Origin of the sequence: Candidatus Defluviilinea proxima (genome assembly GCA_016721115.1) — a bacterium.
In the GTDB taxonomy this organism is placed as follows: Bacteria; Chloroflexota; Anaerolineae; order Anaerolineales; family Villigracilaceae; genus Defluviilinea; species Defluviilinea proxima.
On sequence record JADKIW010000001.1, the window covers coordinates 1 to 57,671 of the forward strand.

Annotated in this window: 59 protein-coding genes and 1 pseudogene (1 of these 60 running past the window's edge); 24 read left to right on the forward strand and 36 right to left on the reverse strand. The window is 47.6% G+C overall.

Features of this window, described 5'->3' with window-relative positions; translation table 11 throughout:
- Positions 1–192: 192 nt before the first annotated feature.
- The 11 genes and pseudogenes from IPP66_00005 to IPP66_00055 all read right to left on the reverse strand — a co-directional run bounded on the left by IPP66_00005 (position 193) and on the right by IPP66_00055 (position 9,051).
- Entirely contained in the window at positions 193–636 is a 444-nt protein-coding gene (locus IPP66_00005; protein MBK9923652.1) for an ABC transporter substrate-binding protein, read from the reverse strand.
- On the reverse strand, positions 564–1,178 hold the full coding sequence (locus IPP66_00010; protein ID MBK9923653.1) for an ABC transporter substrate-binding protein: 615 nt from the start codon (positions 1,176–1,178) through the stop codon (positions 564–566). The genes IPP66_00005 and IPP66_00010 overlap by 73 nt, the downstream gene beginning before the upstream one ends.
- Positions 1,179–1,253: 75 nt before the next feature.
- Complete coding sequence (locus IPP66_00015) at positions 1,254–1,961, reverse strand: ABC transporter permease (GenBank protein ID MBK9923654.1); 708 nt, start codon at positions 1,959–1,961, stop codon at positions 1,254–1,256.
- A gap of 13 nt (positions 1,962–1,974) precedes the next feature.
- Positions 1,975–2,733 carry an ABC transporter ATP-binding protein gene (locus IPP66_00020; protein ID MBK9923655.1) on the reverse strand — a complete coding sequence of 253 codons (759 nt, stop codon included), beginning with the start codon at positions 2,731–2,733 and terminating at the stop codon, positions 1,975–1,977.
- A 194-nt stretch (positions 2,734–2,927) separates the two neighbouring features.
- Positions 2,928–3,335 (reverse strand): annotated as a pseudogene (locus IPP66_00025) (NUDIX domain-containing protein).
- 1 nt (position 3,336) lies between these two features.
- Entirely contained in the window at positions 3,337–3,813 is a 477-nt protein-coding gene (locus IPP66_00030; GenBank protein ID MBK9923656.1) for a hypothetical protein, read from the reverse strand.
- A gap of 108 nt (positions 3,814–3,921) precedes the next feature.
- Positions 3,922–4,443, reverse strand: a complete 522-nt coding sequence (locus tag IPP66_00035; GenBank protein MBK9923657.1) for a hypothetical protein — start codon at positions 4,441–4,443, stop codon at positions 3,922–3,924.
- Between the two features lie 30 nt (positions 4,444–4,473).
- The gene (locus IPP66_00040; protein MBK9923658.1) at positions 4,474–5,031 is read right to left on the reverse strand and encodes a hypothetical protein; all 558 of its coding nucleotides are present in this window, start codon (positions 5,029–5,031) and stop codon (positions 4,474–4,476) included.
- 35 nt (positions 5,032–5,066) lie between these two features.
- Positions 5,067–5,579, reverse strand: a complete 513-nt coding sequence (locus IPP66_00045) for a hypothetical protein (GenBank protein MBK9923659.1) — start codon at positions 5,577–5,579, stop codon at positions 5,067–5,069.
- 98 nt (positions 5,580–5,677) lie between these two features.
- Entirely contained in the window at positions 5,678–8,269 is a 2,592-nt protein-coding gene (locus IPP66_00050; GenBank protein ID MBK9923660.1) for an SUMF1/EgtB/PvdO family nonheme iron enzyme, read from the reverse strand.
- A 29-nt stretch (positions 8,270–8,298) separates the two neighbouring features.
- Complete coding sequence (locus tag IPP66_00055) at positions 8,299–9,051, reverse strand: hypothetical protein (GenBank protein MBK9923661.1); 753 nt, start codon at positions 9,049–9,051, stop codon at positions 8,299–8,301.
- 646 nt (positions 9,052–9,697) lie between these two features.
- Between IPP66_00055 and IPP66_00060 the strand changes: the two genes are divergently transcribed.
- A complete protein-coding gene (locus tag IPP66_00060) occupies positions 9,698–11,188 on the forward strand; it encodes a hypothetical protein (protein MBK9923662.1) in 1,491 nt (496 codons plus the stop codon).
- A 434-nt stretch (positions 11,189–11,622) separates the two neighbouring features.
- On the opposite strand, the gene IPP66_00065 is transcribed toward IPP66_00060, so the two are convergent.
- Positions 11,623–13,290 carry a recombinase family protein gene (locus tag IPP66_00065; GenBank protein MBK9923663.1) on the reverse strand — a complete coding sequence of 556 codons (1,668 nt, stop codon included), beginning with the start codon at positions 13,288–13,290 and terminating at the stop codon, positions 11,623–11,625.
- Between the two features lie 560 nt (positions 13,291–13,850).
- On the opposite strand from IPP66_00065, the gene IPP66_00070 reads away from it, so the two are divergent.
- Complete coding sequence (locus IPP66_00070) at positions 13,851–14,525, forward strand: Crp/Fnr family transcriptional regulator (GenBank protein MBK9923664.1); 675 nt, start codon at positions 13,851–13,853, stop codon at positions 14,523–14,525.
- Between the two features lie 25 nt (positions 14,526–14,550).
- Here the strand turns inward: IPP66_00070 and IPP66_00075 are convergent, their stop codons facing one another.
- The gene (locus IPP66_00075; protein ID MBK9923665.1) at positions 14,551–15,594 is read right to left on the reverse strand and encodes an SCO family protein; all 1,044 of its coding nucleotides are present in this window, start codon (positions 15,592–15,594) and stop codon (positions 14,551–14,553) included.
- Positions 15,595–15,739: 145 nt separating this feature from the next.
- On the opposite strand from IPP66_00075, the gene IPP66_00080 reads away from it, so the two are divergent.
- The 9 genes from IPP66_00080 to IPP66_00120 all read left to right on the forward strand — a co-directional run bounded on the left by IPP66_00080 (position 15,740) and on the right by IPP66_00120 (position 22,314).
- Positions 15,740–16,438 (forward strand): Crp/Fnr family transcriptional regulator, encoded by a 699-nt coding sequence (locus IPP66_00080; GenBank protein MBK9923666.1) that lies wholly within the window; start codon positions 15,740–15,742, stop codon positions 16,436–16,438.
- A 63-nt stretch (positions 16,439–16,501) separates the two neighbouring features.
- Positions 16,502–17,566: a hypothetical protein gene (locus IPP66_00085; protein ID MBK9923667.1), complete on the forward strand. Its 1,065-nt coding sequence runs from the start codon at positions 16,502–16,504 to the stop codon at positions 17,564–17,566.
- Positions 17,566–17,964 (forward strand): hypothetical protein, encoded by a 399-nt coding sequence (locus IPP66_00090; protein MBK9923668.1) that lies wholly within the window; start codon positions 17,566–17,568, stop codon positions 17,962–17,964. Before IPP66_00085 ends, IPP66_00090 begins: the two co-directional genes overlap by 1 nt.
- Positions 17,965–18,387, forward strand: a complete 423-nt coding sequence (locus tag IPP66_00095; GenBank protein ID MBK9923669.1) for a hypothetical protein — start codon at positions 17,965–17,967, stop codon at positions 18,385–18,387.
- Between the two features lie 349 nt (positions 18,388–18,736).
- A complete protein-coding gene (locus tag IPP66_00100) occupies positions 18,737–19,090 on the forward strand; it encodes a hypothetical protein (protein MBK9923670.1) in 354 nt (117 codons plus the stop codon).
- Positions 19,077–20,531 carry a nitrite reductase, copper-containing gene (nirK, locus tag IPP66_00105; GenBank protein ID MBK9923671.1) on the forward strand — a complete coding sequence of 485 codons (1,455 nt, stop codon included), beginning with the start codon at positions 19,077–19,079 and terminating at the stop codon, positions 20,529–20,531. The genes IPP66_00100 and nirK overlap by 14 nt, the downstream gene beginning before the upstream one ends.
- Before the next feature lie 161 nt (positions 20,532–20,692).
- Positions 20,693–21,004, forward strand: coding sequence for a cupin domain-containing protein (locus IPP66_00110; GenBank protein ID MBK9923672.1), 312 nt, complete (start codon positions 20,693–20,695; stop codon positions 21,002–21,004).
- 1 nt (position 21,005) lies between these two features.
- A complete protein-coding gene (locus IPP66_00115; GenBank protein ID MBK9923673.1) occupies positions 21,006–21,542 on the forward strand; it encodes a cytochrome b in 537 nt (178 codons plus the stop codon).
- A 7-nt stretch (positions 21,543–21,549) separates the two neighbouring features.
- On the forward strand, positions 21,550–22,314 hold the full coding sequence (locus tag IPP66_00120; GenBank protein ID MBK9923674.1) for a cytochrome c: 765 nt from the start codon (positions 21,550–21,552) through the stop codon (positions 22,312–22,314).
- A 39-nt stretch (positions 22,315–22,353) separates the two neighbouring features.
- On the opposite strand, the gene IPP66_00125 is transcribed toward IPP66_00120, so the two are convergent.
- Both IPP66_00125 and IPP66_00130 read right to left on the reverse strand, forming a co-directional pair.
- Complete coding sequence (locus IPP66_00125; GenBank protein MBK9923675.1) at positions 22,354–22,722, reverse strand: hypothetical protein; 369 nt, start codon at positions 22,720–22,722, stop codon at positions 22,354–22,356.
- A 121-nt stretch (positions 22,723–22,843) separates the two neighbouring features.
- Entirely contained in the window at positions 22,844–22,981 is a 138-nt protein-coding gene (locus IPP66_00130; GenBank protein MBK9923676.1) for a hypothetical protein, read from the reverse strand.
- Here IPP66_00130 and IPP66_00135 point away from each other — a divergent pair.
- Genes IPP66_00135 through IPP66_00145 form a run of 3 tightly spaced genes read left to right on the forward strand, consistent with a single transcriptional unit; the run spans position 22,964 to position 24,189 of the window.
- Positions 22,964–23,575: a hypothetical protein gene (locus tag IPP66_00135; GenBank protein ID MBK9923677.1), complete on the forward strand. Its 612-nt coding sequence runs from the start codon at positions 22,964–22,966 to the stop codon at positions 23,573–23,575. The two genes, IPP66_00130 and IPP66_00135, sit on opposite strands and share 18 nt — an antisense overlap.
- Positions 23,576–23,577: 2 nt before the next feature.
- Positions 23,578–23,808, forward strand: coding sequence for a DUF1858 domain-containing protein (locus IPP66_00140; protein MBK9923678.1), 231 nt, complete (start codon positions 23,578–23,580; stop codon positions 23,806–23,808).
- Between the two features lie 18 nt (positions 23,809–23,826).
- On the forward strand, positions 23,827–24,189 hold the full coding sequence (locus IPP66_00145) for a hypothetical protein (protein ID MBK9923679.1): 363 nt from the start codon (positions 23,827–23,829) through the stop codon (positions 24,187–24,189).
- An 87-nt stretch (positions 24,190–24,276) separates the two neighbouring features.
- On the opposite strand, the gene IPP66_00150 is transcribed toward IPP66_00145, so the two are convergent.
- The 21 genes from IPP66_00150 to IPP66_00250 all read right to left on the reverse strand — a co-directional run bounded on the left by IPP66_00150 (position 24,277) and on the right by IPP66_00250 (position 46,518).
- A complete protein-coding gene (locus tag IPP66_00150; GenBank protein MBK9923680.1) occupies positions 24,277–24,534 on the reverse strand; it encodes a DUF2249 domain-containing protein in 258 nt (85 codons plus the stop codon).
- A 196-nt stretch (positions 24,535–24,730) separates the two neighbouring features.
- Complete coding sequence (locus tag IPP66_00155) at positions 24,731–25,333, reverse strand: TraR/DksA C4-type zinc finger protein (GenBank protein ID MBK9923681.1); 603 nt, start codon at positions 25,331–25,333, stop codon at positions 24,731–24,733.
- 23 nt (positions 25,334–25,356) lie between these two features.
- Positions 25,357–26,697 (reverse strand): NarK/NasA family nitrate transporter, encoded by a 1,341-nt coding sequence (locus IPP66_00160; protein MBK9923682.1) that lies wholly within the window; start codon positions 26,695–26,697, stop codon positions 25,357–25,359.
- An 89-nt stretch (positions 26,698–26,786) separates the two neighbouring features.
- Complete coding sequence (locus IPP66_00165; GenBank protein ID MBK9923683.1) at positions 26,787–28,124, reverse strand: NarK/NasA family nitrate transporter; 1,338 nt, start codon at positions 28,122–28,124, stop codon at positions 26,787–26,789.
- Between the two features lie 27 nt (positions 28,125–28,151).
- Positions 28,152–28,829, reverse strand: coding sequence for a respiratory nitrate reductase subunit gamma (gene narI, locus IPP66_00170; GenBank protein ID MBK9923684.1), 678 nt, complete (start codon positions 28,827–28,829; stop codon positions 28,152–28,154).
- Entirely contained in the window at positions 28,822–29,376 is a 555-nt protein-coding gene (locus IPP66_00175) for a molecular chaperone TorD family protein (protein MBK9923685.1), read from the reverse strand. Before IPP66_00175 ends, narI begins: the two co-directional genes overlap by 8 nt.
- 3 nt (positions 29,377–29,379) lie before the next feature.
- Entirely contained in the window at positions 29,380–30,882 is a 1,503-nt protein-coding gene (gene narH / locus IPP66_00180; protein MBK9923686.1) for a nitrate reductase subunit beta, read from the reverse strand.
- A 44-nt stretch (positions 30,883–30,926) separates the two neighbouring features.
- Positions 30,927–31,910, reverse strand: coding sequence for a hypothetical protein (locus IPP66_00185; protein MBK9923687.1), 984 nt, complete (start codon positions 31,908–31,910; stop codon positions 30,927–30,929).
- A 65-nt stretch (positions 31,911–31,975) separates the two neighbouring features.
- Positions 31,976–35,608, reverse strand: coding sequence for a nitrate reductase subunit alpha (locus IPP66_00190; protein ID MBK9923688.1), 3,633 nt, complete (start codon positions 35,606–35,608; stop codon positions 31,976–31,978).
- A 102-nt stretch (positions 35,609–35,710) separates the two neighbouring features.
- Positions 35,711–36,292, reverse strand: a complete 582-nt coding sequence (locus tag IPP66_00195; protein MBK9923689.1) for a cytochrome c — start codon at positions 36,290–36,292, stop codon at positions 35,711–35,713.
- Positions 36,293–36,311: 19 nt separating this feature from the next.
- Positions 36,312–36,635: a hypothetical protein gene (locus IPP66_00200; GenBank protein ID MBK9923690.1), complete on the reverse strand. Its 324-nt coding sequence runs from the start codon at positions 36,633–36,635 to the stop codon at positions 36,312–36,314.
- A 348-nt stretch (positions 36,636–36,983) separates the two neighbouring features.
- Positions 36,984–37,634 (reverse strand): response regulator transcription factor, encoded by a 651-nt coding sequence (locus tag IPP66_00205; GenBank protein MBK9923691.1) that lies wholly within the window; start codon positions 37,632–37,634, stop codon positions 36,984–36,986.
- Between the two features lies 1 nt (position 37,635).
- Positions 37,636–39,540 (reverse strand): type IV pili methyl-accepting chemotaxis transducer N-terminal domain-containing protein, encoded by a 1,905-nt coding sequence (locus IPP66_00210; GenBank protein MBK9923692.1) that lies wholly within the window; start codon positions 39,538–39,540, stop codon positions 37,636–37,638.
- A gap of 536 nt (positions 39,541–40,076) precedes the next feature.
- Positions 40,077–40,769, reverse strand: coding sequence for a histidine phosphatase family protein (locus IPP66_00215; GenBank protein MBK9923693.1), 693 nt, complete (start codon positions 40,767–40,769; stop codon positions 40,077–40,079).
- 114 nt (positions 40,770–40,883) lie between these two features.
- The gene (locus IPP66_00220; GenBank protein MBK9923694.1) at positions 40,884–41,828 is read right to left on the reverse strand and encodes a hypothetical protein; all 945 of its coding nucleotides are present in this window, start codon (positions 41,826–41,828) and stop codon (positions 40,884–40,886) included.
- Positions 41,829–41,941: 113 nt separating this feature from the next.
- Positions 41,942–42,334, reverse strand: coding sequence for a cupin domain-containing protein (locus IPP66_00225; GenBank protein ID MBK9923695.1), 393 nt, complete (start codon positions 42,332–42,334; stop codon positions 41,942–41,944).
- 62 nt (positions 42,335–42,396) lie between these two features.
- A complete protein-coding gene (locus tag IPP66_00230) occupies positions 42,397–43,737 on the reverse strand; it encodes an ABC transporter permease (GenBank protein MBK9923696.1) in 1,341 nt (446 codons plus the stop codon).
- The gene (locus IPP66_00235) at positions 43,712–44,674 is read right to left on the reverse strand and encodes an ABC transporter ATP-binding protein (GenBank protein MBK9923697.1); all 963 of its coding nucleotides are present in this window, start codon (positions 44,672–44,674) and stop codon (positions 43,712–43,714) included. The genes IPP66_00230 and IPP66_00235 overlap by 26 nt, the downstream gene beginning before the upstream one ends.
- A 19-nt stretch (positions 44,675–44,693) precedes the next feature.
- On the reverse strand, positions 44,694–45,383 hold the full coding sequence (locus IPP66_00240) for a hypothetical protein (protein ID MBK9923698.1): 690 nt from the start codon (positions 45,381–45,383) through the stop codon (positions 44,694–44,696).
- A gap of 20 nt (positions 45,384–45,403) precedes the next feature.
- On the reverse strand, positions 45,404–46,276 hold the full coding sequence (locus IPP66_00245) for a hypothetical protein (protein ID MBK9923699.1): 873 nt from the start codon (positions 46,274–46,276) through the stop codon (positions 45,404–45,406).
- 83 nt (positions 46,277–46,359) lie between these two features.
- On the reverse strand, positions 46,360–46,518 hold the full coding sequence (locus tag IPP66_00250) for a lmo0937 family membrane protein (protein MBK9923700.1): 159 nt from the start codon (positions 46,516–46,518) through the stop codon (positions 46,360–46,362).
- 300 nt (positions 46,519–46,818) lie between these two features.
- Here IPP66_00250 and IPP66_00255 point away from each other — a divergent pair, with 300 nt between their 5' ends.
- The 10 genes from IPP66_00255 to IPP66_00300 all read left to right on the forward strand — a co-directional run.
- Positions 46,819–48,159, forward strand: coding sequence for a sorbosone dehydrogenase family protein (locus IPP66_00255; protein ID MBK9923701.1), 1,341 nt, complete (start codon positions 46,819–46,821; stop codon positions 48,157–48,159).
- Between the two features lie 197 nt (positions 48,160–48,356).
- Positions 48,357–50,540, forward strand: a complete 2,184-nt coding sequence (gene recQ, locus IPP66_00260; GenBank protein MBK9923702.1) for a DNA helicase RecQ — start codon at positions 48,357–48,359, stop codon at positions 50,538–50,540.
- Complete coding sequence (locus IPP66_00265) at positions 50,533–51,765, forward strand: NAD(P)/FAD-dependent oxidoreductase (GenBank protein ID MBK9923703.1); 1,233 nt, start codon at positions 50,533–50,535, stop codon at positions 51,763–51,765. The genes recQ and IPP66_00265 overlap by 8 nt, the downstream gene beginning before the upstream one ends.
- A gap of 73 nt (positions 51,766–51,838) precedes the next feature.
- Positions 51,839–52,501, forward strand: a complete 663-nt coding sequence (locus IPP66_00270) for a corrinoid protein (GenBank protein ID MBK9923704.1) — start codon at positions 51,839–51,841, stop codon at positions 52,499–52,501.
- A 57-nt stretch (positions 52,502–52,558) separates the two neighbouring features.
- A complete protein-coding gene (locus IPP66_00275) occupies positions 52,559–53,929 on the forward strand; it encodes a monomethylamine:corrinoid methyltransferase (protein MBK9923705.1) in 1,371 nt (456 codons plus the stop codon).
- A gap of 72 nt (positions 53,930–54,001) precedes the next feature.
- The gene (locus tag IPP66_00280) at positions 54,002–54,646 is read left to right on the forward strand and encodes an ECF transporter S component (GenBank protein ID MBK9923706.1); all 645 of its coding nucleotides are present in this window, start codon (positions 54,002–54,004) and stop codon (positions 54,644–54,646) included.
- Between the two features lie 27 nt (positions 54,647–54,673).
- Positions 54,674–56,401: an energy-coupling factor ABC transporter ATP-binding protein gene (locus IPP66_00285; protein ID MBK9923707.1), complete on the forward strand. Its 1,728-nt coding sequence runs from the start codon at positions 54,674–54,676 to the stop codon at positions 56,399–56,401.
- Positions 56,398–57,177: an energy-coupling factor transporter transmembrane protein EcfT gene (locus IPP66_00290; protein ID MBK9923708.1), complete on the forward strand. Its 780-nt coding sequence runs from the start codon at positions 56,398–56,400 to the stop codon at positions 57,175–57,177. Before IPP66_00285 ends, IPP66_00290 begins: the two co-directional genes overlap by 4 nt.
- A 121-nt stretch (positions 57,178–57,298) precedes the next feature.
- Positions 57,299–57,589 carry a virulence factor gene (locus IPP66_00295; GenBank protein MBK9923709.1) on the forward strand — a complete coding sequence of 97 codons (291 nt, stop codon included), beginning with the start codon at positions 57,299–57,301 and terminating at the stop codon, positions 57,587–57,589.
- Positions 57,590–57,622: 33 nt separating this feature from the next.
- Positions 57,623–57,671 carry the 5' end (the start) of a DUF4445 domain-containing protein gene (locus tag IPP66_00300; GenBank protein ID MBK9923710.1) on the forward strand. It continues 2,072 nt past the right edge of the window, so 49 of the gene's 2,121 nt are visible here — the first part of the coding sequence; the start codon lies at positions 57,623–57,625; its stop codon lies off the right edge, out of view.

A 57,671-nucleotide genomic window follows, 5' to 3' on the forward strand; every position in this document is an offset into this window, starting at 1 on the left:
AAGAACTGTCTGGAAATCACCTAACAAAGCTAGTTTTTTCATGATGGAAAACAATCTCCCGTGTATAGATTTTAGGTCGAAGCTGATTAGCTGATTATAGGAAATAGTCAACACTCTACCATGTCAGCTAATTGGTAGAGTATTGACTATATGTATTTATGATATACACATGTGAATAGAAAGAATACTATTTCAAGGTTCTTTCTGGACAAATTTATTAGTGAAAACATTAATCGGCTCGACTTTGTTGCTAATTACGTTTTGGTCGAATAGAATGTTTATAGTATCTTCCCAGCGTGTATCGACCGAATACCCTAAGCCATATTCCTCCGTAGTGTCCGTCAAAATTAATGGGATTAAAAGATCAAGTTCGCTTGTTATCTTGTTGCGATCCAGTTCGGGGAATTTATTCATCATTATGTCGATGGCTTCACTGCGATGATCGAAAACGTAGTTCCATCCCTTAAATGTAGCATCGACAAATCTCTGAACAAGATCCGGATTATTTTTATTGTCTCGTCTCTTGCAACAATAGAAACTCCATACATATTTATTCCATAATCTTAAGGAATAACTAATGGTTTTCTGACCGGCCTTTGAACTTGAAGTGGTATTTGAGTAAGAAAGCCAGGAAATGCATCAATTTGACCTGTGAGCAATGGCTCAATCCCAAAATTCACAGGTACTTCCGTCACTTGAGATTGATCTATACCATTGCGTTTTAATAGAGCAAGATATTCAGGATATGTAGAACTATTTAAGGCAACACCTATTTTCTTGCCAATTAAATCCTCTAGTTTAGTTATACCCTTGCCGTCCAGTACAGTGAATGAAGTGGGATCATCTTGATATATCACCCCAATCACCTTAATTGGCATTCCACTGGAAACGCCTTGTATTACGTTAGCTCCAGCAGCCAAACTAAAATCAACATCTCCAGTGGCAAGCAATTTCACCGAATCGCCACTACCTGACCCTACGATAATCTCTACATTCATGCCGGCATCTTTATAATAGCCTTTTTCAGACGCTAAGTAGTATGCAACATGTTCTGCGCCAGGCTGCCAATTCAAGCGTAGTTTAACCTCATCGACTTGGCTGGCAGTGTTTTTGGAACAACTTGTTAAAAGGGTTACAACTAAAAGGAGCAACACAATTATTCGACGAAAATTGTTCATGGCAATCCTCCTGTTTGGTGGTTGAATTACTCGACTGGTTCATACCAGCTCATTAGTGATTTTCGAGGAAAGAGATTAGGGAAAATAACACCAACCCAATACTGCTGACGCAAATATAGCACTAAAAATCAATTCCGTGTCTAAATATGCCTGAGCAATCATAATTAGGTGACCAATACCTCTGTCTGCACCGACTAACTCCCCTACAATAGCCCCAACAACACTCAGCGTTATTGCAACTTTAAAACCAGCAAACAAATATGGCATTGAAGATGGAACTTTTAGCTTAATAAAAATTTGAAATGGATGAGCTGAAAGACTTTTCATCAACTTAACCATTTGAGGATCGGTTGATTTTAACCCCTTTACAGTATTCACAACAATTGGAAAAAGAAACCAGCGCAGAAATAAAGATTTTAGGGTAATGCCAAAGCCAAACCAGATCATTATCAAGGGCGCAATCGCCACTACAGGAATTACTTTTGCCATTATTGCATATGGATATATTATTCTCTCAACTAATGAAGATGTATTAATAAGCATTGCCACTACAATTCCAATAACGCACGCCAATAAGAAACCTGATACTGACTCGTACAACGTAACCACCGTATGAAAGTATAAAATTGAATAATCCTTTATCATTCTTTGGATTATTTCAGACGGGGCGGGCAGAATGTATTGAGGGACACTAAATTTTTCGACAATTAATTGCCATGCGATCAAAAGAAAAACAAAAAAGATAAATGGAACTGCCCTCGTAACCAGTTTTGCTCTTAACATAAAACTCTCTCGATTATTTCTCTTTTAAGGCTTGCTGAGTCTCGGAATAAGCTTGATAAAACTCCGGCGACGACAAAATAGTCGTATCCCTTGGTTTGGGCAACTTTACCTCAATAATTTTCTTTATAATGCTCGGCCTTTTTGAAAGCACAAAAATTTTATCAGATAAAAATATTGCCTCATTAATATTATGCGTGACAAAAACCACCGTTCTTTTAGTTACAGAAAGTATGTTTATAAGTTCATCATACATCTCTTGACGCGTAATATCATCTAACGCATTAAATGGCTCGTCCATAAGTAAAATCGGGGATTCTGTAATTAGTGCACGAGCAATCCCTACACGCTGTTTCATACCCCCAGATAACTCCTTTGGAAACGAATTCACAAAATCATCTAATCCAACCAAATGGATATATTCTAAGGCGAGTTTATTTGCCTCAGAATTTTTTACACCCTTTAATTCCAATGGTAGTCTAACATTTTCCAAAATGTTTCTCCAAGGAAATAATACATAATCTTGAAACACAAAACCACTTGCATCTTTTACGAGTCCAAAATCTACCTTGACATCACCTTGGGTTGGCTTAAGAATGTTTGCGATAAGGTATAGGAGTGTGGACTTGCCGCAACCGGATGGTCCAATAAGAGTTATAAATTCATTTTTATTAATTAAGAAAGACAATCCCTTAATAATATTGAGGGTATTGCTGTCTTCCAAGCGATACTCAAAATGAACATCATTAAATTCAATCGCAGCGTGTTTATCCATGAAGGAGATTCATTTCGTAAAAGGAGTATCTAGTTTTTAATACTGTTTATTTTATATTTCAATTCAACGGCATGTATCTGACACAGAATTTCAAATGATAAAAATAACAACTAGATGCCTGAGTTTGAGGCTTAGGCATCTTTTATGAAATTCGACCAAGAAACTAAATTGTTGAGCAATAACAATTGTATTTTCTAGTCAGCTAATAGCCCTTTCTCGTGAAGCCAATCAAAAATGATTTTGTCAACGGGTGAGCTCTTGTCTTTATCTTTATGAGTAAACCAGACCATCTCTGCTATTTCAGAATCAGGAGTTAACACCCCTGTATAATCTGCAGAATAACAAGTCATACGAACAATTAGACCTTCTTTTTTGCCATGCGCTTGAGCCTCAAAGACGCCAACTAATTTTATGGTATCGGGAATTAAATCAATACTCAATTCCTCTTTCGCCTCTCTAATTAATGCTTGATTGTCCGTTTCATCTCCTCCTTTTTCCTCCAGGAATATAATATATATCCTTTCCTTTTGACAAGGTACTTAATATCTTTTATCTACAACATGAATCCATGCTAATTTATCTATGAACGTTGGGTTTTCCATCTTATTTTCTCCTCTTATATAGATTTGTTAGTCGATTTTCAATTACCTCATCAAATTGACTGTTGGTGAGATGATTTACAGAATCGTGCCCCTTCTTATAAAGGGCAAGTAGTTTATCCTCGCTTACTCCATTCCACCAAATCCGTTTCTTCATCCAATCATCATAAGATAATGAGTAATCCATAAAATTGCTTTTTACTAATAAATAATCCTCGATATTTAGTGGCGACTTTTTGAGACTTTCCCAATAATGAATTAAATTATTCGTATATATTTTAGGCTCAAACGCCCTGGATCCGCCATCATAAATTGCACATCTCTCAAGGTAGCAGACCGGATTTGAAACACTTTCAAGTTCGAATTCAATAGTTGACGGATAATCCTTCCTGAAAAAATCTGTGTATTGCAGGTGGTTAGAATTTAAGCGCTCATCAAATTCATAAAGATTAAATATTTGCTCAACGAAAAGTACAGTCATACCTTCAAAACTATCACCTAATCTTTCAGTTAACAATTTTGACAATTCAACGCATGCATCTAAAGCTTTCGATGTGCCAATTGTTATGAACAGCAAACGTTTTGGTTTTTATTTTCCGATAGGATGATCGATTGTGCGTTGCACTGCTTGTTTGATTGTTGTGCCTGTAGCACTAATATCACCGAAACACAAAAGTGATTGGTCTTGCACGCTCCATTTTTCATATGCTGCCTCGGCGATATCAAATCCGCCTTCTTTTGGGACGCGCTGGCTAGAAATGAAGGATACTTCCGAGGTTCTTTCCAGCGTTTTATGAATAATCTCATGTAAGTTGAAATTCAGCCCCCCTCTCAATATATACAATATATCTATAGGGTCGGAGCTCAATTGTTTTGCAATATCTGAAGGATACAGCTTAAGAGCATCAAGAACATTGCTTAAGCCATTACTGAAAATGATTTGGAACTCACTGCCACAGATTTCCGGAGAATTTAGCAACAGTCGCGTTTCCGGTGTTGTAAATACTAATACCTCTAGTTTTTCGTGTAAAACCCCATCGAAGTTCGTTGAATATATGGCAGAATTATCCTGCTGCTGAACGACTTTGGTCAAGGTAAGGTTTTTTGACATAGATATCTCCTCTTGCTAGCGCTTTGATACTCATCCTTTTATTGCCGGATCAACAATTTTTTTATTCAAAATTTTTTGAAGATGGCGCTGAAATCGATACCTTGACTCAATGCCATCAATATCTTTAGTAAAAGTGTCAATCGTTTTATCATTTTTTATTTTCACAATAATGTACAAAAATCTTTTTGGGTAATCAGAAAAAGCTATGCTAAGCTCCTCAATGGTCGACACTTCAATTATTCTTAATCCCCACGCTTTTCCGAGTAATGCCCAATTGAGATGTGAATAACGACTTGGCATCCCCCCTCCGGATTCGTAAATCTCATTGTCCAAAACTAATATGGTAAGGTTATTTAAATCATTAGCTAGCACGCCGAGTGTAGATAATAAGGATAAATCCATAAGATGGCTACCATCTGAATCGAGCGCAATAACTGGCTTACTTTCTCCAACCGCTAGAGCGACACCAATTGATAATGAACAAATCGCTCCCATGCAATCGATAAATAATGTTTGTTCTCGATTTCTCTGAAACATTTCTTCGCCAGTCCGTCCAAGAGACACAACAATTGAGGTTTGTTCAGTCATTTTGCTCTCAACGAAGTCGATTACATCACTGGTATTCATTTTTTTAGCTCACTCAAAAAGCTTGCTTCAGCTACAAGGGCAATGCTAGTCTGACCAGACGAGAGCATACGGAATGAATTCTCCAACATTAGAGATAATTCTGAAATTGATCTTAAGGATTCCCATCTAAATTGCAGCATCTCCAATAAAGGCTGTTGGGTCTGATGATGTGCGATCCCCCACCAATTCCGCTCACCGAATTCACCTCTATGCGATATTAAGTAACACGAAAATAACCTATGCGACAAGTGAAATCGCGCTATTATTTCGCACGCATTTCTGATGCCAGAATTTTCCATTACAGCGAGAGTCTTAGTGCCAGACATATTCAATCCAGTAGAAATACCAACACAATCAGATTCGTGTGCTACCTGAATATATTTAATTCTATTTCCTGCTTGAATTTTTTTACATAATGGGCTGAGGTGTGAATCGGGTAATGCAACAACGGCTTGAATACCCGCCTCTACCAATTTATTATACACTAGTTCCAAATTATCGCCTGACATTTTTAATTACCCCACTTTTTCCAAGGTTCTTATTTTCAATTTCATTCTCAGGGGGATTGGCAACTACTAACCGAAATCCGTAAGAACGAAGATAAGCATCATGGTCTTCCACGGCGATTGGCTGGTCTACAATTGTGATTATCACTAAACCAAGATCCGCCACGCCCGGCACGAAGCCCCTTCCTTACCCGCTTACTAAACATTGCATCTGGTCCTGAATTTACAGGATTCACACAGCTTCCGAAAGGAAGTTCTGAGCAATATCTATAAAAGAGAGATTCTTCATTAGGTAAAACATCAAAAATATCTTCGCACCACTCCCACACATTTCCCAGCATATCAAATAGCCCCCATGAGTTAGGCGGAAAGGTGCCCACCGGCGTTGGATGACCATGTCTCTTGCCTGTATTTAACATATTCATATCAAATGTGTTACCCCAAGGGTAAACAGTACGAGAATCAGCCCGACAAGCGTATTCCCACTCAGCCTCTGAAGGCAGTCGATAGTCTAAATCATCTTGTTCTGATCGCCAAAGGATATACTCCTTAACATCAATCCAGGAAACAAAAACTACTGGGGCGGTTGCTTCTCTCCATGACTTATTAAATGTTTTTTCGTTCATGAAATGAAGTAAAAAATTATCGCCAGAGCCGCGGTATTTTGTTTCAGCACAAAATCTTCTAAACATAGAATTTGTTACCAGCGTAGTAGCCATAAAGAAGGGCTTATCAAATCTAACCTTGTGAACTGGACGCTCATCTGGATATTTTGTGCCTCCCATTAAATACTCACCTGATGGAATTTGCCTGAAAACAGTTCCGTCGGAGGAACGCCAATATCTGGGCTGAGGGTTATCATTACTTAATTCAGGCAGTAACGCATTATCAGTAATAGCTGTGTTTTTTGGGGGAGTTATCTTTGTATCAATTTCTTGATTGTTTTCAGTTTCAATATATTCCTTATTAATGATTCTGAATCTTTCTAATATGGCGGAAGCACTTGGGGGACGGTTTTCAGGGATAGGTTCAAGTAAACTCAATAATGCATTTCTAAAATCTAAATTCCCTTTATAACTCTGGTATAACCATTTTCGATGATCTGGCAAAGGCTTTCCGGCTAATAAATGGACAAGACATACACCAAGTGAATACAGGTCTGATCGGGCATCTGATGTTCCATCACGTTGTTCAGGGGGCATATAACCAATAGTGCCTATAGCATCACCCATAAGAGTAAGTGACTGATTAGAATCAATAAACTTACTTACGCCAAAATCACACAGTAGATATCTGTCTCCTGAAACTAAAATATTTGATAGCTTTATATCTCTATGTAATATACCTGTTTCATGGACAGCCTTTAGAGCTGTAAAACATTTGATCCCAATCCCTAAAACAAGATTCCAATCTGCTTGTCCCCATCTCTCCATGTATTCTTGAAGCGAACCTTCTTCAGCAAGCTGCAGAATGATATACGGAAATCCCTCATTAGTCTCGCCGTATTCGTACAAATCAATTCCCGCAGATTTTCCGCGTAACTTTGCAAGGACTTGCGCCTCTATCTCAAACCTTTTTCTTAATCGCGGATCTTGAGATATTTCAGGTAGGATTATCTTTAATGCGCGAACCTCTTTTAATCCTGTATGGAATACTTTGTAAACAATACCATATCTTCCTTGTCCAATTACCCCTAGCAACTCATAACCAGCAGGAGGGGTAAAGTTAAATAAACTTTTCGACGATTTGGATAGCGACTTAAGCCAGGGTGGCTTGTTGTTGTCATGAAATTCCAGTAATGTTTGAGAGATCTTAATCGATCCGTTTATTAAAGAAACCATCTCTTCTTCTAGTTCAGATGGACCTTGTTTAATATTGTCTTTATGAAATTCATAGCTTTGCCAATAAACATGCCCGTTTTTATGTGAATAGAAATAACATCGAGGTGCATCCATCTTCTCGTCGGGAAGGATTATCAGTATTGGATTAAGTGAATATGCGGTTGACAAATTCGGTGACATTAGCAACGTGACTTGGGGATCAATAGGCTTGTCTAATCGCCATATCTCATATGGGAAAGTTGGATTGCATCCCTGTGCCAATCTAATTACAGCTTCGAAACATGATGGGTTTCTTATAAATCGAACTTCCTCGCATATTACAAATGGATAATTTGCCAAAAATGACAAAGATCGAAAGGCATTCCTAAATACAGGTTCTGCTTCTTCCAAAATATTTTTAGCAGTTAGGCTAGTAATTGTCCCACCATGTACATAATCATTTCTCCATTCAATAAGTTTTTTTACTGATTTTATATATTCGGATTGTTTTCCCTCGTTATTTTTAAGGCATTGTATTATCAATGATGTTAGTTCATTAGTTTCTGATGATTTTTCTACGTTTGATACAACTATTTCCAGAAGTTTTTCCCACGTGCCAAACGAAGGGCTATTTAATTTTACGCGACTCAAGTCCTGTATTAGTTTTTCGTTATTCGTATTGGTTAATCCAAATGATACCGCAACCAAAAACTTGAGAGATGCTTCACTAGCCGACAAAAGGAAACCAAGCTTGTCGTAAGGCTCTCGCGATACCCGATAACGCCGGTATAAATCTGCTAAAGGATATGGAAACAAATATTCATATATATAATTTTCGTTATGGTACTTAGCAAGAATATTTTCGTCTCCCATAAAACTCTCCCTTTTGAATTGTGAAATTATTAGTAATTACTGGCTGTTACATTAGACTCTTCTAGCCCCAATTGATTGTGCAAGAATCTACATCGAGTATATAAAAGATCAGGGTCTTCTGCCGCAAAAATATATTTTTCAATTTTTAGATCAGAAATTAAACTATTTAATTCCAATAACCATTTCTGGTACCAGACACTAACTTTTTTGACCTGATCAGTAGGTATTTCGAGCATTCGCTCTGTCATTTCATCTGGCGTGGTTGACATGTACAGGAGACGTATATGTACACGTGAATTTACATTAGCTATGGTTTTGTACATATTCTCTGTAGGATGACCGCCTCTCATAACAGAATATACATAATTTTGAATATGCCAACCTATTACTATCGCTTTTTCATTTGTTGAGGAGAATAATTCCCTGTCAACGCTTTCCTGTTTTTCGAATATTAGTTGATCATAATTTTCTGACCGAATCCAAGGTAGTGAATTCGCCTCCCCAACAGAATATGCGACGCTTGTATATAAAGGAATCTGATATGTGCTTTCCATATATCTTCCTAAAAGCAATTGCCCGGATGTAGGCAAACCACATATTACATACAGATTTTTTATCATATTTATTCCTCTGTTGTGGAGAATCAAGTTTAACCGGCGTGGTGATGGAAAAACCAGGGTCATTTTATTTAACAGAACCATTATTATTTTAGAAATAACGATAAGCGTAAATGAATAGTCGAAGTATACCTTGATTTTAAAATTTTGTTCTTGATAACTCATATATATCGTCAAAAAACGCTCTTTTTATTCGCCTCATTTGAAGACCAGGCGAAAACTTTGTGGTGCCAATTAATTCCTAAACTGGTTTGATCGACCTGGATTCAAGGCAATGTTGGGATGAGCAATAAATATGATAACTTCTCTCTTTCTACAACAATAGTAAAATTGACTCATGATCTCTTACTGCGAATAATGTAATTCTCATGCCGATTAGTACAGGATACCTACCGCGTGCCCATACCCATGATTGCCCAATTTATGATATTGTCGTTGCTGAACACCCAACTTGGTATTCGGACTGATTTTTCCAATAATATAATCACAGGATTTAATCAGGTGATAACCCTATCCTTTTAACGTAGTTATTGTGTACAGGTCTTGAACAAAGCGTTTTATGGCACGCCGTAAAGTACGTTAGTTATTGAGCTAGGGCGGATTCTGTGTCAAGCTCATACAAGCGCAAATGAAATTTTTTAATTGAGCGAGTGACACTCAAAGAAAGCCCCACATAAGGGGCCTTATTGATGAAACCATCTACTCCGCATCCTGTCCCTCATGCTCAAAAAAGAAGCAATTTTTAACTGGAACAGGTAAAATTATTTGCTTCGCCGTTTTACGTTTCAAATTCTTCATATGAGGTATACATATGGCAGAAACAACTTGGGGCTTACGATTTAATGAAAATCCGAATTACCAGCGCATCGATAAAGGACAAAAGCCAGAAGGGTGTCCAGAGTGGCTTGAGTCGAATCAGTTCCAGACATGGCAAAAGCAGGGGTTGGTCATCTGGAATAACACCGACAGAAAAATAGAGTCATTACATGGAACCGAGGCACTGGAATTATTAAATGCACTGGTATCACAAGATGCCTGGAAATCCAGTGGCGTCTCCATCACCCGTTTGGTTCATCGAATCGAACTAAATCTGCCATCCCGCAAGAAACGAAAGAAAGGTGAGCCAGAGCCTGCAGTTGAAAAGCCGAAGGGCGAGGATGTTTATGAAGAAATCATGCATTTACCACCGGAAGCCGGCTACGAATTAATCGAACTGCTGGAGTCAAAAAAGCAAATTATCACCCAAATGGCAGAGCAGGAAAAGAAGCGTGCTCAAGAGGCACGAAGACAAGCGTGGGACATCTTATTTGAGCTCTCTCATAAGCATGAGATGAAGGAATTTGATTTCAAAACCAGGTCTTTTGAGTGGCAAAGGGATGACGACACTCGCATGACTTGTCGTTATCAGGCTGCCGAAGGAAGGATTTGGCTAGCAGAAGATAAACTCTTCTGGAATACCTGCGTCAAACGAGAAGGTCATGTTGGAAACTCGCACCACTTTATCAAGTTCGCTGAAGCAGTTGATTGGGTGGAAAAGGAGATCGTTAATCTGGCAAATGAGCCAGATGTGAAGAAAGAAGTGGGCATACTAAGTGAAGATGAAATCAAAACAAACCGCCTGCGCTTAAAAACGAAACTCATAAATGGACCCTATTGGATCGATGCTGCCCGGATGGAGCCACAACGGATTACCTACAAAGTCTTAATCGATCTGGAGGCTAAACCTATTTCCTATAAAAGTTTTGAGACAATTTGCGGCGACACCCATAAATTTCCTGATCGCTATCCAACTCCAGGAAAACTTGCGAATGATATTCACCTTGATGCTGGTCATTTCCAAATTAGCCAAATGCTTGGAGACAATTCCGAACACTTTCGGTTTGTTTCACTCACAACTTATTACCAAGAAACATCAGCGGCAGAGCAAGCGCAGCAGGTATGGAATCAAAGCCGGATATTGCAACTGTTCAAAACAGGAGAAATTGTTCGAGGACGGTTTGGATATCAGGAAGTCGAAACAGGATACATTACCTTGCTGGGAGCATGTGGACAGACTGACCATGTATGGCATGAGGAAGAAAACCGGAGTGAATTTATGGAAAGCAAAGCTCTGCGAGAATCTCTGAGTTTTGCTTTGGACGTTAATGATTATCGTGATTTTCTAGGGTTATCCCCCGAATTGATAAGCGACGAAAGACTATTGGAATCCATGCACAAAACCAGGAGTGACTCAAAGTTTATTCCGGATGAGGCAAGAAGAGAAAGCTTGGTATGGCTTGCACAGCACAAACCGCTGGATTAAGTACATCCCGTCAACAAGGAAGCAGTCACTACCCTGCCTACAACGACTCCTTCCTTGACGACAGGGTAGCGACACCAGGGCATCAATCCTACTAAAATTGGATCAGTTGAAGTCAAAACTGCCAATTTTCCGCCTCACAACCGCAATCGGATCTGTCCGGCGGGGTACATATCTGGTATACGGGTATAAGTTTCGTCCTACTTCACTACATACCACAGCCTGACCCCCATATACGGGATGAAACTTCAAAAACAAGATTAAATTTCTCTATATTGCGGAATACTTGTTTACGGGTATTCGATTTCTACCTCATAAACTATCATACCCCGCTCCCCGGTTTTTCATAGTCGGGGAGCCAGTCTTAATAACAACAAGGCGACTCGATTTTGAGTCGCCTTGTTGTTATTTTCTGAATTAGCTTATTGAGGGCAAGATCAATTTGTGCGGGTCGTAAAGTCTGAACGAAACTTTATATGTACCTGTCGGTTTTGATCAACTCGTGCTTCCTTCAAAACTGTGTCCAAGATTCGCTTCTTCAACATAAACACCTGATGTCTCTCCTCCTGGGCTTGAGGATCGGCATGAATCAGCTCAACCATCTCTGACTGCAATTCGGCTACATATTTCTTTATCTGTTCTTCCAAGTCAAGTTTTGTAAAATCGTCCTTCGTTCGCTCAATGGTTGTCAGCCTACGTTGCACTCCTCGTTCCTTCTCATACAGTGCGTTCATCTGGGGAGTGAGCTCTTCATCAGGCATTCGTTCTTTGCAAGCTTTGGTGATGAATTCCTGACGTTCATCGTTTAGCCTTTTGAGTTCTTTATGCAGACGTATTTCCTCTCGCTGCATTTGTTCGTAGTCTTTCTGCAATCGGGAAACTTTAGCCTCCGCTTCAGCCAGAAGGTAAGCTGGGTTGGTAATAAATTCGCTTACCTTCTCCCAGATTTGGGCTTCGGCTTGTTTGGCGCTAATCGACTTGGGGCAATCTGAGGTTCGTAACTCCTTATGCGACTGCGGGCAGAAATAGGTCCCGATGGGAGTCTTGCGCTCGATCCACTCCCCATTTCGGCTGCGACGGTGAGTTGCTGTTTTTGCTTGCCAGGTCAGGTTACATGAGCACTTTAGATGTCCGGAAAGCAGATAGTCATGGCGGATTTGTTGGGGGGAATTGGTTTTATTCCTTTCGCGTTGCGCCTTGAACAACTCATAGGTAGGGATATCGATAATAGGCTCCACCGGGATTTGAAAAGTTTCACCACCACGCGATTGTTCCTTGTAGCCATAGGCATACTCTTTCGCAGATTCAAAAATCCCCTGGATGCTGGAGCGAGCCCAGTGGATATGCCTCGGTGTGCTGCTCCCCTTCTGTGGAGCGTTGCCGGCAATCAGTCTTTCACGGATCTGTGACAGTGAAACACCCTTGTTGTACCATTCAAAGATTTTCCTGACCCAGTCTGCTTCTTCATCAACAACATGGATCTTGTCACCGATACGAATATACCCGTAGCGGTCTTGCCCTGTGTTTGCTTTGCCCGCTTTCAGTCGTGCTTTGACCCCCATTCCCAATCGCTCTTTCATTCCGTCCAATTCCATCTGGGCTGCCCAGGCACGGACAGGAGCGATCTTGGAATCGAAATTTTCTTTTGCCAACAGAATTTCGATCTTATAGTCCTGGACTGTTTCCAAAACCGTCAACATGGAACGCAATCCTCGGTACAGTCTGTCCTCTCGCCAGCCGAGAATGACATCGAACTCATCTCTGGCAGCGTCTTCGAGCATGGCTAACAGACCGGGACGGTCTGAACGACTGCCCGATGGCTCGACCATTTTGTTGCCCACGCGATATTTTTCCACGTCGCGATAAACACGAATCACTTGCAATCCTTTTTCCTGAGCCAGATGCAAGCAATCTGCTTCCTGTTCAATTGGGCTGGAATTTGCCCCTTGTGTTTCTGAAGAGGTACGGATGTAAATCACCGCTCTGCATGTCATTTGGATGTCCTCAATAATGAAAATATTTAAACCTGCCGGTTCAAATATACCGAAGAAAATGAAAGGGTAGGACCTAAGTGTCGCTAAGAAATCAGTCAGCATCGCTGCCATGTATCCCTGCCCTCAAGGGTTCATATCCCCTATTTGATCAATTACACCCTAACTTAGATAGTAGGTACTTATTTTAGACTTCTTCTATCGACACAACGGAAAGACCTGTTAGCCACAGCAACTAAAATTTAGCAATTGCAGAGCCTGTTATGTGGCCGAAATAGGACAGGTGCCGTTGCCAATTTTCACCTCATAACTGCAATCAGATCTGTCCGGCGCGGCATATATCATGAATACGGGTAAATTTCGACCCGCAAACGTAGGCGGCACGTAGGCGGCAAAAGCGACTATTTGTTGATAAAAGCGCCACTTGTGAGATCGTCTCACAAGTGGCGCTTTCTTTTATAATAATGAAACCATGAAACCAAACCGCTTCCCGATCCCGTTCCTCTTTCACTTGGGTTTGTTGCACGCATCGTTGGCATTGCGGTGATTGCTGATTACGCAAACTTACACACCCTTCGCATGTGGGGTGGACTGTTGAACGAAGTTGCAATCTTACTGTTTATTGGGATGACAGTTTATTCTGTTTGCAAGAGTTTGAGAGCAAAGGCATAATTATGCAAACCGATATTCTTCTCAAGCGATTGCAAACCTTTGAATTCCTGCGTGGACTCGATCACGAGACTCTTACCACTCTGTCAAAGAGTGCCGTCTGGAAAGTGTTCCCTCCTGATGCAGTAGTGTTCTGGGAAGGGGATACGGAAACTAATTTATATTACATGCAATATGGCTCGTTGAAAGTATTGAAGACTTCGCCAGAAGGTCGAGAACAGGTCTTGCGTTTCCTAGATGCGGGTGAAATATTTAATGAAATCGGCGTGTTCGCCAAGCGTGCAAATCCCGCCACTGCGATTGCGCTGGAGGAATCGGGGATCTGGTTACTGCCGCGTCAGGCATTGGAAGATGTTTTATTGGCACATCCACGCACAGCGTTACAGATCATGGAAAGCATGGCGGATCGCTTCATCAGCCTTGTGGCGTTGACAGTGGATTTGTCCCTACGAACCGTGGAAGCACGGTTCGCAAAACTTTTGCTTGAACAAGCCGAAGGGGATGTGATCGAACGCCGGCGCTGGACAACGCAAACAGAAATGGCGTCGCACCTCGGCACTGTACCAGATGTATTGAGTCGCGTCATCCGCGAATTGACGAAGGTGGGAATCATTGAAATGGATAAACAGCACATCCGTATTTTGAATCGTGAGGAATTAACGAAGCGGGCAATGATGTAAGTAAATCCCGCTCGATTTCATCATTTTATGGAATTGCTGTGCCAGTTTCGATGAGGGTTGGAGTCGCCTGCGGAGTGAGGGTCATGAATCCGTGTTGATAATTCAGTTGATTAATATCCCATTTCGTTTTCATATAGGTGAGAATAAAGCTAATCTCCCAATCTGCCAGCCTGTTCTTGAACGCAGGCATGAAAATGGGTTTATCCAGGTTACGACCTTCTTTTATAATTTTCATGAGGTCTTGCTCGGAATATTGCCAGGCTTTTCCGCCACCATCAAGCGGCGGTGGGAGATGTGAACCATCTGCCAAATTTGTCTGCCATGCGGGGTTGCCAGCCAGATCCGCCCCATGACATTGGGCACAGTGATGTTGATACAGCCATTCGCCACCTTGAACATGCGCAGGGGCAAGAGTCACAGCGCAGATCACTGGCGTATAAGTTGCCCCCGCCAAAATTTGCGCGCTGATCGGCATACCGTTCTTGAGCAAGTAACGCAAATCTGCGCTCATCTCAGAAGGCGGAGTGCCATGTTGCCAGTTCATGATTACATAACCGCTGCGGTCAATCACTGTGATGAAACCCGAATGGTCTACGGAATAGTTATCTTTTGATTCAGAATTTATTTTATAGTAGATATTAAAGGCGCTGGTGATCAGATCAATTTCTTCGCGGGTTCCTGTTGCCCCAATGAAACTTGGAGCAAATAACTGCACATACTGACCAAGTTTTTCGGGTGTATCGCGGTTTGGATCAACAGAGACAAATATCACCTGTACCTGTGCGGCTTCTTCAGGAGATAAATTACCCAATGTCAGTTTTAGGTTTGCCAATGAAGTGGGGCAGACATCGGGGCAGGATGTGTATCCAAAATACAACAGGGTTATCTTGCCGCGATGATCACTGAGGCGAACAGGTCCCGAATCTGCACGCAAAACGATCTCAGCCGCCAGTTTGGGGTCCTGCAATACCGAACCATGGAATTGATATTGCGTAGAGTATTGAAAGCCCCAAATGCCCAGGATGGCTAACAAGAAAACGATAATCAGGATGACGAAGACTTTTTTCATTGGATTCCCTTTCGATTCCGATAATGCCTACTATACCGAAAAAGCCAAACTCCGTCTTTGTTCCATCGCAAAGATGACAGGATCAAAATAGCCTGGAACATTACCAGCTTATGAATACTCATACTTCTCGGAGTAAAATAGAAATATGAGTATTACAACAAAAGAGATAAAACAAGTCGTTGTTTTTCAAAGCGCAACAGAAAATGAGTTGCAACTCATTCTGAAAAACAGCATTATTCGCTCAATTGAAGAAAATGAATTCTTCTTCATTCAAGGCGAAGCCGCGCAATATTTGTACATACTCACCAGCGGACAGATCAAGCTGATGCAATCCAATCCCAATGGACAGCAGGTCAATCTGCGGACAATCCACCCGTGGCAAATGTTTGGCGCGCTGGGCGCTGTCCGCGCGGAAGCCACCTACCCCGCCACCGCACAGGCATTGGAAGATAGTTCCGCGCTTGCCATCGAAAGCGGATTCCTGCGCAAAATGCTGGAGACAAGTCCGCACATTTCGTTTGACATGATGACCCTGATGACCTCCTACATTCAGGAAATGCAGGCGCGATACCGCGAACTCGCAACGGAGCGGGTTGAGCAAAGAGTGGCTAACGCGCTGATTCGCCTGGCTGGGCAATCAGGCATCAGGTCAGAAAAAGATGCGGGGATCGTTCTATCGTTCTCAAGGCAGGATGTGGCAGAGATGACTGGCACAACGCTTTACACAGTCAGCCGCCTGTTCAGCGAATGGGAGCGGCAACAAATCATCGAAACAGGCAGGGAAAAGATCAAGATCATCAAGCCGCATGATCTGGTACGCATTGCAGACGGCTTGGAAAAATAGTCATCACAGATCCTGTTTGCGTCAGCGCAAAGACAGATGCCGCAGAATCGGTAAAATCAAAATATGAAATTACAACTCCGTTTTCTACCCTTTCTTGCATTTGCCATCCTCGCCCTGCTTTTTGCAATGTGGGCGGGCTTATTACGCATGGGCTGGACCCTGCCTGCATTCGATAATCTTGCCATCGCGCACGGACCATTGATGGTCTCTGGATTCCTCGGCGTGTTGATTCCGCTCGAACGAGCGGTAGCCATCCGCCAAAAGTGGATGTTCGGCGTGCCGATCATCGCTGGGGTCGGCTGGGTCAGCCTGTTATTTGCGCCGCCTGTCGGCGCGGTCTTGCTCACACTCGGCAGCCTCGGCACACTGGCGATCCTGGGCGTGATGGTCAAACGCGAGCCGCACATCCACACCATCACCATGGGCGTCGGCGCGCTTGCTTTCGTGGTCGGTAATTTTTTGTGGATAATGGGATTCCCCATCTTCCAGATCGTTTTCTGGTGGATGACCTTTCTCGTGCTGACGATCGGCGGCGAACGGCTCGAACTCAGCCGAGTGCTGAAACCAACCCTTGGGCAGATTCGCCTCTTCAGCCTGGTCGCTGCTGCGCTCGTGGCTGGGGCGATCCTCGCCACCTTTGACTTGAATTCTGGCTCACGCCTCGGCGGCGCTGCTATGCTAGGGCTTGGATTCTGGTTTCTGCGCTACGACCTGGCTTCACGCAACATCCGCCACCCCAACCCGTTGACACGCTACATCGCCATCTGTCTCTTCGGCGGGTACTTCTGGCTGGTAATTGCGGGCGGCATGTTTTTGTATCATGGAGCGCTCTACGCGGGTCCGCTCTATGATGCCGCCCTGCACGCGGTTTTCGTCGGCTTCGTGTTTGCCATGATCTTCGGTCATGCTCCCATTATCTTCCCCGCCATTCTGGGCGCACAAATCAAGTTTTACCCCGTGTTCTACGCCCATCTCATTCTCCTGCACCTTTCGCTCGTCACACGCATCGTCGGAGACCTGACCAATCAAATGGAAATTCGCAAATGGGGCGGGGTGTTCAATGAAACGGCTATCCTGCTCTTTCTCGCGCTGACGGTTTTTTCCATCGTCAAGGGAGGGAAGGAATAATGCCCACAATCACTCGCTGGTTTATCAAAGCCGCACTCGTCTCCCTCGTTTTGGGTTTGGCGGCGGGAATTTGGCAGCAGGTCGCGAGCACGGCGGGGATGTTTCCCGTCTACCTGCACCTGTTGACATTTGGCTGGCTAACCCAATTGATCTTTGGCGTTGCCATCTGGATGTTTCCCATGTACAGCAAGGAACATCCGCGCGGACCTGAGTGGCTGGTCTGGAGCGTTTTTGGCACACTCAATTTGGGGTTGCTTCTGCGAGTCGTCTTCGAACCGCTTCAAAGCCTTTCGCCCACAATATTTGGCGCATGGGCGCTTGTTGCCGCCGCAATTCTGCAATGGTATTCGGGCATGGGATTTGCCGCCGCCGTTTGGAAGCGGATTCGGACGAAGTAAATGCCGCGCTTAAGTAGTATTTTCATCCGCGCTTCGCTGATGTATCTTGTGCTGGGGTTTACTTTCGGCAGTTTGATCCTTGCTAACAAAGGCGTACCCTTTGCCCCATTCATTTGGGCTCTGCTCCCGATTCACATCGAATTTCTAATATTAGGCTGGCTAACTCAACTGGCGCTGGGCGTTGCATTTTGGATTCTGCCGCGTCTCACTAGCAACACGCCCCGCGGCGATGAACGCTGGAGTTGGGCGGCGTTCGCGCTGGTCAACCTTGGCATTGCGCTCAACATTGCCGCCCCTTACGCGGGATTTATCTGGCTGGGATTGCTGGCGCGCATTTTACAGGCAATTGGAGTCACCGCATTTGCCATTGGCAACTGGCAACGCATATACCCCCTAAAATTTTCATTTTCAGCCAGACAATGAACATCTGGGAGTGTCTAAAAACTCTTACCCCAGAGCACGCCACAAGGGGGCAAATCAACCTGCAAAAACCCTATTTGCGCTAGCGCAAAGACAGCACGGGGGAAAAATGATATTCTTTGTTCATCATGAAAGATGATTTTGACCTTTCTGAAATAAGCGTGGAAAGTTTTCTAAAGTCCACTCCCAAGGCTGTCAGGTTTTTTATTGGCAGGCATGCCACCTGCATAGGGTGTGGTTTCGCGCTTTTGCACGTTGAAAGATGTCGTCAACATCTATCAACTTGATGAAAAGTTATTTCTCGAAGAACTCGCCAAAATCGCCATTCAAAAATATTAGTATGGAGAGCAAAATGAAATCATTCACGAAATTTCTACTATTGACCGTCGTATTGACAGCTTTCATTGCAGCCTGTGCAAGTACAGACTCCCAGCTTACAAGCAAGGAATATGTACTCACCACTGAAATAAGAGACGGTAACCTGATCTTTCTAGGCGTCAGCGATGAGATTAACGGCATCGCAAATCCCACTCTAAGCGCCGGCCCTGGCGAAACAATTACAGTGACTCTGATCAACGGCGGCATGGGCCAGCATGATATCACCTTCCCCGAAGTCAAAGCCCGCACAGAAGTGGTCAAAGAAAAGGGCGAGAAACATCGGTTACATTACCGTGCCAAATACCCACGGAGAAATGGAATATTATGACAGCGTAGCCAACCATGCCGAATTGGGCATGAGGGCATCTTGCTTGTTAGCATGGCAGGGAAGCCTCTGCTCCTCAACGCAAAGTTCTACACAAAGTTCTGGACAGAACTCTGCCGATCCGCAGGTGATTGCCGCATTCCAAAAAGGTACATGTGGAAGCTGCCATGTCATCCCGGGCATCCCCAATGCCGCAGGCGTGATCGCGCCTGATCTTTCAAACGTGCATCTTGCTGCTCTAAAATACTTTGACAGCGGCTCATACTCAGGTGAGGCGACCACTGCCGAGGAATACATCCATGAATCGATTCTCGATCCCAATTTGTTTGTTGCGCCCAAATGCCCCACTGGCGCATGTGCTCCCAACATTATGCCTGCTACCTTGAAAGACTCGTTGACAACTGATGAAATTAATTTAATTGTCAAATATCTCGATGGGCTTCCCTCTGGTGCATATGGCACTGGTGACACAGCAGCTGAAACCGCCCCCGTTGCCGCGCAAGCTCCCACCACTGGTGCAGACATTGTCCGCGACCCAACCGACCTGCCCGCCCCGCTCGAAATCCGCGAACCGACCACCGTCCGCATTGACCTGGAAGCTGTGGAAGTGGAAGGTCAACTCGCTGATGGAACCACCTTCACCTACTGGACATTCAACGGCGCAGTCCCCGGACCCTTCTTCCGCGTGCGACTGGGTGACACCATCGAAGTCCACATGACCAACAATACCTCCAGCAGCATGAATCACTCTGTTGATTTCCACGCAGTTACAGGTCCAGGCGGCGGTGCGGTCATGACCCAAACCCAACCCGGACAGGAAAGCGTCTTCACCGCAAAAGCGCTCAACGTCGGACTCTTCGTTTACCATTGCGCCACCCCAATGGTTGCGCATCACATCTCGAACGGCATGTATGGCCTCATCCTCGTTGAGCCTGAAGGCGGCTTGCCCCCAGTTGACCGCGAGTTCTACGTCATGCAAGGCGACATTTACACAACGGGCGCATTCGGCGAACAAGGCCAGCAAACGACAGACATCACCAAAATGCTCGACGAAGACCCTGAGTATGTTGTCTTCAACGGCGCAGTAGGCTCGCTCACTACACAGAAACCGCTCAAAGCAAATGTAGGAGAAACCGTGCGCATCTTCTTCGGTGTGGGTGGACCCAATCTCACATCCTCATTCCACGTCATCGGTGAAATCTTCGATAGAGTGTACGACCAGGCATCGCTCACAAGCGCGCCTCTCACCGACGTACAAACCACCATCGTTCCACCCGGCGGCGCAACCATGGTTGAATTCGATCTTGAGGTCCCTGGCAACTACATTCTTGTTGACCATGCTCTCGCACGACTCCAACGTGGGTTGGCTGGATACCTGATCGTCGAGGGACCAGACGCCCCCGAAATCTTCCTCGGCACCCCATCGGCTGGGAGCGGTCACTAAAATCAATAGACAAGCTCGCTGAACCTAAAACACACAAAAATGACCTGCCCGAGGATTTGGCAGGTCATTTTTGTGTCAGGATTGAATGCAGAAACCCGACAAAAGTCGGGACAGGAAGCGGGGGAAAAGGATAAAGTCAGACATATCAAAAAGGAGTCCATATGCCTGACATCTATTTCACAGACACAAAATCCAAAGCAGTCTTTTCGACAGAAGGTCCGAAGCCGCAATTCCTGATCGACACGCCGCAGTTCAAGGCGCTGGTCGTGGGGCTGGAAGCGGGCGGACAAATTCCCGTTCATCCTGGCGAGGCGGCAATGTATCACTTTCTCGAAGGCGAGGGGCTGATGACAGTAGACGATGAAGCCTTTGCCATCAAACCTGGCGTGACGGTGGTGGTACCGAGCGGTGCAAAGCGCGGCATGAATGCCAAAACCCGCGTGGTGTTTCTCGGTTCGAAAGGGGAGAAATAATATGACTCGAAATTCACCTAAGCGTTACCATCCCTTGCAAGTCACATTGCACTGGCTGACCGTTGCTCTCGTCTTCGCGGCGTTCATCTTCGGTAAATATTCCAGTTTCCTTCCGAACGACGCAAGCGAAATCGCGCCGCTTCGGATTCACATGTTGTTGGGCATTACTATGCTGCTCGTGATCATCGTCCGCTTCATAACACGGATGAAAGTCCCGCGTCCCGCCTACGCATCAACAGGGAACGCCTTCCTTGACGGGTTCGGCAAGTTCGTGCATTACGCCCTATACCTGCTGGTCTTTTTGATGTCGGTCAGCGGAATGTCCCTTTCCCTGCAAGCAGGACTTCCCTCCATCGTTTTCTTCGGATCGGGCACGCCCTTGCCCGCAGACTTCTTTGACTTTGCGGCGCGCATGTTACACGGCTTTATCGCGCCCGCGCTGTTCCTACTCATCCTTCTGCATGTGGGCGCGGCGTTTTATCATCAACTTGCGCTCAAGGATAATTTATTGTCGCGCATGTGGTATGGAAAAGGATAGCCCACCGATGAAACAAACTTTATTGGTCGCAGTTCTGACTCTGCTTATCACCGCTTGCGGCGCACAGGGTAATGAAACAAACCCAGGCATGGGCATGAATAACGACGGCATGATGACGCGCCACCATGCTGAAATCCCAGCGGAATATGCGGGCTTGAAGAATCCAATCCCTGCTGATGAGGAATCTCTTGAACGCGGCGCGACGCTTTACACAACGAACTGCTCCAGTTGTCATGGTGACGGCGGCATGGGCGATGGACCTGCTGGCTCGGCGCTCGTTCCTGCTCCCGCGGCAGTGGCACACACCAGCCAAATGATGGCGGATGATTATCTGTTCTGGCGCCTCAGCGAGGGCGGCACACCTTTCGCTACATCCATGCCTCCCTGGAAAGTTTTGGATGAACAAGCGCGCTGGGACATGGTCAATTACATGCGCGCACTTGGCGCAGGGACGGTGAATCCGGCCGTCGGTATGGGCGGAGAAGCGTATGATCCCGCCGTGCAAGCCGCGCACCAAGCTGAGATGCTCGCGCAGGCTGTGGATCAGGGAGTTGTCACGCAAGAAGAAGCAGACACTTTCAAACTTGTCCACGATGCCGTTGAACAATATCGAAGTGAACATCCTGAAATCATTGATAGCGGCAAGAACGCCACCGAGCGCGAAGCGACGATCCTTGCCGCGCTGGTGGATGAAAACACCATCACACAAACTCAGGCAGATGCGTTTCAAGATATTCACGATCGACTCGGAACTTCAGGCTTGATGCCGTAAATAAAAACATCGTCCCGAAGGTTTGAATGGCAACCAGACTCAAGCCTCAAACCTTCGGGATGTTCTACACAAGGAAAATAAAATGCCTATCCCATATCTTCTCACTACTTTGTTGTTCACATTGGTCGCCATGTTCATCGCGGCGGATGCGTCACTCGTCAGCGTGAACTTGATCGGTGCCTTCCCTGCGTTGCGCTGGGTGCGCGTGCATTTCATCACACTGGGGATTCTTTCACAGGTGATCTTCGGCTTGCTCCCCCTGCTCATCGCTTCACTCTCCAAAAAACCAAAGCCCGCCATGCGTTGGGACATCTGGCTGACCCTTAACGTCGGCTTCATTGTTCTCGTGGCTGGCTTCGCTGGCGTGAACCAACCCATGATCTTCGCGGGCGGCACGCTTATTTTCATCTCCGCTACATTACTGTTCATTCAATTATGGAATGTGCGCGGCGGCGATGCACCTGAAAGCCTCAAGTTTTACATCACGGGCGTGTTCTATCTGCTCGTGGGCATCATCATCGGCACGGGTCTATGGCTCAACTGGAGCGAAGCGCTCTACATCAAAGTTCCGCTCGAAGCGCACATCCACGCCAACTCGTGGGGATTCATGTCGCTGGTTTTTGCAGGTCTGCTTGTGGATTTTGTTCCGATGATCACGGGTCGCCAACTCAGCTCAACAAAAAATGTTTCACTTATTTATTGGGGCATGACTCTCGGCGCATTCGGTCTTGTACTCGGACCGTGGCTTGGCGGCAGTCTACCTCCCACCGTTTCAGGTTTGGTCTTGCATTTGAGTTCAACGATCTGGATGGTGGTCTTGCTGATCAAAGCCTTCAAACAAAGCGGCAAGTTGAACAGCGCAGGCGCATGGCATTTGGTCTCTTCATATATGTGGATTATCGCCCCGATCGGGATGGCTCCGTTTATCATGCTTGGAATCGTTGAAGGCGCGCCGATTGAACAAACAGCGCCTCAAGCCTTAATTTATGGCTGGGTACTGCAATTTGGCATTGCCCTCATCCCGTACATTGCCCGCCGATTCTTCCTCAAGGATGAGACTCCGCAACTCGGCGGAAGTTGGTTGAGTCTCGCATCTGCCACAGCGGGGAGTCTGTTTGTGTGGGCAAGCATCTTCATCGTCCCAGCCAGAGGCGTATTGTATGGAATCGGATTCGCGTTGTTCGCCATCGCCTTGATCCATCCATTAAAAGAACTCGTTGAAATCGCGCGGACGGGTTTGCAAAAGATCGAAGCATCGTAATCATGGAAATCACAAAAGATACGCGTGTATCCGCCATCCTTGAAGAATACGGCGACATCGCCGATGTGATGGAAGTATTTGGCATCAAGCGTGTGGGGCGCTATTCCCTGAGAATGCTTGCCGCAAAAGCAGTCACAGTCGAATGGGCGGCGCGCATCCATCGTGTGCCACTTGCAGAATTTCTTGATATTCTGCAAGTGGCAACGACAAATAAAAAGTCTACTGAGACTTAAAGGAATAGCCCAATGAACATGCCACTGAATCAAATCGCATCCATTCTCGCTTTTATCATCGGTATCATGTCCATCGTCGCGGGCGGAAAAGCAATGCAGGGCTGGAACCCTGGCTATTCCGTTCTCACGTGGCTTCCTGTATACAATTTCATAATGGGCATTCTCGCTCTCATCCCCGCCGTTTTGATTTGGATAAATCACCGTTACGCAATGATCACATCCATTGCAACCTTTAGCATCCATGCGATTGTGCTGTTGATTCTCTTCACTGCCTTTCGCAACACAGTTGCATACCAAAGTCTCGCCGCCATGATATTTCGGTTGGTCATCTGGATTGCCATTCTGGCGCTGATGTTTATTCAGGTGCGGAAAGGAATATAACCATGCCATTGCTCAATCGGATATGAGTTGCCCAATGGATGAAGGCAACTCATATCCGATCTTGAAGCAATCAGGTTGATCTATCAGCTACTTGGTTTTCCCAATAAGGACGCTCCACACTTCTGGACCTTTCTCCGCATAATCCCACGTGAACTGATCCGCGCGTTCCGCCTGGAATTGATAATACAGTGGTTTGGGGTCATGATCGTTGACGAGTAGGAAGTTCTCGCCTGGTTGCAACGATTCAAATGTTTCGAAAATGCGTTGGTGACGATACATGGGTGCAAGCGTACGCACGTCAACAGTCGTCCTGGGTGTATTTGTGGTGGATTGTAAATCGCTCATCATAATGCTCCTGTTTCAATTGGTTTGTGATTTGACGTCAATTTTCCGTTCGTTCACTTGATGAATGAACGGAAAATTGCATCTTTATAAATCAATCCTATCAGGAGATCGTACCCCCGTCTTTGCGCTGGAACAAACACAGATTTTCCTGTTCTCTGTCATGAGCGTCGATTGGGAGAGCTTTTCGATGGCAATTTCACTTGATGCTTGTTAAAAAATATGAATGTCCAGCACAAGACCGGCATAATGTAGTTCCTTCGTGCATCACTTCCCGCTGATTGATGATCTCCTCACCACAGACTTCACACATTGCACGCTTCCCCGCCTGACCGATGATTTGCTTCACGGGAATAGTCAACTGCACCCATTGCCAGTGAAACAGCAATTCATCGGGGATGTATTTATAACCGATGAGCTGTGCTTCCCACTTATTGCGAGCAGACGGGGCATATTCCCATGCTTGTTCGCGGGCGCTTACTCGTGGCACAACTCGGATAGCTTGTTCAGTGAGCGTGTCAATAAATGTGACAGCGGTCTTGCCATAATCTTCAATGCGCAGGGTGCGCCTGCCAACGTAACAGCCTGTCGCGGCGGAGATTCCGTCTACCAAACAGCCGTCTGTTTCAGAGATGGCTAGGAGACGTTTGTCAGATTGAGGCAAAGGAATCTCGAGCAGGCGCCCAGCCAAAAGTCCGATACGAACGCCGAGTACTTGTCGAGGACAAATTTTGTGATGATGAGTCGCGCTGAGAGTCAGCAGGTCGTCAAGTTCGGGTATAGAAATCGGGGAAATTTCCACAATTCACCTATTCAATTAACTGCTCAGGCGGGGTCAGATGCGGCATCATGGAAATCCAGTTGGTGTTCCAATGTAGGCGAAGCCTTTTGCAGGAGACTCATCACCGTGATGTGCAACCAGCCAAAGCTGACGGCGGTGATCACGAACATGAGGAAGAATGTGGATTGAGGAATGAACGTCCATTTTTGAAAAGCGGCGAACATGGGCGGCAGGAAGAACCCACCGAGCGCGCCCAACATGCCGACCAACCCACCGACTGCGCCGACATCTTTCGGAAAATATTCGGGGATATATTTGTACACGGCGGCTTTGCCAACGCCCATGCAGATGCCGACGATGAACACCCAAAAGGTGAACCAAGCAACGTTCATTGAAAATGCAAACGCTTCACGTTGACCGCTGGGATCAACACTGGTTGGAACATCGAGAACAATTTTCGCGCTGGGCAATGAGAGGAAGAAGCAAGCCACCAACATCACACCGAAGACCCAGTACATCATGCGGCGTGCGCCAAATTTATCGGAGAGATAGCCGCCCAATGGTCGCAAGAGGCTTGCGGGGAAAATGAACAACGCAGTCAACAATGCGGCGTGTTTCAATTCCAATCCGTATACGTCCACATAATATTTGGGGAGCCAGACCGAAAGCGCAACGTATGCGCCGAACACCACCACGTAATACAAACTGAATCGCCAGACACGAACGTACTTCAACGGCTTAAGCATTTCTTTCATCGGGCGATCTGCGCCAGGTTTGATATCCTGTTTCGGCGTGAAGACCCAGATGGCAACGGCAGTGATGCTCAATAGGATGCAATACATAAACGGGACGAAGCGCCAACCGCCTGGGATGAATCCGCCTGCCAAGCCGACTGCTGGAACTGCGGCAATCAACGCGGGACCGATCAGCTTCGTCACAGATGCCCCAACATTTCCCGCGCCGAAGACTCCCAGTGCAAATCCTTGTTGCGTGCGTGGAAACCAGGCTGAGTTCCATGAAATGCCAATCGAGAAAGCGTTGCCTGCCATCCCAACGAAGAACGCCCAGATCATCAACTCGGTGTACGTGTTGGCTTGACTGACCATGTAGGATGGAACAATGGTCGCCAATACCAACAACGTGAAGACGATCCGTCCGCCAAAACGGTCAGCCAGAATGCCAAACAGCAGACGCCATAACGAGCCGTTCAAAATAGCAATGGCGGCGAGCCAGCTTAACTGTACGTCGGTCAACCCAAATTCCTTGCGGATCGGAATTCCCAATACGCCGAACATCAACCAGACGGCGAACATCAATGTAAAGCCGATGGTGGAAAGCATCAGGACGCTGGATTTATTTTTTTGATTTATATTTTCTGCGGTCATTAATATATGTCTCTTTCAAAAATGAATGGGAATCCGAAAGTTCTACTTTCGGTGTTTCCTGAAGTAGAACTTCAGGAGTCCGCAATCAATTAGGATGGTTTTTCACAACCTTTGCGAGTGTAGTACCACCAGTTGATGGCGGTGGCGATGACGAAGAAAACTACGGTGCCGTAGAAAAATGGCAATGGAGAACCTGTGTTCGTGATCGAAGAACCGATCAGCGTGGAGAAGATGAACGGTCCATACGCCGCAATTGCCGCTGTCCAGCCGATGACGCCTGCGCTTTGACGGGGTGAGTCAGCGAAGATGATGGGATATTGTCTGAAGGTGGCGGCGTTGCCGATGCCTGTGAAGAGGAACAGGAACAACATGAAGGCGACGAAGAGCGTGAACTGATCCAATGAGGTCGGTGTAAACAAACCGAGGAACGCCATCGCCAGTGTGCCGATAATCAAGGCGATGCCTGTGATGTGTGTCAGAATGGCGCCGCCGTATTTGTCAGCAACGGGACCAAACACAATGCGAGCCAGTGAACCGATCAACGGACCGAGGAATGCGTATTTCAATGGGTCGGGTGCGCCTTCAAAAGACCCATAGAGTGATTTAATCAACAGGGGAAAAGCAGCAGACAAACCTGAGAAAGAACCGAAGGTCATCACATAGGTGATCGTGCAAAACCACGTGTGCTTCATCCCGAAGATATCCATCTGTTCTTTGAAAGAGGCTTTGATGGGCACACTCTTCAAATACATCCATGCCAGAACGCCCATGATGATGAGGAAGGGCACATAGATGAAAGCGGCGTTCTGAAGCCAGACGGACTTGGTCGCGTCTTTGACGGTCATGGTTTGTGAGCCGCCTGCCAATGTGCCGACAGCCGCAAAGCCGATGATCCACGGGGTGAGGAATTGGGTGAGGCTGACGCCGAAGTTGCCGATGCCCGCTTGAATGCCGAGCGCAGTACCTTGTAATTTTTTCGGGAAGAAGAAGCGTGTGCTGGGCATGTAGGAGGAAAAGTCACCACCGCCGAAGCCCGCTGAAAACGCCAGCACCATGAACAACCAGAACGGCGTATTCGGATTCATCACTGCGAGACCGATACCGACGCAGGGAATTAATTTCAGGAATGTGGTGATGGTGATGACATGTCGCGAACCATATACTGGGATGAGGAACGTATGCAGGATGCGGAGCGTGCCGCCAGCCAGACCAGGCATTGCCGCCAGCCAGAATAATTGCATCGTGCTGAATTTGAATCCGATCTGTGGCATACGCACGACGATGCCGCTCATCATGAACCATGATGCGAAGGATAAGGTCAATGCAAGCGTTGTGATGGTCAACGTGCGCCAGGCGATCTTACTGCCTGTCTCTTTCCAGAACTCGGGGTTTTCAGGTTCCCATTTGGTAAGCCAGGTATTATCCATTTTTGTTTGTCTCCGTGAAGTAGTAAGTTACGAACTGGCTTTCCGCCGAGTCCAGATGACGAGTTGGAAGCGCCGCCACAGATATGAGAGCGGGAAGGTTGCGATATGCACCAGTCTGCTGAACGGCATCAGCGCGAATAACAGGAAGCCCGTGAGGAAATGGAATTTATGCGCAAGCGGCATGGCTGTGACATATTGCGGTGCAGGTTGGAAAAAAGCCAGCGAGTTCATCCAGGGTGTGGCGGTATGCAGAAACCACGTCGCGCCCCAGCGATAGGCAAAGGCAAGCACGAGTCCAAAGAAGACCTGCCCGAACAACAAGCTCAAGATGATCCAGTCCACGGGCGTGGTGACAGCTCGAATTTTGGAATTGGTAAGCCGCCGATAGAGCATGATGCCTGCGCCGACCAAAGCCATGATGCCTAAAACTTTGCCAGCCAGTTCGGAGAGATAAAGCAATTCGGGTGTGCTGTGCAAAGCCGCCATCACTTTTGGAATGGCAAAGCCTGCCAGGTGGATGAACGTGGTCGGAAGGATGCCGTAGTGCCAGAGTGTGGAGCCCCAAAACTGCAAGTCGTTTTCGAGGAACTGTGAAGACAGGCTCGTGAATGAATATTGATTGGTCAGGTAACGATAGATCGTCCCGACGATCCCGATGGCAAGCGCCACATAAGGGAATACGACAAAAAGTAGAATATCAGTCATGACTCAATTCCTTTTCAGGGGTGCGGACAAGAAACAGTTGAAGCGCCGAGAGAAGCCCAAAGTATGGGTTCTCGGATTCCTCACCGAAGACTTTCAACATTTTTTCCAGCGCGGGCATGATGCCATCGTTGATCAACGCCTGACAGAACTCGTCCTGTCGGTTGGTTGCATCTAATCCAATAAAACGCAGGACAACCGCCAGGTTGTCTGGCAATTCCTGCACAGCGGAGTAGCCGACGCCGTGATAGGCTTCGTTCAACTGCGCCATGAAGGCTCCGCGTTTATAACTTTCGCCAAACAACTGATACCCAAGATAGGGATAGCAGACGGGTTGCATGTCGAACGTGGTGGTGAACAGTTCCCGCATCTTTTCCAGGGACAGTTGGTCGAGCTTGCGAACGAATTTTTCCAACGCCTCAGCGGATTCGGGGGAAAGCGGCGTTAGTTGTTCGAGCAATCGTCCTGCCTGCTCTGTCATTTCGGAGGCAGGATATTCCAACAGCGCGGCGAACGAGTCAAATAACAAGGAGGTTGAATCTTTAGACATGGCTTACAAACCTCTCTGCGGACCCTGGCGTTTACCGAAGCCAGTCTCTGCCTTGCGTTGTTGCGGATCGTGCGTCTCTTCGATGTCGCCTTCACGGCTGTAGGGCGGGATGACAAACCGTTCCTGATACGTGGGCAGGGATGTCAGGCGATAGATGGCTTCCGCTTCTTCGGCGGTCATGCCCGCTTTAGCGAGCGCGGCGGCGGCTTGTTCGGTCGTCACATCGCCGACAGTTTCAGCGCGTTTGTAGAGACGGACAGCGATCATTTTCTGATAGGACTTGATGACCAGTTCGTCATTCCCTGCCGCCAACGTGCGCGACATGTAGCGGACAGGCACGCGGGCATTCTCCAGTGAACTGAACAGATCGGTTTCCACGCGCTGGGTGCCGTTTTCCTGAGTCGCATTGAGGACGGGCAGAAGCGGAGGCACATAGAACAACATGGGGAGCGTGCGGTATTCGGGATGAAGCGGCAGAGCCAGTTCCCATTCTTTGACGTAACGATACACGGGTGAGTTTTGAGCGGCGGTGATCACACCGTCGGGTATGCCGCTTTCTTTTGCGGCGGCAACAACTTTCGGGTCGTGAGGATCGAGGATCATCTCCCGCTGACGCTGGACGAGTTGCTCATCAGGCACTTTAAGGGCATCGGTAATCTGGTCTGCGTCATACAGCAAGACACCCAGATAACGGATACGTCCGACGCACGAATGGAAACAGGCGGGGGCTTGTCCCGTTTCGAGGCGCGGGTAGCACAGAATACATTTTTCAGATTTGCCAGTGGACCAGTTGTAGTAGGTCTTTTTATAAGGGCAAGCCGAGACGCACATACGCCAGCCGCGACACTTGTCTTGATTGATCAGCACCACGCCATCTTCGGCGCGTTTATAGATCGCACCCGATGGACACGCCGCGCCACAAGCCGCATTCAAACAGTGGTTGCAGATGCGCGGCATATAAAAGTAAAAGAGTTGTTCGATGGAAAAGAGGCGTTGTTTTTCCTCCGCGCTCATGTTTTTGAGTAGTGGGTCATTGACCGCGTAAATATTCGAACCGCCGAGGTCGTCATCCCAGTTGGGACCTGATTCGATATCGATGGGCTTGCCGTCAATACGCGAGATGGGACGCGCCGTCGGCTGGTCATCGCCGAGCGGGGAATTGAACAGGTCGCTGTAGTTGTACGTCCACGGTTCGTAGTAATCATCCATCGTGGGCATGGCGGGGTTGGAAAACAAATTGCCGAATGTCTGCAAACGGTTTTGGAGTTTTAATTTCAGGGTGGGGTCCTTGGGCTTGTCCTCAAGTTCCCAGCCGCCGTGATATTTTTCCTGGTCTTCCCATTGCGTGGGGAAACCGACGCCTGGCTTTGTCTCCACATTGTTCCACCACATATACTCCGCACCTTGACGGTCGGTCCAGATGTTTTTACAGGCGACACTGCATGTGTGACAGCCGATACATTTATCGAGATGGAATACCATTGAAACTTGTGATCGAATTTTCATAATGTTATGTCCTATTTTGGTATGAATATTTCATGCGCTATTTTCTACGGTTGTTTAGGAAGCAACATGGCTGTATATACCCATTGGGGGTTTGGGGATAATGTCATCATTGGTATGGCGTCAGGAGCAGGATTCGAAATGCTGACAACAAAGACGAACTCTGTTCCTTCTGGAAAACTTGCTGCGGGAACATATTGCATCAAGTATCCTTTCTCGTCCATTTCTACAGTCCAGGAAGTTTGATAGTGATAATCATCAATTCCCCAGCCTAGCGAAGTGTAGAACAAAACCTCTACAATCTGAGATGGAGCAAAGCCAGCAAAAAAGATTTGCACATCATCGCCTTTTGCTAGTGATGTTGCACACATCGCCTCAAAATCCCTATAGACTCCGCCGCCGCCAACAAAAACTCGGGGGGCGTTGTTAATATTAAATTCACCAGTAGCTGTATAGCTGCTACTTGAAATGTCGAAAGCGTATTTTCCTGGCGATAATGTTTGGAGCGAATCCAGACAATAACGTTCGCCTGGAACAACTTGCTGAACGAATGTATCGGCGCTTCCATCTGGCTTTCCAAGAGTAATGTCGATTGCTTTGGCTTCGTTCGATTCACCTGCCTCACACAGGAACAACACGGGATATTCGAGGTAAACGCCTGTAATCGCGGGCAAGTCTGGGTTTTTGATACAGGGTCCGCGTCCCCCACCATATGGACGCAGGATCGTTGTCTCTATGCTCATATTGTGTGGAAATGTAGCCGATGTTTGGAAAATATCACCAGGAAGCAACTCCACTTTGGGAAAATCAGGATACTCAGGAATTTCGATCGCCAGTGTGGGCGGCAAAGAGGTTGCTGTTGGAACTGGAACCGTTTGCGCAGAAATCGATGTTTCCTTCGGTGATTCTGTTTCTGCAGGCGGACTGCCAGGCGTAAAAGTCTGGCAAGCCAGGCTGATCATCGCCATCAATAAAACAGTCAGAAACAAAGGATTTTTCTTGATAATGCTCATAACGTTGTGTCTTTTCATGTTGGCAAACCTACTAATCTTTGGCTATACTCTCGAATAAACCCGCAATGGCTAATTTCACGCCGTTAAAACTCAGGTTTCCCTGGCAACTTGCGCACCAATATAAACGTGTCGCGGTTGACACCAGTTGGACCCCAGTAGTTGAATGCGTAGGTGAACTGTCCGTAACCACCGACCATCAACGATGGCTTGAGGTGAACGCGCGTGGGACTGTTATGTCCGCCTGCGCGTTTGTTGCCGCGCATCGGCGATTTGGGCATACTCACTGTCCGTTCGGGGGCGTGATAAAGGATGCAGATACCCGATGGGATGCGCGCGCTGACGATGGCACGCGTCACCGTGACGCCGTGATCGTTATAGGCTTCGACCCAATCGTTATCTACGACACCGATTGCTTTGGCATCCTTCTCGCTGAGCCAGAGCGGTTCGAGTCCGCGCGAGAGAGTCAACATGCGGTCGTTATCAAAGTAGTTGGAATGGATGTGCCACTTGGCATGAGGCGTCAGGTAATTCAATTGGATGGTCTTGCCTTCGCTGTGACTCTTGTCCAAGTCACCAAATGCCAATGGATCGGGGCGCGGCTTGTAAGTCGGTAGATGTTCGCCATACGCCAGATAACCTTCGTGATCGAGATAAAAATGTTGACGTCCAGTCAATGTGCGCCACGGGACGAGCCGTTCCACATTGAGGGTGTACGCGGAGTAGGGACGTCCATCCGTCATGATGCCCGTCCAGATGGGACTGTTAAGCAGACGTTTCGGTTGTTGAGTCAAATCATTGAAGGTCACGCGTGAGGCGCGAGTTGGTTCCGCGAGATCAGTCAATTTGAGTCCCATGCGTTCTTCTTCCGCCTGGAAGGCACGATACGCCACTTCCCCATTCGTTTCGGGAGCGAGATGCAAAATGATGTTCGCCGCATCGCGCGCAACTTCCAACGAAGGATACGTCTGACCATTCCATGTGACGGTCGGTTTGCTATCCAGCAATTGCTGATACAAGTCGCCCACTTCCATGTGAATGCCGTGGACGGCAAGCCCTTCCTTCTGCACCTTGGGTCCAAGCGAAACGAAACGCTTGCCCAAGTTAACATAATCACGCTCGGTCACCACAAAGTTCGGCATGGTCACGCCAGGGATGGCTTCGCACTCGCCTCGCGCCCAATCACGGATATGTGTCTGCGCCATCTCGGCGGGCGTGTCATGTTGAAGCGGCATCGCAACCAGATCACGCACGGGTTCGGGGAAATGTGTCGGCGCCAGTTCGCTGAATTTTTCTGCCAATATTTTGAAAATGTCCCAATCGCTTTTTGATTCCCATGAAGGCGGCACAGCGGCGGCAAGCGGATGAATGAACGAGTGCATGTCGGTGCTGTTCAAATCATCTTTTTCATACCAACTCGCCGTCGGCAAAACGATATCCGAATACAGCGCCGAAGTATCCATGCGGAAGTTGATATCCACCACCAGGTCAAACTTGCCTTCGGGCGCTTCATCTCGATATGTCACTTCATGGAAGTGGCTCTTGTCCACTTCTTCCGAAATGATCTGATGATGTGTGCCGAGATAATGCTTGAAGAAATATTCCTGTCCCTTCGCGCTGGCGTTCAACGCATTGCCGCGCCAGATGAACCACAGACGAGGCCAATTTTCGGGAGCATCAGGATCTTGCACGGCGAATTTCAATTCGCCTGACTTAAGTTGATCAACCACCCATTGACGAATTTCCGCATCCGATTTCGCCCCAGCCTGCTCCGCTTTTCTGACAATTTCCAGCGAGCTGATATTGAACTGCGGATACGACGGCAACCAACCCATCCGCACCGCGCGGATATTTGCGTCGAGCGTGTGTTCCTGAGTCATGTCTCGGTTGTGTTCGCTGTCAGGACGGGAAACAGGTTGAGGTTCCGTATAGGTGCGCTCATATCGCCATTGATCACTGTTGATGTAATGGAAGGAAGGCGAGTTCATTTGGCGCGGCGGCTTCTGCCAATCCAACGCAAAAGCAATCGAAGCCCACGGCGCCATCGGAGCCAATTTTTCCTGACCCACATAATGATTCAACCCGCCGCCGTTGCGTCCCACACAACCCGTCAACATCAACGTGCCGATGCAGGCGCGATAAATTAAATTGTTGTGATACCAGTGATTGACGCCCGCTCCGATGATGACCATGCACTTGCCTTCGGTCTTGACGGCGGTCGTCGCCCACTCGCGTGCAAATTGAATCACCGTCTGTCGGTCAATGCCTGTGTAGCGTTCCTGCCAGGCAGGCGTGTACGAAAGATTCTCATCGTCATAATCAGCGGGATAATCACCCTCAAGTCCGCGACCCACACCATATTGCGCCATCAATAAATCATAGATGGTCGCAACAGCAACTTTGCCATTTACAGTTTCAATATATCGAACTGGAATGTTGCGCTGAAAAGATTTGCCCTCACCAAATTCAGCAAACGATACGGAGAGCTGATCGCTGGATTCGCCAAAGAACGTGAGCTGTGAGCGAATCTCACTTCCATCCAGACCGTCTTTCGGCTCGAGGTTCCATTGACCTTTCTGCTTCTGCCAGCGGAAGCCGAGACTGCCCTGCGGCATACGCGGCTCATTGCTAATTTCATCCCAGACCAAAAATTTCCATTCGCCGTTTTCCACGTCACGCGTGCGTTCCACATGTCCAGCGCGGATCATTCTGCCTGGTACATACTTTCCATCCGCTTCATTGAGTTCCACAAGGAAAGGCGCATCGGAGTATTGACGCAGATAATCTAAAAAGTAAGGTGTCGGGTTCTGATAATGGAATTCATTCATGATGACGTGATTGACCGCCATCCAAAATGCGCCATCCTGCCCTGCGTTGACAGGAACCCACCAATCGGCATACTTGGCAACCTGATTGAAATCGGGCGCAAAGACCACCAGCTTCGTCCCGTTGTGACGCGCCTCAGCGGCGAAATGCACATCGGGTGTGCGCGTCATGCTCATGTTCGAACCGACCGAAGCGATGAACTTCGAGTTGAACCAGTCGGCGCTTTCTGCCACATCCGTTTGCTCGCCCCACACTTCGGGGCTGGCTGGCGGCAGGTCGCTGTACCAATCATAAAAACTCATGCTCACCGCTCCCAACATTTGCATGAAGCGGCTTCCGCCCGCATAACTCAACATCGACATGGCTGGGATCGGCGAGAATCCGATGATGCGGTCGGGTCCATATTTCTTGATCGTATACATCGTAGACGCGGCGATGACCTCCGTCACTTCTTCCCAACTGGTGCGACGGAACCCACCCTTGCCGCGCGCCTGATGAAAAGCCTTACGCCCCGCTTCATTCTCAATGACAGCTGTCCACGCTTCGACAGGGTCTTTGTGCTCCTCTTTAGCTTTGCGCCACAAATCCATCAACACGCCGCGCATGTACGGATACTTGACTCTGATCGGGCTGTACTGATACCAGGAGAAGGAAATGCCTCGTTGGCAACCGCGTGGCTCGTAAGGCGGCAATCCAGGTTGCAGAGTGGGGTAATCCAACGCCTGCAATTCCCAGGTAACAATGCCGTCTTTGACGTAGATCATCCACGAACAACTGCCTGTACAGTTAACGCCATGCGTGCTTCGTACCACTTTATCGTGTTGCCAGCGATTGCGATAAAACTCTTCCCACTGGCGGGCTTGCGGGTTTGAAATCTCTTCAATCCAGTTCATAATGTCTCCTTGAAAACCCGATGGGGTTCCTTTATAAGGCTTGGCAAAACTCTGTTTTTTGACCACGGTCTGTGGTCAGTGGTTCTGCGCAAGTCTTGCTTTCTACTTCCTGATTTCCGCTTCGGCTTGCTTGACCAACGCCGCACGGACTCTCCGTAAACGGTTGCGATAGATAAACCCAAGTACGATAGCGGCGCCAATCGTGCCAAGAATGCTGATGCCGAACACCAACAGTTCCTTGTCCGCTTCGGGTTGCCCAACGGATGATTTCATGAAAGCGAGCAAGTCGGCTTGCTCCCCTTCTGTGAGGGGATCAGTTTCATATATAGGTTTCATCACTGGCGAGATGACCGATCCCGTATTCGAGAGAACGCCAACGATTTCCTCATCACTGCGCTCTGTGGATACGTCGGTCAGGTTGGGTCCTAGCGCCCCGCCGCCAAGGATTCCGTTATCGCCCACGCTATGACATCCCATGCAGGGTGGACCTTCATGCTCGAAGTGGGCATAGCCCATAAATAACTTCCGTCCGTTTTCAACATCCCCAGCCGCAATGGCTTCGGCGGAAGCAGGTTGGGCTATCTCTTGCTCAGGCGCGGCTCCGCACCCAACGAGCAAGAATAGAAGAAACACAATGGACAAGAGAGGTATTCGTTCTTTCAATTTGCCGTTTCTGTTTATCATGGGTTATGCAAACTCCTGGCTAACTGTTTTTGGATTTAGATCCGTTCGCTTCCTGTGTGCGGTTGGCACTGTTGCGAATGGTTTCAAGCAGATTGTCGCCGCGGGCGGGCAATGTGTGCGTGGAAACGATTCGAAAGACGTTCTCGCTCAGCCCCGTGCGGATCACAGAAAGTTCCGAGTATTGCTCGATAATGGATCTGGTCAATTCATCCGCGGTCTCGCTCTGCAAGTTCTCATCCGCAATAACAACGACGGACGGCTTCGCTTCCAGCAATCGCTCACAAATATTCGGGTCGCCTAATTTCCATGAACCGATCAGCTCAATATCTTTTTCTGTGCGCAAAATCATCTCCAGGCTTTCGCCGAAGAGGTTCGTAGAGCAGATCAACAGAACTCTATGCTTTGACATGGTCGTATGTGATAAATAGAACAAAGTCTGCCCCAAGGTTAATTGGAATCACGGTGCAATCCCATCCTCCCCCATCCCGCAATTGGAATGAAAAAAGAGTGATTATCAAATCACTCTTTTTCAAAAAGAATTAGTTCTTCTGGTATTAACTACTCAGCCACAGATCATGTCGCTGCGAGGCGCTCTTGGTTTTGCCGAAGCAGTCTCCTCGTAATAAGAGATTGCTTCGGCGGGAAGAACAAAAGCCCGCCTCGCAACGACATGCTGAATTGTTACTCTGCTTTACAAAATACCCTTGGCTTGCGCCGCCCTCGTCGCCTCACGCCGTGTGGACACGTGTAACTTCGACAGGATATTGCGTATGTGTGTCTTGACCGTATTCAGGCTGATGTTCAACGTGGTGGCGATCTCTTTATCCGTTGCGCCTTTGGATGCTTCTACTAATACCTGCTGTTCCCGCTCGGTCAGCCCGCTGTCATCTTCTTTCTCAGACACGCTGCCTTTGCTCAACCGCCGAAATTCCGAGAGGACGCGTCCCGCAAGACTTGGCGATATGGCGGCTTCTCCGCGTAATGCGCCGCGCAACATCTCCAGCATATATTGTGATTGAATATCTTTCAACAGATAACCTTGAGCGCCATTCTTAATCGCTTCGAAGAGCATGTTGTCATCCCCACGGACGGTCAACATGACAATGATCGTCTCAGGCAGAATCTGTTTAATTTGCCGCACCGCTTCAATGCCATCCATGCCCGGCATTTGCACGTCCATTAAGATCAGGTCAGGTTTTAATTCCTGCGCTTTGACAAAGGCTTCCAATCCATCATTGGCTTCACCCACCACTTGCATATCAGGTTGGTTGTTGATGATGCCTGCCAACCCCTCACGAAAGAGGGCGTGGTCGTCAGCCAGTAATACACGGACTCGTTCCATCTTAATCTCTTTCCTCCACAGACCACATTAATGTGACGCGCGTTCCGCTTCCAGGCATGGATTGAAGTTCAACTGTCCCGCCAATATGTTTTGCGCGCGCCTGCATGATCTGCAAACCGAAATGTCCACTGGGCGCGGGTTGGGATGTATCGAATCCATTTCCATCATCTTCAACGGTCACGAAATAATTTTCATCGCTGCGCCCCACATGCACGCTGATTTGTTTTGCATGTGCATGTCGCGCCGCATTGATCAACGCCTCACGCGTGATGTTGTAAACCTGCTCGGCGATTTGCGGAGAGCAATCAGGCGCAGAGTCTGTGTCAGAACGCCAGACCGATTCCAAGTCATGTTGTGAGGCGATTTCGTCCAGTGTGTCATGCACGCGTGTGCATAAATCCTTCGCTACAGGTGTATCATCCATCAACTTATTGATCGCGCGGCGCACATCGCTTGTGGCTTTGCTGATCGTTGCGCGAGTTTTATGCAAACGATCAAGCGCAGAAGTTTCCTGCCCATCGGAAAGAAATTCGACAACCTGATCGGTCATCAAGCCGAGATAACTGAGCGTTTGCCCAAGCCCATCGTGCATCTCTGCGGCAACGCGGCGTCGCTCCTCAAGAGTTGCCACGCGTTCGGCTTGCGCAAACAAACGTGCATTTTCCAACGCAATCACGGCGACGTTTGCGAGCTTGGTTAACATATCTGCTGACTCTGCGGCGAATTGATTTTGCGCGGGGCTTCCCACGCACAACGCGCCGATCACGCGATTGCCAATGCGAAGCGGCGCCGCCAAATGGCTGGTGCGATATTCATCGGACAACATGCGGCATCCGCCCTGGCACGAACCCACGCCGCAGATCATCGCGCCATCACCCGCCAACACGGCATCGGCAAAATCATTGTCGGCGCGCATCGTGTCCCCAACCACCGCATGTTTCGGACCGCTCAACGTTTGAAGTTTCAACCAATGCTGGCTTTCATCCACGAGGCACAACGACGCCACCTCACCGCCTAACAACGTCCGCGCCTTTTCAGTGACAGAATTCAACACCTGTTGAATATCAAGCCGCGAAGAAATTTCACGGCTGACTTCGTTGAGCGTTTCGAGTTCACGTGTGCGTTGGGCAACGCGTTGTTCGAGCGTGGCATTCCATTGGATGAGTTCTTCATGTGCGACGTGGAGACGGGATCGCATTTCATCGAACGCTTGTGACAACGTCCGCATCTCTTCTGGACCTTCAACCTGAATCGGCGCATCTAGCTGATTCTCCCCGAGTCTTTTTGCCGCCAAAACCAAATCGTCCAACGGCTTGAGCAGGGAGCGGCGCGTCATCCATGCGCCCACTGCGAGCAACAGCATTGCGAAAACTAAAAATACAACTTGAATGATACGTAAGCGATTCACCTTGGCGGTTGAAGTCGCTTCATATAAACGCACCACCACATCGGCTTTTTGAACCAAGTCATCGGATTGTCCTTCCAGGGTGACTTGCAGTGAAGCGGAAGAATCCATCGCGTCCAAAGTGGAACGGTATTGGCCCCAACTGGACTCTACATCACGCAATGCTTTCTGAATCTGTGCATCACTTGCCGCTGGCAAATTAACGACACTATCCGCTAGATACGGCGCGCTTCCCCCATGTTGCAAAGCAGATAAGGTCTGGCTAAAGATTTGTTCAGATTCCTTCAACGCCGCAGGCGCAGACTCATCCCCATCCTGCAATTGAAACGACAGCCGCGTCATCTGCTGAATCAACATCCGCTGACGTCCCGCTAGGTTGATAACCAGCGCATCCTGTCCCTGAGTCTGCAAACCCCAATAGGTGACGCCAACAGAGACGAGCACAAGCGATGCAAAAGCTATAAAAAGCAAGATAAGCTGGGTTTGAAGTCGTTGGATCATTGTGAAAGAATTTTTTGATTATAACATTCGGAATGGAGTGAAAAATCGGGTTTGCCCAACGCGGCATATTCAGGTCTATGGTTCTATAGGGGTTTGAGATTTGCCCTCAAATTTAACCTCCTATTTCTAACAGAGCATGAAAAATATGTCCGATTGTGTGTATCCCTGCCCCTCAGGGGTTCATATACCCTATTTGATCAATTACACCCTAACTATGCTAAGGTGTAATTGTTTTTTAGATATTTATCCTAGACTTCTTCTATCGACACAACGGAAAGACCTGTTAGCCACAACAACTAAAATTTAGCAATTGCAGAGCCTGTTATGTGGCCGAATAAGACAGGTGCCGTTGCCAATTTTCCGCCTTACAACCGAAATCGAATCTGTCCTACGGGGTACATATCTGGTATACGGGTATAAGTTTCGCCCGGTGTTAGTACCTGCCGCAAATTAGCTCAAGCCTATACGCCACTCCCCTGCTTTTCAAAGCAGGGGAGTTTTTTATTAACCACTCTATTCCATGGTGAAAGACTACATCAATTCTTCTTATCTGGTGGCTTGTCAAAAATCATTACTTTTTCAGTCGGATGGACTTCCTTGGCAACTTCAACAGTTGCTGTTGGGGGCTGTGTAGTAACGATCACAGGGCTTAAATGTTTTACATCGTTTACCGCTAAAAGTTCTGCTCGATTGCCTTCCACTTTGAATCTTGTTAAGGAACAATTACTAACGGTGGTTCGCCACCAACGCCAACGCTTCTCAGGGAAATACCATGAAAGCGCTGCCGAGATCACACCAGCATGAGCAACTACAGCCACGCGTTGATCTGGATGTTTGGTTAAGATATCCAATAACACCGCTGAAACGCGTCCTTCGATCGGCCATCGAATCGGCATCCCTACCCGTGCATCTAGATAATCTTCGACAGGATCAAAAATCGAAAGAATTTCCATGAGCACCAATGTTGGCATCTCGAAGAACATTAATTCCTGTACACCTGGCCGCAATTCCGGGTCTAGCCCGATCTTTGCCCCGATGATCTTTGCAGTTTCCTGTGTGCGACGCAGGGGACTTGAATAAATGCCATCGAGATGATTTTCAGGAACGCTAAAATATTGCCCCGTCTGGGTAGCCTGCTCTTGCCCAAGGGATGTCAGGGGTGCATGATAGTAGTCCCCGTTTACACGCACAGCATTGCCGTGCCGGATGAGAATGAGTTCTGTAGTCAATTCACATAACCTCCCGAATAGTCAGTACTATTGCAGTGTGATGCCTTAAAATTACGTTCAGAAATTTCTTTAATAATGGCGAAGAGGTTGCAATCAGCCCAACGGCGGTCATCACTATGTTGTGAGGTGTTCCCCTATCGCTGTATTGGCCGCACCGCCTATGATCGCAAGGGCACGAGGGTGAACTTGGGCTGTGACTGGACCAATGTCAAGAAGCACACCATCGGCAAGCACCGGCATGGGTGGGTCAGAATGGATATTCACTCGCTTGATGCGGTAATGCTTGACGCGAATATCATCTACTGCACCACCAGTAGACTGCATGGCGTAGGAGATCAGGTCCAGTTTGCTCATATCGGAAAAAACAAAAACGTCAAGTCGGTTGTCGTTCCAGGATACATCGGGGGAAATTTGAAAGCGCGGTCCAATATAAGGCATATTGGCAATCAACACCATGTATGCACTCATATCGATCCGCTTATGTCCATCAAGAATCATTCGCAGACGTGACGGTGTTGAAGAGACAACTGTGGACAATAGATTCACAATTTGTGTCAAATCGCCATGTTGGACACTGTCGGCAAACGGATATATATCGGACAAGAGTCCCAATGTTGCATCTTCTAGGAACCAACGGCTTGCCCGTCCATGTCGCATTTTTCCAACATCAATCTTTAGTCGACGTCCCTCGCGCAGAAGCGTCACAGCACCCGGAATTGTGCTTGGAACACCCAAGTTGTAGGCTAAATTGTTTCGCGTACCGATGGGAATAATGCCAAGAGTTGCAGATCTGCCTATCATGGCTCCTACAACGCTATCAATGGTACCGTCACCACCTGCTACAACAACCAGTTTGATGCCTCCCTTAATTGCGCTATGGATAATGGCTTCAATTTGACTCTCCGGGCGCACCATATAGACCTCTGGCAAAATATACTGGTTTTGCATCTCGTTAAGGATTTCAGCGAGCTGATGTGGCGATTCATCCAACCGACCCGATATTGCGTTAAAGATGAGCTTTGCCCTAAGCGGGCGACGGTTGGCTATTTTTTCTGGCATATTTACTTCCTCGAGAGATCCTCTTTCATGATCACCAGACATCGAAATCGGCAATCGTTTCGACTATATAGTCGAAACGATTGCGAGACATATCCCAGCGTTCAGCCAGATTCTTATTCCGTCGTTTTACCGTCGAAGTGTTCGTTATCCTTTTCCGCTTCGGCGTGTGTATGGTGGATAACGCCATCTCGATGATTAGGCGGTGAATAGAGCGTATAGAGTTTCATTGGAACAGTACCGGTATTGATGATGTTGTGTTCCGCTCCGGCAGGCACGAGCACAGCGAATCCCGCGCTGATCGCTGTGCGAACGCCATCCAAAACGGCCTCGCCCGTCCCTTCCTCCACCCGAAAGAACTGATCAAGTTTATGCGTCTCCATCCCGATCTCCTCTTTTGGCTTCAGCGCCATTACAACGAGCTGACAGTTCTTGGCGGTGTAAAGCACCTGGCGAAAATCTTCATTCTTGACTGCGACACTTTCGATGTTTTGTACATAACCTTTCACGGTAACTCCTTTAGTTAGATTGCCTCAAAATAGATGGTTTTTATACGCCTAGCAGTTTACATTTAGGCGTATTGACTTTCCATTTTTTTTCGTAGGAGCATCCAGTCCATCAAGAAAAGTACGATTCCGATGGCTGCAATTCCCAGAAATACCACTAAGGGTATTGATGACCCACGCAGCATAATATCTTGTAGCATTCGAATGCCATACGTAGCAGGTAATGACCATGCAAGGTATGTGGCAGGTTCCTTCATCAAGCGCAAGTCCAGAAAAAATCCGCTAAAGAAAATGCTTGCCAGCAATAAGAGCATCGAATATTGAACAGCCTGAGTATCGGTTTCTGAGATCAAAGAGATCAGGAAGCCTACCCCCAAGGATGTAAAAAGCAGGACAACCACAGCTAGGGCATAATCCTGCAAGTGACCTAAAATGTGGACATTGAGCAGCCAGACAGCAAGAGCAGTAATAACACCGGCCAGTATGGTCTCAAAGAATAGATAACTAAGATATTTCCCAACTAAAGTTTCAAAAGCTGTGACAGGAGATACTCTGAACAATTCCATGATCCCGGAGCGTGTTTCTCGAACAATGGATAGAGACGCAAAAGTTATGGATACATGTTGCAGAAGCAGGACGATCACTGCTGGAACAAAGAACCCGGTTACAGTCAATATGCTACCGGATAGCCCGGTGACTTTTACTTCGAACGGACTGACCAAAACACCAGATGCCAATGAACGAAATGTGATGAGTTTTTCATGAAGACCAGTGATATCTTTCTCAAGATCTGCAGCTTGTGTTGCCGCATTAACGTCTTCCGCTAGAAGGATCTTTCGAAGCGCCTGTGTTTCTACAATTGCAGTTTTTAAATTGTCTTGCAGGTAACCCGAGTTCTCTTTTTCCTGTTCAGCCCCAGATTGTAAAATTTGACGATTAAGCTCATCCACATATATTCTTGCTACAGACTGGATATATCCGACCTGGAATGGGTCGACTTCATTATGATAAACAAGGAACTCTGCCTGCTGGTTGTTTTGAATAGTCTCGAACGGAGCATACGGTACGACGATCACCATGTCAGTTTGATTGAGTGCAAGTTTTGCCAGTGCTTTCTCTTTATCATTTTCTATCACATAATCAATACTCGTCGAACTGAAGGAATGGGTGAATTTACCCACATCCCGCTGAAAAGAATTTGGATCTGTGACTACAAATATTGTTCTCAAAATTCGGTTTTGGTCAGGATATGCCAATCCGAATAAAAACATGATTAAGAACGGTCCTAATACGAGTGTCAAAATAAGTTTGGGCTGGCGAAAAATTTCTGTTAGTTCCTTGCCTATGAATGAAGAAATTCGGATAAGGAATTTGAAGAATCTAATCATTCGCAACATCCATTTCAATTAATCTAATGAACACATCATCAAAGGAGGGCGATTTTTGCTCCATCATCGCCACAGTCAACTTTTGTGCCTGAAACCATTCCAACAAGTTTGCAACTGCTGTACTTGCATCATCTACAACGACTTCAACCTCCTGGTCACTGACAATTTTTACTTTTCCGCGCACGAAGGGCAGGCTTTCTAATTGCTGTCTGTGTTCAAACCTGAGTTCTTCGTTGGTCCTGATACCAATCACATCCCCACCATAGGCTTTTCTGCGCAGCCCATCCGGGGTTTCGATCATCAGTAGTCTGCCCTCGTACATCACCCCAACCAGGTCACAAAATGCAGCTTCACCCACATATTGTGTGGTGATAAACAGAGTGTGACCATCTGCCTTTAATCCCTTAAAGTAATCCCAGAACTTGCGGCGCAGGAGCGGATCAATCCCGGCAGTAGGCTCATCCAGAAAAAGTAATTCCGGGTTGTGCACCAATGTGGCAGCCAGGCTGAGGCGCCTTTTCATCCCTCCAGAGAGATTCTTCGCTAATTTATATTTATCTTCTCTCAACTCTACAAAATCGAGCAGCTTATTTAAACGCCCCCACCGAAAAAGGCCGACGCCATAAAATGAAGCTGCAAAATTTAAGTTTTCCCAAACAGTTAGGTCCGGGTATAAGACAAATTGTTGGATCAGATATCCTATTTTTTCGCGGTCCGATTTCGAAAATTCAGTTGGAGTTTTATCCAACACACTCAATGTACCAGAAGTAGGTTTATAAAAACCTGTTAATAAACGGACGGTCGTCGTTTTTCCACATCCACTTGGGCCAACGAAACCAAAGATGATGCCACGGGGCACTTGCATGCTTAGATGTTGTACGACAACACCTCCATCAAAACTTTTAGTTAAGTCCCGTGTTTCAATAATATTTTTTGATACTGTATTATTTTTCATGTTTGTAAAAACCAAATTGCTATGGCTTTTGTGTGGCCAGTGGATTCTGGATAGGCTGACCGGCATTGCCGCCCTGATAATAGGGAAAGGTCACCGGCAGTTCAAAACCGAAATAGGTTGAAACGCGCGCTACAATCTCGCCCTTGATCTGCGCCCGTCGAGTGTTGTAGGCTTTGACGGCGTCATTCCAATCGGTGCCTGCTAATTGAATGGTATTCATTCCTTCGTCAACAGTATCTCCAAGCGCCAGGGTCACTGCAGCATCCGGCACGGGTGGAGGAGCCTGAGTAATTGCGTTGACGTAAAGTGTGAAGCCCTGCCCCAAGCCATCGGGCAATGCGCCCTTACCATTCAGTGTGTTCAAGTTCAGCTTGGCTGGGTCCAACGGCTGACCGTTTTCATCGCGATAATTATTCAACAGGTTCGTCAGCGCATCCGCTTGAGAACGGAAGTTTCCCGTCCATACCTCACCGCTGGTGCTGACGGCATTGTAATAGTCACTGGTGATCTGCGTTTTAGCCTGGATCTTGGCATACTGCGTATCCGTCACTAATTGAAAATTGGCGGCCGCTGACTGCACTCCCTGTACCAACGCAACCAGCTCGTTGTATTCGTCCGTGCCTGATTTGACGACCCCACAGCCGGTCAGCCCGGCTACTATAGCAACCATCATAAGAATGGCAATGATCTGTTTAATATAGCGTTTCATGATTTAACATCCTTTTCTTTTTAATTGCCGCGTCCGGAGCGACCACCGCCGCTGCCACTACGTGACGATGGCCCACTACCACCCCTGCCCCCACCTAATGGGAAACCTGCCCCCCGTGAACCCGAACCACCATATGGATTAAAGCCGATACCACCGCGCGCCAACCTGGGGAGCATCCACATCAGAAACAACAAAAAGAAGACACCTATACACACCAGACCGCAGATAGCGAAAATGCCCAGCGGCCCTGAAGGCAGTTCTGGCAGGTTCATCGTTTCTGGAGTTTGTGTAGGGTAAATCAGCGGCTCGTAGTTGCTCCGTGCAACTTTTTCGAATCCCTGTACCAAGGTTAACAATGCCTGGTCCATGCTTTTTGTAGACTGGTAGACTTCCTCAGCGGAGCGGTTGAGGGTTGTCAGTTCGGAGGCGGTTAATGCCGGCAGTCCCAGCCCAACGCCGTAATGCACGTCAATGTCGGTGGGGTCGACAACGATCAAAAAGACAAAGCCGTTATCCTTGCGTGCGCCATCCGTCAAGCCCAGTTGCATGTAACGCAGGAAATGCACGGCACAGTTCACACGGTTGCCAACCTTATCTTGCGGTTGGATGAGGATCATCGTTTGCGCGATGGAATCCCCGTTCAACCTGTCAAGAATCATATCAACCTTGGTCACAGCATCATCTGATACATAGCCCTGCCAATCCACCGTCCAATGGGTCTGTTGTAGATCGTAAGTGAAGCCGTAATCAGGGGCAGAACCTTGACCGCATAAATTCGAGTCAAGAGTTCTTCCAGCCATCGCCGGGGTTAAATATGCGAAAAAGCCAAATGTAAATGTGATAACCCCAACGATCAATATCTTATATCGTTGGGTCAGATTACGATTAATCACAGATACCTCGTTTCGAGAATGCTATTCTTTTGTGTGAACAGGCAGCTTATCAAACTGCCTCTTGTTTGCAAAAAAGTGCGGAGTTAAATGACCCCCAACAAATTTAAAACGATGAGGATGATGGCAAGAACAACCAAAGTGTGAATCCACCCGCCGGTTTTCGGAAAACTTGGGCTTATGTTTGAACCTAAAAAGCCGAGCAACCACAGGATGATTAGAATTACGATGATGGTGTACAACATGAGATTTCTCCTTTTGAGCGATTTGTTATACAACTCATCATATAGTAAACACTTCCCACCCGTATCCATCGACCGGGGTATGTTTACCTCCGCTACTTGGGGGAGATTTAGACAGAATCTATAAACCTTCGCACCGCAAGTATGCTAAACGTTACCACTCTATATATCCCATGAATAGCGGGGAAGAGTACTCCCCAATCACAGGGTGTAAATGATGAGTGTTCAATATAAGATGAGTGTGTTCACTAAGTCTATATAAAAATTTAAATTTCAGCCTTCTTTCCAATGGAGATTTTTAGTATGAAAAACAGATCAATTACACTCACTCTGGCAGTGAGTTTGGTATTAGTGTTGGTAGTTATCTTAGGCTTTTCAATATTCAGGGGTACAACAGCACTACCACCGATCAGCGGCTACGGGACGAACCCCAAGCTTCCAACTCCGGATCAACGATTGATTCCCGTAATAAATGTCGCCAAGGCCACGGGTTGGATAAATGGTGAGAAACCTATAGCAGCCGACGGCACGGAAGTGAACGCATTTGCCAGCGGATTGGATCACCCGCGTTGGATATATGTGCTTCCCAACGGAGATGTGCTCGTGGCAGAAACTAATGCACCTGCAAATCGCCCAGATGACTCAAAAGGAATCAAAGGCTGGTTTTTCAATCTCTTTCAGAAGAAGGCTGGAGCCGCTGTGCCAAGCGCAGATCGCATAACTCTCCTGCGAGACGCAGATGGAGATGGAGTTGCAGAGACGAAATCGATATTCATCAACGGATTGCATTCGCCGTTCGGGATGGTATTGGTGGGAGATGTATTCTATGTCGCGAATACCGACGCAGTTGTGTCATTCCCTTATACAGAAGGGGAGACTGAGATCACCGCCAAACCCACAAAAATAACAGACCTACCGGCAGGCACGATCAACCATCATTGGACCAAGGGACTGGTTGCCAGTGCAGATGGAACGAAGTTATATGTTTCCGTTGGTTCCAATAGCAATATCGCAGAGAACGGGCTTGCGGCAGAACAGGAACGTGCGTCGATCTGGGAGGTAGACCTTCAAACAGGCAGCCATCGCATTTTTGCTTCGGGTTTGCGAAACCCTGTAGGGATGGCGTGGGACATAGATTCTGGAACTTTATGGGTGGTAGTTAATGAACGTGATGAGTTAGGAAACGATCTGGTGCCCGATTATCTAACTTCCGTCCAGGACGGTGCGTTTTATGGTTGGCCTTTTAGCTATTACGGAGATCACGTTGACACGCGAGTAGCACCGCAAAATCCAGACCTGGTGGCATCGGCTATCGTACCTGATTATGCATTGGGATCACATACAGCTCCCTTGGGACTTACCTATTCCATCGGAAACAACTTGCCCGCCCGCTTTGCGAACGGAATGTTTGTGGGGCAGCATGGTTCGTGGAATCGCGAGCCGCGCAACGGCTACCAAGTTATCTTCGTGCCGTTTACAGATGGCATGCCATCAGGTGATCCATTAGAGGTTCTGACAGGGTTTATCGCTAAGAATGGCGACAATATGGGGCGACCAGTAGGCGTTGCCATTGATAAATTCGGTGCCCTTCTAGTGGCAGACGATGTTGGGAATGTGATCTGGAGAGTGACGACAGCTCCGTAAAAGCGCACGAAATAGCTCTGATCTCAAGTAGGACGCCCAGAAACTGGGCGTCTCTTTGTCTAATTAATCAAACAGTTTTGTTGACCCTGCATCAGGCCAACCACAGGTATGGGGCAAGCCGCCAAGACTTTTACAAGTAACAATTTCTGCCCCGATACAATGTATCGGGGCGATTTTGTTTTGTTATACTATCGCCCATGCCCTCCCCTGCTTCCATCCTCAAAGAGACCTTTGGCTACGATACGTTTCGTCCACTTCAAAGTGAAGTGATCGAAAACGTATTAGCTCGCAAAGATACTCTCGCTGTCATGCCCACAGGCGGAGGCAAATCACTGTGCTATCAAATCCCGTCCCTTCTGTTCGATGGGCTGACTGTCGTCGTCTCTCCACTAATTGCTTTGATGAAAGACCAGGTGGAACAGTTGCGTGCATATGGTGTGCCGTCTCTTTTTCTCAACAGTACGTTATCGCCGCAGGAATATCAGGAGAACATGGAATATGTTCGCAACGGTGAGGTGAAGCTACTCTATGTTGCGCCTGAAACGCTTCTTACCCAGCGGATCCTTTCGCTTCTTGATTCCGTCCAAGTGGATTGCATCACTATAGATGAAGCACATTGTATCTCTGAGTGGGGACATGACTTTCGCCCTGAGTATCGCCAGATCGTGGAAGTACGCAAACGCTTCCCCAAAGCAGTTTGTTTGGCGCTCACTGCCACCGCCACATCCCGCGTGCGGCAGGATATTCGTACAACGCTCAAGTTTTCCACAACGAATGAATTCGTCGCGAGTTTCAACCGTGATAATCTTTATATCGAAGTCATGCCCAAACGCGATATATATGCTCAGGCCATTGAAATGCTTGAACGCTATAAAGATCAATCTGGCATCATCTATTGTTTCTCACGCCGTGGAGTGGATGAACTCTCTGCCTATCTCAAATTGCGCGGTTATTCAGTCCGCCCGTATCACGCAGGGCTCGAAGATTCAGAACGGCGCAAAAATCAAGAGGCGTTCATTCGTGACGATGCGCAGATCATTGTTGCCACGATTGCGTTCGGTATGGGCATCAACAAGCCCAACGTTCGTTTCGTCATTCACTTCGATCTTCCCAAAAGCATCGAAGGCTATTATCAAGAGATCGGCCGTGCAGGGCGTGACGGCTTGCCCGCGCACTGCTTGCTTCTTTATAGCTATTCGGATGTCGCCAAGCTGAGATATTTCATCGACCAAAAAGAAGGTAATGAAAAACGAGTCGCTATTGGACATCTCGACGCGATTGTCCGCTACGCTGAAGATGAACGGACCTGTCGCCGTAAGCCGCTTCTCAACTACTTCGGCGAATCATACCAAGCCGATAACTGCTCCAACTGCGACAACTGTACCTCCGCCCCCACCCCTCTTGCAGACATCACCCTCTACGCCCAGAAATTTCTCTCCTGCGTCAAACGCGCGGATGAAAAATTTGGTGCGGGTCATATTGTAGATATTTTGCTCGGTTCGAAAAACGAGAAAGTATTGCGTTGGGAACACGAGAAACTATCCACGTATGGCATCGGCACAGAGCTGACAAAGAAACAGTGGATGCATATCGCCCGTCAACTTTTGAGCATGGGGTATCTCAAGCAGGAAGGCGAGTTCCATACGCTAAGTCTCACGGTCAAGGCGTTGGAGTCGCTCAAGAAACGGGAAACAATTTTCGGCGTCATGCAAGAAGCGGAGCGCGTCCAAACAAAAGGTAAGAAAACAGCGATCGAATATAACAGTGCGCTGTTTGCCATTCTGCGCCAAAAACGAAAAGAGATGGCGGATACAGCAGGCGTGCCACCATATGTGATCTTCTCAGATAAAACGTTGATCGAGATGTCAGCGTATTACCCGCAATCGAGTAAGAGTCTGTTGAACATTGCTGGTGTGGGGCAGGCGAAACTAGAAAAATATGGCGATACATTTTTAGAAGTAATCAAGTCATATTGTGAGAAGCATAGCATCAAAGAAACATCTCGGTTGTCACAGGCTCCACCCCCAAGTGGAAAAGGAGAAATCGGCGGTCGTACACGCGTCATTGCCGAAGCTTTCAACAACGGTGCAACCATCCAAGCACTGATGGAGCAATACGGATTTGTGACAGGCACCATCCTCGACCATTTGATGAAGTACATCATGGCGGGAAATAAGGTGCAAAACAGGGACGGTCTACAGGCACTCACTACCGCAACGCCCGACCAACAACAAATAGCTTTCGCCGCATTCGATGAACTCAGCCCAACGTATCTCAAGCCCGTATTCGATAAGTTAAATGGCAAATTGAGTTATGATGAGTTGAAGATTCTACGAATGTTGTATTTGATCTCAAGACAGGATACTAATTTAAATGGATAATGAATGGGATGTGATCGTAGTCGGTGGCGGGCCTGCGGGGTTCTTTGCGGCAATCCGTTGCGCAGAATTAACGCCGAAATTAAATGTATTGATCATCGAGAAGTCAAGTCAGACCTTAGGCAAGGTCGTCATCTCTGGCGGTGGGAGATGTAATGTCACGCATGCGTGCTTTGACCCCGCTCAATTGATCTCATTTTATCCACGCGGCGGGACTGAACTGCGCGGGGCGTTCAGTCGTTTTCAGCCACAGGACACGATTCGGTGGTTTGAATCGCATAGTGTGAAATTAAAGACAGAAGCCGATGGGCGCATGTTCCCTTCTACAGATGATTCGAATACGATCGCACATTGTTTGCGAGATGCGGCGCGTGAAGCTGGCGTAAAAATGGAATTAGGTGCGAGTCTGCTAAAGGTGGAAAAAAATCCAGGAGGAGGATTCAGACTCGAGGTCCGAAAAGAGGCGAAGGTCCTTTATCTCCAAACAAATAAGTTGTTGCTTGCCACAGGCAGTGACCGTAAAACGTTGGACATCGTCCAATCGCTGGGACACACTGTTGTGGAGCTTGTGCCTTCATTATTTACATTCAACGTGAAAGACAAACGGATCAATGGGTTGGCCGGTGTGTCGGTTGAAAATGTGACTCTGCAAATGGATGCGATCACTCAACGCGGACCGATCCTGATCACACATTGGGGCTTGAGTGGACCTGCTGTGTTGCGGATCTCTGCCTGGGGAGCACGTGAGTTATTTGAGAAGAAGTATCGAGGAAAGTTGATCGTAAATTGGCTTGACGATTATTCGTTCGATAAGGCGTTGGATATTTTGCAACACAACAAAGAATGGAAGGAGAATGTGCGCAAAAAGGTCGCTTCTACGCCTGCGTTCTCACAAGTCCCTATAAGATTATGGAAACAACTAGTTCATTTTATCGGTGACAAGAATTGGGGCGATGTTTCAAAAGCAGAGTTACGAAAACTGGCGCAAGAGTTGACTGGTGGTGAGTTCAAGATCGAAGGCAAGGGACAATTCAAGGAAGAATTTGTCACGTGCGGCGGTGTGAGTTTGAAGGAAGTGGATTTCAAAACCATGCAAAGCCGCGTAGCGGACGGTCTATTCTTTGCAGGTGAGGTATTGGATATTGACGGTATCACTGGCGGCTTCAATTTTCAATCATCATGGACAACAGGTTGGCTGGCTGGAAATGCTCTTGCCGAACGTACTTAACGGAATTGTCATTGACCTGACACTGTAACTATCATACAATCCTTACAACTTTGCAAAAGAGTCAGGAGACGGTATGTCTGAAAATACATACTTGCAAGCCATTACCAACGCCGTGATCGACGGAGAAGCAGAAGACGCCGCCGATGCTACCAACGCCGCTTTATCGGCAAATATTGATCCCTTGGAGATCTTGAATACAGGACTGATGAACGGCGCAGACGAAGTGGGAAAACGCTTTGAGCGCAACGAATACTTTTTACCCGAATTGATGTTGGCCGGGCGTGCTTTGAAAGGCGCCATGGAAGTTGTGAAACCCGTATTATTGGAGAAATACTCCGGCGCCGAGAGCAAGGTAAAAGGGCGGGTTGTTTCGGCCACAGTACAAACCGATATTCACGATATCGGCAAGAACATCGTCTCTTCGATGTTGACCGCTGCAGGCTTCGAAGTGACCGATATGGGCGTGGACGTTCCGATCAAATCCATTATTGATAAAGCAGAGGAGATCGATGCACAAATCATTTCCCTGTCGGCTTTGTTGACCACATCCATGCCTTTCATGAAAGACCTCATTCGATTGCTGGACGCACGCGGCATCCGCCAAAAGTATATTGTTCTGGTGGGCGGCGCATCCGTCACCCCCGATTGGGCAAAAGCCATCGGCGCGGATGGCACCGCAAAAAATGCGGCAGACGCGGTGAAACTGGCACGCGAAAAGATGGGCTATACCTCTTAACACAATGTAGGGGCGGAGCAATGCTCCGCCCCTACATGTCATTTATCGGAGAAACACATGCTGAATTATCTTGATATTCTTGATCGCGCGAATGAAGGTCCTTATATTTCTGAAGAGAGTTGGGATCTCGATAAGATCGCCATGACCACCAAACGGCTCGTCAAGAAATACAAACTGGAGTGGAACAAGGAAGACCTCGTCACCGATGACGCTTCTCTTTCCAAAGCGATCTTTGATGCAGGATACGAACTGGCTATAACAGTCGGCGCTTATAGCCGCACGACCGAACGTATTATCGAAATTTCGCAGGATGAGATCGACAACGGCATCCGCAACATGCCACAGTCTGTCATCATGGGCGAAGGTAAAGATGCGCGGACGTTATACGCGCGTCATCTCGACGATGAGCGGGCTCCGTTATTCTTTGGCGGGTCGCCAGGGACGCCTATTCCTGAACGTATTTTTCTCGCGAACGTTCTCTCCTATATGCAGGAGCCTTTAATCGACCTCGCTACCTGCGGCACCTTGGTCGAAGTGGACGGGCGCGAAGTGCGCACGGGTAACCCTATTGAGATCGTTTCGACACGCCGCGAACTGCAATACATGCGTCAGGGACTCAAGCGGGTCGGGCGTGCAGGTATGGGCATGCTAGCGGCGCAATCGAGCGTTTCAGAATTGGGCGATCTTGCGGCGGCGCACCCCGATTATTTACGTAAGTGCGACTCGCACCTCGTGCCGGTCTTGAATGAACTCAAAATGGATCATCGCAATATCTCTCGAGCGGTCAACTCTCTGGAATATGGCATGGTCAATGCATCGCTTCCGTGTGTGATCGTCGGCGGGCTGGGTGGCGGACCTGCTGGTTCAGCAGTGATCAATGTTGCTTCTTATTTAATAGCGAATATCACCTGCCTCGCGGACTATCACATCCTCCACCCCATTCATGTGCGGCACATTGCCACTTCCACACGTGAGGTGTTGTGGGTCATCAATGCCACGGCACAGGCGTTTGCCCGGTATGCACCTTCCATTATCGTTGCTGATATTTATCCCAAATCTGGCTCAGGGACAAAAGAGTTATTATATGAAACGGCCGCCAATGCCATCGTCAATGCAGTGAGCGGAGGCCATCTCGAAGGCTGTGGCGCCGCAGATGGCAATCAGCCCAATTGTTCAGGGTTGGAGGCGCGGTTGATGGCAGAGGTCGCTTTGGCAACACACAGAATGAAAATGTCCAGAAAAGACGCGAATGCTCTTGTCCTCCAGTTATTATCGAAGTATGAACATGTCTTCGCACTGGAAAATGGGAACCCGGGCAAGCCGTTCGATGATGTGTATGATCTGCAAAAGATCGAACCTCGTGATTTCTGGCAGAAGATGTACGAAGAAGTCAAAACGGAATTGAAAGAAATGGGTTTAAAGCTTTAACATCCCAAGGCGTTTTCAGGGAATTATCCCTGATGCAAATCAAATACCCAAAGAAAAGAGAGGAAGAATGCAATGAATACACCCACTATTATCATCATCAATCTCGTTATTCTCGTTGTCCTTGGCCTGATCGCCCGTGTGGTCAAATCTGACCCAACCGGCAAAGGCGGTTTTAATTTCAATTATTCCACTTCTGACCTTGTCATTATGGCCGTGCTCGGTGCCCTCGCCGGTGTCATCAACACCTGGATGGGAAATGTTTGGTACGCCGCCAATACTGTCAGCCCGATCTATGGCGCCGCATTACAAGGCACCTTCATGTGGGCTTACTTGCTGGCGTATTTCCTTGTCCGCAAATCTGGCTCCATGCTCATCATCGGTATCGTCGAAGCCGCTGTGGAAGCCTTGCTCGGTAACCAAGCTGGCTTGAGCACCCTAGGCTGGGGCATCGCACAAGGCATTGGCGCCGAAGTTGTAATGTGGTTCTGCAACTATGGAAAATTTGGCTGGCTGGTCTTCGGTCTCGCTGGCGCTGGCGCATCCCAATTCGGAACGGTCTGGAGCTTCGTTCTCTACGGTTGGAGCTCATTACAAGACTACCTGATTGCCGCACCTATCAATCTCGTATCAGGTTTCATTTTCTCTGGCTTGCTTGGTTTCTTCCTCGGTAAAATGATCGAAAACACCGGGTTGTTACGAGCCACACGGCGCGAATAACGATAGCTGGAGCCTTTGGATTTTTTTGTGACGAGAAACAAAACAACAACTGACAAACCGCTCGTCAAGTTTGATCAGGTCACGTATCAACATTATGGGAAGCCCACGCCTGCACTGGTGGATGTAAATCTAACAGTGCGGCGCGGGTCTTTCACGCTTCTTGTCGGGCCATCGGGCTCAGGCAAGTCCACGTTGTGCATGTTGCTCAATGGGATCATTCCTCAGATCCTCGGTGGTAAGTTAAATGGCACAGTCACCGTGGATGGACACGATGTATCCAATACATCTGTGCAAGAGCTGGCCAAATCCACAGGCATGTTGTTCCAAGACCCTGAGTGGATGTTTGCCACGCTCAAAGTGGAGGATGAGGTCGCTTTTGGACCAGAGAACCTCCGTCGCGAACCTGCTGAAATATTGAAGAGTGTTGAACAATCCCTTGATTATGTAGGGATGGGACATTTGCGCAACAACCTCGTTTGGGCCATGTCCGGCGGTCAGACTCAAAAGTTGGGACTGGCTTCTGTTCTTGCAATGCAGACTCCTCTCATCGTTCTCGATGAACCCACTGCCAACCTCGACCCCGCTACCACCCACTCTGTGCATGAACTTATCCTTCGTCTGCGAGATGAAGGGAAGTCTGTTGTGCTGGTCACAAAAGACCTCGATGAATTCATGGCAGAAGCTGATGACATGATCCTGCTAGCGGATGGACACGTCATTGCACAGGGCGCTCCGCGTGATGTAGTTTCCAAGCACGGGAAGAAAATGTTGGAGCTGGGGGTTTGGCTTCCTGAAACAACAGAGATCGGCTTGCGCTTGAAGGCAGCAGGCAAATCCATAAAGAAGATTCCGATCACAGTGGAAGAAGCCGTTGAAGAGTTTTCCAAGACGCGCTTTAGCGCGCCGCAGGTTACATCCAAAATAGAGAAAAAAGAGAACGTTCTCATCCACGCGCAAAATACCGAGTTCACGTATGGCAATAAGTTCAAAGCCTTACGCGGTGTTTCGTTCGAGATCCGACAAGGCGAGATCGTCGCCATCGTTGGGCAGAACGGTGCAGGGAAGAGCACGCTCAGTAAAATGTTGGTTGGCTTGCTAAGACCAACCAACGGTGAACTTACCATGTTCGGGCGTAAGTCCAAGCAATGGAGAGTACAAGACCTCGCTACACAAATCGCACTCGTCTTTCAAAACCCTGAACATCAATTCCTGTGCGATACCGTCCGTGAGGAGTTGGAATATAGTTTATTAGCACAAGGCATCGACGACAAAACCATCGTCGCTACCCGTGTGCAAGATATGTTGAAACGTCTCGAAATCACTGAGACATCAGACAGCCATCCCTTCTCATTGAGTGCAGGCGCCAAGAGAAGGCTTGGGGTGGCAACCATGCTGATCGCAGGCAGTGCCAGACTTCTCATTGTGGATGAGCCGACCTACGGTCAGGATCGCCGTCTTACAGAAAGTCTGATGAATCTCATCAATAACTTGCGTAAGGAAGGCATCACAGTTCTCATGATCACGCATGACATGCGACTTGTGGATGCGCACATCGAACGAGCCATTGTGATGGCAGACGGACAAAAGATCTTTGATGGAAGTCCTAATTCGCTTTTCAATTCGCCTGACGTGCTGGAACGCGCATCTCTGCGTGCAACCACATTGCGACGGCTGGTAGATGGTCTGCGTGGGCAGGGTGTTTCTGTACCGGATGGTTTGAATACTGTCGATGAATTCATCGGAGCCATGCAATGAGTGAACATTCCCTGCGCTATGTGGATAATGGCTCTTTCTTCACCCGCATTGATGCGTTAAGTAAATTGGTTTGGGTGGTGCTCGTAATTGTGATCACCTTCCAATTACAAGGCAATCTGGCGCGCGCTATGATGCTTGGTGTGCTGATCCTCATCACAATTCTGCTGGCAAGAGTTTCACTCCGAACTGTTTGGCAATCGGCGCCGATCATTCTGATCATGGGCACGTTGCTGTTCGTGGTAAATCTGTTCATCACGCCATCCACATCTTTCATCCATGTTGCGGGATTGACTCTCGGCCAACAAGGGTTTGAGAGAGGCCTTGAACTTTTCCTGCGTATCACGGTTATGGTGTTGGCGTCCTTCATCTTCATCTGGACAACAGACATCCGCGATCTGATGACAGGCCTCGTCCGCATCGGTATGCCGTATCGGTATGCGTTCGCGATCTTTTTGGCGTTGCGCTTCCTCCCCATCGTGCAACAGGAAGTGGACGCGGTCAAAGCCGCGCACGCCATCCGCGGACGTGCCTCGCACTCCCCCATTCGGCATCGCATCCGCTTGTGGCAGAGATATATGTTCACTGTCATTGTGAATAGTTTGCGCAAAGCCGAAAGCACAGCGCTCGCCATCGAGTCGCGCGGCTTCGGTGCCTACCCAGATCGTACGTACATTAAAAGTTTCCGTTGGACGCTCACAGGTATCCTTCTCATCCTGTTGTTCATCGCTTTTTCAGCGTGGTTGATCTTATGGGAACGAAACTTGCTTCCATTTTAGTTAGTCAGATATTGAAACTTTACCCCGCCATACGGCGGGGTTTTTATTTTTTATATTGACCCGTGCAATATCCTACCTTACAATCCACAAGACAAAATTATATACAATACGAGGAACCAACATGGCCCGCTATCGCATCTTTTATTGGAAACATATCCCATCCTCCATCACTGTTGAAGGTGATGGACGCACAGTAAAAAAACAACTCTCGCAAAAGATACAAAATGCGATCGATGCTTATGCCATGGCTGTTGGGATCACATCTTCAGAGGACTACAGCGCGCAATACAAACGCAGTGACTGGATCGAACGTGACGGCTCGCCCGAAGAAGTGGCAGACGCGCTTCTTTCTGAACTGGAAGCTGAGTTCGCCAAAATTGAAATTCCCAAGCGAAATGCGGATTCCGCGTAGGGAACGGCAATTGCCGTCCTCCACAGATCAACCATGACAAAACACAACATCATCCTGCAACCATCAGGCCGCCGCGGACAAG

Coding starts and splice junctions, on each gene's coding strand:
- IPP66_00010 (MBK9923653.1), bottom strand. CDS start 1,178: ATGAACAATTTTCGTCGAATAATTGTGTTGCTCCTTTTAGTTGTAACC.
- IPP66_00015 (MBK9923654.1), bottom strand. CDS start 1,961: ATGTTAAGAGCAAAACTGGTTACGAGGGCAGTTCCATTTATCTTTTTT.
- IPP66_00020 (MBK9923655.1), bottom strand. CDS start 2,733: ATGGATAAACACGCTGCGATTGAATTTAATGATGTTCATTTTGAGTAT.
- IPP66_00030 (MBK9923656.1), bottom strand. CDS start 3,813: ATGACTGTACTTTTCGTTGAGCAAATATTTAATCTTTATGAATTTGAT.
- IPP66_00035 (MBK9923657.1), bottom strand. CDS start 4,443: ATGTCAAAAAACCTTACCTTGACCAAAGTCGTTCAGCAGCAGGATAAT.
- IPP66_00040 (MBK9923658.1), bottom strand. CDS start 5,031: ATGACTGAACAAACCTCAATTGTTGTGTCTCTTGGACGGACTGGCGAA.
- IPP66_00045 (MBK9923659.1), bottom strand. CDS start 5,579: ATGTCAGGCGATAATTTGGAACTAGTGTATAATAAATTGGTAGAGGCG.
- IPP66_00050 (MBK9923660.1), bottom strand. CDS start 8,269: ATGGGAGACGAAAATATTCTTGCTAAGTACCATAACGAAAATTATATA.
- IPP66_00055 (MBK9923661.1), bottom strand. CDS start 9,051: ATGAGTTATCAAGAACAAAATTTTAAAATCAAGGTATACTTCGACTAT.
- IPP66_00060 (MBK9923662.1), top strand. CDS start 9,698: ATGGCAGAAACAACTTGGGGCTTACGATTTAATGAAAATCCGAATTAC.
- IPP66_00065 (MBK9923663.1), bottom strand. CDS start 13,290: ATGGCAGCGATGCTGACTGATTTCTTAGCGACACTTAGGTCCTACCCT.
- IPP66_00070 (MBK9923664.1), top strand. CDS start 13,851: ATGCAAACCGATATTCTTCTCAAGCGATTGCAAACCTTTGAATTCCTG.
- IPP66_00075 (MBK9923665.1), bottom strand. CDS start 15,594: ATGAAAAAAGTCTTCGTCATCCTGATTATCGTTTTCTTGTTAGCCATC.
- IPP66_00080 (MBK9923666.1), top strand. CDS start 15,740: ATGAGTATTACAACAAAAGAGATAAAACAAGTCGTTGTTTTTCAAAGC.
- IPP66_00085 (MBK9923667.1), top strand. CDS start 16,502: ATGAAATTACAACTCCGTTTTCTACCCTTTCTTGCATTTGCCATCCTC.
- IPP66_00090 (MBK9923668.1), top strand. CDS start 17,566: ATGCCCACAATCACTCGCTGGTTTATCAAAGCCGCACTCGTCTCCCTC.
- IPP66_00095 (MBK9923669.1), top strand. CDS start 17,965: ATGCCGCGCTTAAGTAGTATTTTCATCCGCGCTTCGCTGATGTATCTT.
- IPP66_00100 (MBK9923670.1), top strand. CDS start 18,737: ATGAAATCATTCACGAAATTTCTACTATTGACCGTCGTATTGACAGCT.
- nirK (MBK9923671.1), top strand. CDS start 19,077: ATGGAATATTATGACAGCGTAGCCAACCATGCCGAATTGGGCATGAGG.
- IPP66_00110 (MBK9923672.1), top strand. CDS start 20,693: ATGCCTGACATCTATTTCACAGACACAAAATCCAAAGCAGTCTTTTCG.
- IPP66_00115 (MBK9923673.1), top strand. CDS start 21,006: ATGACTCGAAATTCACCTAAGCGTTACCATCCCTTGCAAGTCACATTG.
- IPP66_00120 (MBK9923674.1), top strand. CDS start 21,550: ATGAAACAAACTTTATTGGTCGCAGTTCTGACTCTGCTTATCACCGCT.
- IPP66_00125 (MBK9923675.1), bottom strand. CDS start 22,722: ATGAAAATAAGCGTGCCGCCCGCGAAGATCATGGGTTGGTTCACGCCA.
- IPP66_00135 (MBK9923677.1), top strand. CDS start 22,964: ATGATCACGGGTCGCCAACTCAGCTCAACAAAAAATGTTTCACTTATT.
- IPP66_00140 (MBK9923678.1), top strand. CDS start 23,578: ATGGAAATCACAAAAGATACGCGTGTATCCGCCATCCTTGAAGAATAC.
- IPP66_00145 (MBK9923679.1), top strand. CDS start 23,827: ATGCCACTGAATCAAATCGCATCCATTCTCGCTTTTATCATCGGTATC.
- IPP66_00150 (MBK9923680.1), bottom strand. CDS start 24,534: ATGAGCGATTTACAATCCACCACAAATACACCCAGGACGACTGTTGAC.
- IPP66_00160 (MBK9923682.1), bottom strand. CDS start 26,697: ATGACCGCAGAAAATATAAATCAAAAAAATAAATCCAGCGTCCTGATG.
- IPP66_00165 (MBK9923683.1), bottom strand. CDS start 28,124: ATGGATAATACCTGGCTTACCAAATGGGAACCTGAAAACCCCGAGTTC.
- narI (MBK9923684.1), bottom strand. CDS start 28,829: ATGACTGATATTCTACTTTTTGTCGTATTCCCTTATGTGGCGCTTGCC.
- IPP66_00175 (MBK9923685.1), bottom strand. CDS start 29,376: ATGTCTAAAGATTCAACCTCCTTGTTATTTGACTCGTTCGCCGCGCTG.
- narH (MBK9923686.1), bottom strand. CDS start 30,882: ATGAAAATTCGATCACAAGTTTCAATGGTATTCCATCTCGATAAATGT.
- IPP66_00185 (MBK9923687.1), bottom strand. CDS start 31,910: ATGAAAAGACACAACGTTATGAGCATTATCAAGAAAAATCCTTTGTTT.
- IPP66_00190 (MBK9923688.1), bottom strand. CDS start 35,608: ATGAACTGGATTGAAGAGATTTCAAACCCGCAAGCCCGCCAGTGGGAA.
- IPP66_00195 (MBK9923689.1), bottom strand. CDS start 36,292: ATGATAAACAGAAACGGCAAATTGAAAGAACGAATACCTCTCTTGTCC.
- IPP66_00205 (MBK9923691.1), bottom strand. CDS start 37,634: ATGGAACGAGTCCGTGTATTACTGGCTGACGACCACGCCCTCTTTCGT.
- IPP66_00210 (MBK9923692.1), bottom strand. CDS start 39,540: ATGATCCAACGACTTCAAACCCAGCTTATCTTGCTTTTTATAGCTTTT.
- IPP66_00220 (MBK9923694.1), bottom strand. CDS start 41,828: ATGCCAGAAAAAATAGCCAACCGTCGCCCGCTTAGGGCAAAGCTCATC.
- IPP66_00235 (MBK9923697.1), bottom strand. CDS start 44,674: ATGAAAAATAATACAGTATCAAAAAATATTATTGAAACACGGGACTTA.
- IPP66_00240 (MBK9923698.1), bottom strand. CDS start 45,383: ATGAAACGCTATATTAAACAGATCATTGCCATTCTTATGATGGTTGCT.
- IPP66_00250 (MBK9923700.1), bottom strand. CDS start 46,518: ATGTTGTACACCATCATCGTAATTCTAATCATCCTGTGGTTGCTCGGC.
- IPP66_00255 (MBK9923701.1), top strand. CDS start 46,819: ATGAAAAACAGATCAATTACACTCACTCTGGCAGTGAGTTTGGTATTA.
- recQ (MBK9923702.1), top strand. CDS start 48,357: ATGCCCTCCCCTGCTTCCATCCTCAAAGAGACCTTTGGCTACGATACG.
- IPP66_00265 (MBK9923703.1), top strand. CDS start 50,533: ATGGATAATGAATGGGATGTGATCGTAGTCGGTGGCGGGCCTGCGGGG.
- IPP66_00270 (MBK9923704.1), top strand. CDS start 51,839: ATGTCTGAAAATACATACTTGCAAGCCATTACCAACGCCGTGATCGAC.
- IPP66_00275 (MBK9923705.1), top strand. CDS start 52,559: ATGCTGAATTATCTTGATATTCTTGATCGCGCGAATGAAGGTCCTTAT.
- IPP66_00280 (MBK9923706.1), top strand. CDS start 54,002: ATGAATACACCCACTATTATCATCATCAATCTCGTTATTCTCGTTGTC.
- IPP66_00290 (MBK9923708.1), top strand. CDS start 56,398: ATGAGTGAACATTCCCTGCGCTATGTGGATAATGGCTCTTTCTTCACC.
- IPP66_00295 (MBK9923709.1), top strand. CDS start 57,299: ATGGCCCGCTATCGCATCTTTTATTGGAAACATATCCCATCCTCCATC.